The 57,671-nt window shown below is 57.3% G+C and carries 52 protein-coding genes, 6 tRNA genes and 1 pseudogene (1 of these 59 running past the window's edge); 11 read left to right on the forward strand and 48 right to left on the reverse strand.

All coding sequences use genetic code 11. The features are described from left to right. Nucleotides 1-160 (reverse strand): annotated as a pseudogene (locus HBN61_RS18570) (electron transfer flavoprotein subunit beta/FixA family protein); the annotation flags it as partial. A gap of 558 nt (nt 161-718) precedes the next feature. Between HBN61_RS18570 and HBN61_RS18575 the strand changes: the two are divergent. After that, the gene (locus HBN61_RS18575; protein ID WP_094994700.1) at nt 719-2,383 is read left to right on the forward strand and encodes an electron transfer flavoprotein-ubiquinone oxidoreductase; all 1,665 of its coding nucleotides are present in this window, start codon (nt 719-721) and stop codon (nt 2,381-2,383) included. 131 nt (nt 2,384-2,514) lie between these two features. Here the strand turns inward: HBN61_RS18575 and HBN61_RS18580 are convergent, their stop codons facing one another. Next, complete coding sequence (locus HBN61_RS18580; RefSeq protein ID WP_169965476.1) at nt 2,515-3,411, reverse strand: AraC family transcriptional regulator; 897 nt, start codon at nt 3,409-3,411, stop codon at nt 2,515-2,517. A 181-nt stretch (nt 3,412-3,592) separates the two neighbouring features. Between HBN61_RS18580 and HBN61_RS18585 the strand changes: the two genes are divergently transcribed. Continuing rightward, nucleotides 3,593-4,657, forward strand: coding sequence for an NAD(P)-dependent alcohol dehydrogenase (locus HBN61_RS18585; protein ID WP_170047549.1), 1,065 nt, complete (start codon nt 3,593-3,595; stop codon nt 4,655-4,657). Nucleotides 4,658-4,661: 4 nt separating this feature from the next. Here HBN61_RS18585 and HBN61_RS18590 read toward each other — a convergent pair whose 3' ends face one another. The 16 genes from HBN61_RS18590 to HBN61_RS18665 all read right to left on the reverse strand — a co-directional run bounded on the left by HBN61_RS18590 (nt 4,662) and on the right by HBN61_RS18665 (nt 17,760). Continuing rightward, nucleotides 4,662-5,231: a DUF1285 domain-containing protein gene (locus HBN61_RS18590; protein ID WP_094994697.1), complete on the reverse strand. Its 570-nt coding sequence runs from the start codon at nt 5,229-5,231 to the stop codon at nt 4,662-4,664. A 15-nt stretch (nt 5,232-5,246) separates the two neighbouring features. Next, a complete protein-coding gene (locus HBN61_RS18595) occupies nt 5,247-5,852 on the reverse strand; it encodes a DUF4823 domain-containing protein (protein WP_094994696.1) in 606 nt (201 codons plus the stop codon). Nucleotides 5,853-5,954: 102 nt separating this feature from the next. After that, the gene (locus tag HBN61_RS18600) at nt 5,955-6,923 is read right to left on the reverse strand and encodes a GTP 3',8-cyclase MoaA (protein ID WP_170047551.1); all 969 of its coding nucleotides are present in this window, start codon (nt 6,921-6,923) and stop codon (nt 5,955-5,957) included. Nucleotides 6,924-7,046: 123 nt separating this feature from the next. Next, the gene (locus tag HBN61_RS18605) at nt 7,047-7,688 is read right to left on the reverse strand and encodes a TetR/AcrR family transcriptional regulator (RefSeq protein ID WP_170047553.1); all 642 of its coding nucleotides are present in this window, start codon (nt 7,686-7,688) and stop codon (nt 7,047-7,049) included. 341 nt (nt 7,689-8,029) lie between these two features. Further along, nucleotides 8,030-8,815 carry a TatD family hydrolase gene (locus HBN61_RS18610; protein ID WP_170047555.1) on the reverse strand — a complete coding sequence of 262 codons (786 nt, stop codon included), beginning with the start codon at nt 8,813-8,815 and terminating at the stop codon, nt 8,030-8,032. Nucleotides 8,816-8,845: 30 nt separating this feature from the next. Then, complete coding sequence (locus tag HBN61_RS18615) at nt 8,846-9,832, reverse strand: DNA polymerase III subunit delta' (protein ID WP_170047557.1); 987 nt, start codon at nt 9,830-9,832, stop codon at nt 8,846-8,848. After that, nucleotides 9,825-10,457, reverse strand: coding sequence for a dTMP kinase (gene tmk, locus HBN61_RS18620; RefSeq protein WP_169965482.1), 633 nt, complete (start codon nt 10,455-10,457; stop codon nt 9,825-9,827). The genes HBN61_RS18615 and tmk overlap by 8 nt, the downstream gene beginning before the upstream one ends. A gap of 22 nt (nt 10,458-10,479) precedes the next feature. Then, the gene (gene mltG, locus HBN61_RS18625) at nt 10,480-11,592 is read right to left on the reverse strand and encodes an endolytic transglycosylase MltG (RefSeq protein ID WP_170047559.1); all 1,113 of its coding nucleotides are present in this window, start codon (nt 11,590-11,592) and stop codon (nt 10,480-10,482) included. Between the two features lie 3 nt (nt 11,593-11,595). Beyond that, the gene (gene pabC / locus HBN61_RS18630; protein ID WP_170047561.1) at nt 11,596-12,414 is read right to left on the reverse strand and encodes an aminodeoxychorismate lyase; all 819 of its coding nucleotides are present in this window, start codon (nt 12,412-12,414) and stop codon (nt 11,596-11,598) included. Then, nucleotides 12,414-13,658 (reverse strand): beta-ketoacyl-ACP synthase II, encoded by a 1,245-nt coding sequence (fabF, locus tag HBN61_RS18635; protein WP_094994688.1) that lies wholly within the window; start codon nt 13,656-13,658, stop codon nt 12,414-12,416. The genes pabC and fabF overlap by 1 nt, the downstream gene beginning before the upstream one ends. A 111-nt stretch (nt 13,659-13,769) precedes the next feature. Next, on the reverse strand, nt 13,770-14,006 hold the full coding sequence (acpP, locus tag HBN61_RS18640) for an acyl carrier protein (protein ID WP_016973676.1): 237 nt from the start codon (nt 14,004-14,006) through the stop codon (nt 13,770-13,772). A 190-nt stretch (nt 14,007-14,196) separates the two neighbouring features. Continuing rightward, the gene (gene fabG / locus HBN61_RS18645; protein ID WP_094994687.1) at nt 14,197-14,940 is read right to left on the reverse strand and encodes a 3-oxoacyl-ACP reductase FabG; all 744 of its coding nucleotides are present in this window, start codon (nt 14,938-14,940) and stop codon (nt 14,197-14,199) included. Between the two features lie 16 nt (nt 14,941-14,956). Continuing rightward, nucleotides 14,957-15,895, reverse strand: a complete 939-nt coding sequence (gene fabD / locus HBN61_RS18650; RefSeq protein WP_170047563.1) for an ACP S-malonyltransferase — start codon at nt 15,893-15,895, stop codon at nt 14,957-14,959. 126 nt (nt 15,896-16,021) lie between these two features. Further along, complete coding sequence (gene plsX, locus HBN61_RS18655; RefSeq protein WP_094994685.1) at nt 16,022-17,032, reverse strand: phosphate acyltransferase PlsX; 1,011 nt, start codon at nt 17,030-17,032, stop codon at nt 16,022-16,024. 4 nt (nt 17,033-17,036) lie between these two features. Further along, nucleotides 17,037-17,219 (reverse strand): 50S ribosomal protein L32, encoded by a 183-nt coding sequence (rpmF, locus tag HBN61_RS18660; RefSeq protein ID WP_003442519.1) that lies wholly within the window; start codon nt 17,217-17,219, stop codon nt 17,037-17,039. Between the two features lie 13 nt (nt 17,220-17,232). After that, nucleotides 17,233-17,760, reverse strand: a complete 528-nt coding sequence (locus tag HBN61_RS18665; RefSeq protein ID WP_047276241.1) for a YceD family protein — start codon at nt 17,758-17,760, stop codon at nt 17,233-17,235. A gap of 105 nt (nt 17,761-17,865) precedes the next feature. Between HBN61_RS18665 and HBN61_RS18670 the strand changes: the two genes are divergently transcribed. Continuing rightward, complete coding sequence (locus HBN61_RS18670; protein ID WP_169965488.1) at nt 17,866-18,444, forward strand: Maf family protein; 579 nt, start codon at nt 17,866-17,868, stop codon at nt 18,442-18,444. A gap of 58 nt (nt 18,445-18,502) precedes the next feature. On the opposite strand, the gene sppA is transcribed toward HBN61_RS18670, so the two are convergent. Genes sppA through rluC form a run of 3 tightly spaced genes read right to left on the reverse strand, consistent with a single transcriptional unit; the run spans nt 18,503 to nt 21,121 of the window. Next, complete coding sequence (gene sppA, locus HBN61_RS18675) at nt 18,503-19,492, reverse strand: signal peptide peptidase SppA (RefSeq protein WP_169965489.1); 990 nt, start codon at nt 19,490-19,492, stop codon at nt 18,503-18,505. Between the two features lie 8 nt (nt 19,493-19,500). Beyond that, complete coding sequence (locus tag HBN61_RS18680; RefSeq protein WP_094994682.1) at nt 19,501-20,175, reverse strand: HAD-IA family hydrolase; 675 nt, start codon at nt 20,173-20,175, stop codon at nt 19,501-19,503. After that, complete coding sequence (gene rluC / locus HBN61_RS18685) at nt 20,165-21,121, reverse strand: 23S rRNA pseudouridine(955/2504/2580) synthase RluC (RefSeq protein WP_094994681.1); 957 nt, start codon at nt 21,119-21,121, stop codon at nt 20,165-20,167. Before rluC ends, HBN61_RS18680 begins: the two co-directional genes overlap by 11 nt. 710 nt (nt 21,122-21,831) lie before the next feature. Between rluC and rne the strand changes: the two genes are divergently transcribed. Continuing rightward, a complete protein-coding gene (rne, locus tag HBN61_RS18690) occupies nt 21,832-25,107 on the forward strand; it encodes a ribonuclease E (protein WP_524539083.1) in 3,276 nt (1,091 codons plus the stop codon). A gap of 65 nt (nt 25,108-25,172) precedes the next feature. Here rne and HBN61_RS18695 read toward each other — a convergent pair whose 3' ends face one another. The 9 genes from HBN61_RS18695 to HBN61_RS18735 form a co-directional block, all read right to left on the reverse strand. Next, on the reverse strand, nt 25,173-25,784 hold the full coding sequence (locus HBN61_RS18695) for a transglycosylase SLT domain-containing protein (RefSeq protein WP_170047567.1): 612 nt from the start codon (nt 25,782-25,784) through the stop codon (nt 25,173-25,175). Between the two features lie 43 nt (nt 25,785-25,827). Continuing rightward, nucleotides 25,828-26,847 carry a UDP-N-acetylmuramate dehydrogenase gene (murB, locus tag HBN61_RS18700; RefSeq protein ID WP_094994679.1) on the reverse strand — a complete coding sequence of 340 codons (1,020 nt, stop codon included), beginning with the start codon at nt 26,845-26,847 and terminating at the stop codon, nt 25,828-25,830. After that, nucleotides 26,844-27,308, reverse strand: coding sequence for a low molecular weight protein-tyrosine-phosphatase (locus tag HBN61_RS18705; RefSeq protein WP_169965495.1), 465 nt, complete (start codon nt 27,306-27,308; stop codon nt 26,844-26,846). The genes murB and HBN61_RS18705 overlap by 4 nt, the downstream gene beginning before the upstream one ends. Further along, complete coding sequence (kdsB, locus tag HBN61_RS18710; RefSeq protein ID WP_170047569.1) at nt 27,308-28,072, reverse strand: 3-deoxy-manno-octulosonate cytidylyltransferase; 765 nt, start codon at nt 28,070-28,072, stop codon at nt 27,308-27,310. The genes HBN61_RS18705 and kdsB overlap by 1 nt, the downstream gene beginning before the upstream one ends. Beyond that, nucleotides 28,069-28,254: a Trm112 family protein gene (locus tag HBN61_RS18715; RefSeq protein ID WP_094994676.1), complete on the reverse strand. Its 186-nt coding sequence runs from the start codon at nt 28,252-28,254 to the stop codon at nt 28,069-28,071. The genes kdsB and HBN61_RS18715 overlap by 4 nt, the downstream gene beginning before the upstream one ends. Nucleotides 28,255-28,278: 24 nt before the next feature. Next, nucleotides 28,279-29,289 carry a tetraacyldisaccharide 4'-kinase gene (lpxK, locus tag HBN61_RS18720; RefSeq protein WP_170047571.1) on the reverse strand — a complete coding sequence of 337 codons (1,011 nt, stop codon included), beginning with the start codon at nt 29,287-29,289 and terminating at the stop codon, nt 28,279-28,281. Then, on the reverse strand, nt 29,289-29,717 hold the full coding sequence (pocB, locus tag HBN61_RS18725; protein WP_170047573.1) for a flagellar polar localization protein PocB: 429 nt from the start codon (nt 29,715-29,717) through the stop codon (nt 29,289-29,291). Before pocB ends, lpxK begins: the two co-directional genes overlap by 1 nt. Continuing rightward, nucleotides 29,714-30,349, reverse strand: coding sequence for a flagellar polar localization protein PocA (pocA, locus tag HBN61_RS18730; RefSeq protein WP_094994702.1), 636 nt, complete (start codon nt 30,347-30,349; stop codon nt 29,714-29,716). The genes pocB and pocA overlap by 4 nt, the downstream gene beginning before the upstream one ends. 76 nt (nt 30,350-30,425) lie before the next feature. After that, on the reverse strand, nt 30,426-32,648 hold the full coding sequence (locus tag HBN61_RS18735; RefSeq protein ID WP_170047575.1) for a DNA internalization-related competence protein ComEC/Rec2: 2,223 nt from the start codon (nt 32,646-32,648) through the stop codon (nt 30,426-30,428). A 133-nt stretch (nt 32,649-32,781) separates the two neighbouring features. Here HBN61_RS18735 and HBN61_RS18740 point away from each other — a divergent pair, with 133 nt between their 5' ends. Continuing rightward, nucleotides 32,782-33,297 (forward strand): DUF2062 domain-containing protein, encoded by a 516-nt coding sequence (locus HBN61_RS18740; protein ID WP_094994672.1) that lies wholly within the window; start codon nt 32,782-32,784, stop codon nt 33,295-33,297. A gap of 41 nt (nt 33,298-33,338) precedes the next feature. Here the strand turns inward: HBN61_RS18740 and HBN61_RS18745 are convergent, their stop codons facing one another. The 3 genes from HBN61_RS18745 to HBN61_RS18755 form a co-directional block, all read right to left on the reverse strand. Further along, complete coding sequence (locus HBN61_RS18745; RefSeq protein WP_094994671.1) at nt 33,339-34,118, reverse strand: ABC transporter permease; 780 nt, start codon at nt 34,116-34,118, stop codon at nt 33,339-33,341. Beyond that, a complete protein-coding gene (locus tag HBN61_RS18750) occupies nt 34,115-35,047 on the reverse strand; it encodes an ABC transporter ATP-binding protein (RefSeq protein ID WP_170047577.1) in 933 nt (310 codons plus the stop codon). The genes HBN61_RS18745 and HBN61_RS18750 overlap by 4 nt, the downstream gene beginning before the upstream one ends. 135 nt (nt 35,048-35,182) lie before the next feature. Next, the gene (locus tag HBN61_RS18755; RefSeq protein WP_094994669.1) at nt 35,183-35,806 is read right to left on the reverse strand and encodes a glutathione S-transferase; all 624 of its coding nucleotides are present in this window, start codon (nt 35,804-35,806) and stop codon (nt 35,183-35,185) included. 151 nt (nt 35,807-35,957) lie between these two features. Here HBN61_RS18755 and HBN61_RS18760 point away from each other — a divergent pair, with 151 nt between their 5' ends. Beyond that, nucleotides 35,958-38,405, forward strand: coding sequence for an acyl-CoA dehydrogenase (locus tag HBN61_RS18760; protein WP_169965507.1), 2,448 nt, complete (start codon nt 35,958-35,960; stop codon nt 38,403-38,405). Nucleotides 38,406-38,467: 62 nt separating this feature from the next. Further along, nucleotides 38,468-38,884, forward strand: coding sequence for a PA2817 family protein (locus tag HBN61_RS18765; RefSeq protein WP_094994667.1), 417 nt, complete (start codon nt 38,468-38,470; stop codon nt 38,882-38,884). Between the two features lie 131 nt (nt 38,885-39,015). On the opposite strand, the gene HBN61_RS18770 is transcribed toward HBN61_RS18765, so the two are convergent. After that, complete coding sequence (locus HBN61_RS18770; protein WP_170047578.1) at nt 39,016-39,972, reverse strand: LysR substrate-binding domain-containing protein; 957 nt, start codon at nt 39,970-39,972, stop codon at nt 39,016-39,018. A gap of 88 nt (nt 39,973-40,060) precedes the next feature. On the opposite strand from HBN61_RS18770, the gene HBN61_RS18775 reads away from it, so the two are divergent. Then, nucleotides 40,061-40,687: an alanyl-tRNA editing protein gene (locus HBN61_RS18775; protein ID WP_170047580.1), complete on the forward strand. Its 627-nt coding sequence runs from the start codon at nt 40,061-40,063 to the stop codon at nt 40,685-40,687. 25 nt (nt 40,688-40,712) lie between these two features. Here the strand turns inward: HBN61_RS18775 and HBN61_RS18780 are convergent, their stop codons facing one another. The 10 genes from HBN61_RS18780 to HBN61_RS18825 all read right to left on the reverse strand — a co-directional run bounded on the left by HBN61_RS18780 (nt 40,713) and on the right by HBN61_RS18825 (nt 49,348). Next, complete coding sequence (locus HBN61_RS18780; protein WP_170047582.1) at nt 40,713-45,452, reverse strand: dermonecrotic toxin domain-containing protein; 4,740 nt, start codon at nt 45,450-45,452, stop codon at nt 40,713-40,715. Nucleotides 45,453-45,573: 121 nt separating this feature from the next. Next, on the reverse strand, nt 45,574-46,404 hold the full coding sequence (locus HBN61_RS18785) for a quaternary amine ABC transporter ATP-binding protein (RefSeq protein WP_094994665.1): 831 nt from the start codon (nt 46,402-46,404) through the stop codon (nt 45,574-45,576). After that, on the reverse strand, nt 46,401-47,252 hold the full coding sequence (locus tag HBN61_RS18790) for an ABC transporter permease (RefSeq protein ID WP_094994664.1): 852 nt from the start codon (nt 47,250-47,252) through the stop codon (nt 46,401-46,403). Before HBN61_RS18790 ends, HBN61_RS18785 begins: the two co-directional genes overlap by 4 nt. Nucleotides 47,253-47,282: 30 nt before the next feature. Next, nucleotides 47,283-48,296 carry an ABC transporter substrate-binding protein gene (locus tag HBN61_RS18795; protein WP_170047583.1) on the reverse strand — a complete coding sequence of 338 codons (1,014 nt, stop codon included), beginning with the start codon at nt 48,294-48,296 and terminating at the stop codon, nt 47,283-47,285. Between the two features lie 307 nt (nt 48,297-48,603). Beyond that, a tRNA-Gly gene (locus tag HBN61_RS18800) sits at nt 48,604-48,679 on the reverse strand. Nucleotides 48,680-48,684: 5 nt separating this feature from the next. Beyond that, nucleotides 48,685-48,760 (reverse strand) — tRNA-Glu (locus tag HBN61_RS18805). Nucleotides 48,761-48,934: 174 nt separating this feature from the next. Beyond that, nucleotides 48,935-49,010: transfer RNA gene (locus tag HBN61_RS18810), tRNA-Gly, on the reverse strand. 5 nt (nt 49,011-49,015) lie between these two features. Next, nucleotides 49,016-49,091: transfer RNA gene (locus HBN61_RS18815), tRNA-Glu, on the reverse strand. 103 nt (nt 49,092-49,194) lie between these two features. After that, a tRNA-Gly gene (locus HBN61_RS18820) sits at nt 49,195-49,270 on the reverse strand. Nucleotides 49,271-49,272: 2 nt separating this feature from the next. Then, nucleotides 49,273-49,348: transfer RNA gene (locus HBN61_RS18825), tRNA-Glu, on the reverse strand. A 349-nt stretch (nt 49,349-49,697) separates the two neighbouring features. Here HBN61_RS18825 and HBN61_RS18830 point away from each other — a divergent pair. Next, complete coding sequence (locus HBN61_RS18830) at nt 49,698-50,456, forward strand: hypothetical protein (RefSeq protein WP_094995091.1); 759 nt, start codon at nt 49,698-49,700, stop codon at nt 50,454-50,456. A gap of 248 nt (nt 50,457-50,704) precedes the next feature. Here the strand turns inward: HBN61_RS18830 and HBN61_RS18835 are convergent, their stop codons facing one another. Continuing rightward, nucleotides 50,705-51,049 carry a YggL family protein gene (locus tag HBN61_RS18835; protein ID WP_170047585.1) on the reverse strand — a complete coding sequence of 115 codons (345 nt, stop codon included), beginning with the start codon at nt 51,047-51,049 and terminating at the stop codon, nt 50,705-50,707. Between the two features lie 232 nt (nt 51,050-51,281). Here HBN61_RS18835 and dacB point away from each other — a divergent pair, with 232 nt between their 5' ends. Beyond that, entirely contained in the window at nt 51,282-52,748 is a 1,467-nt protein-coding gene (dacB, locus tag HBN61_RS18840; protein ID WP_094995090.1) for a D-alanyl-D-alanine carboxypeptidase/D-alanyl-D-alanine endopeptidase, read from the forward strand. A gap of 102 nt (nt 52,749-52,850) precedes the next feature. Here the strand turns inward: dacB and rlmKL are convergent, their stop codons facing one another. Continuing rightward, entirely contained in the window at nt 52,851-55,121 is a 2,271-nt protein-coding gene (gene rlmKL, locus HBN61_RS18845; RefSeq protein WP_094995089.1) for a bifunctional 23S rRNA (guanine(2069)-N(7))-methyltransferase RlmK/23S rRNA (guanine(2445)-N(2))-methyltransferase RlmL, read from the reverse strand. A 542-nt stretch (nt 55,122-55,663) separates the two neighbouring features. Between rlmKL and rmf the strand changes: the two genes are divergently transcribed. Further along, nucleotides 55,664-55,879 carry a ribosome modulation factor gene (rmf, locus tag HBN61_RS18850; RefSeq protein ID WP_094995087.1) on the forward strand — a complete coding sequence of 72 codons (216 nt, stop codon included), beginning with the start codon at nt 55,664-55,666 and terminating at the stop codon, nt 55,877-55,879. Nucleotides 55,880-55,993: 114 nt separating this feature from the next. Here rmf and HBN61_RS18855 read toward each other — a convergent pair whose 3' ends face one another. Beyond that, entirely contained in the window at nt 55,994-57,019 is a 1,026-nt protein-coding gene (locus HBN61_RS18855; protein WP_094995086.1) for a quinone-dependent dihydroorotate dehydrogenase, read from the reverse strand. A 180-nt stretch (nt 57,020-57,199) separates the two neighbouring features. Next, nucleotides 57,200-57,671 carry the end of an OmpA family protein gene (locus HBN61_RS18860; protein WP_170047587.1) on the reverse strand. It continues 506 nt past the right edge of the window, so 472 of the gene's 978 nt are visible here — the last part of the coding sequence; its start codon lies beyond the right edge, outside the window; its stop codon occupies nt 57,200-57,202.

Raw genomic sequence — 57,671 nt, forward strand, 5'->3', positions numbered from 1 at the left:
CGCCTTTCTCTTTCAGGCGCACGGCTTCTTCCACTGCGATTTCGCAGAAGGGGTTCATCGACATCTTGACGTTGGCGAGGTCAACGCCGGAGTTGTCCGCTTTGACGCGAACTTTAACGTTGTAATCGACCACTCGTTTGACAGCTACAAGAACCTTCATGGATTCCTCGTTACTCTCCGGTGAAAAGAAAGTCGCCTAGGCGAACCTGGCGGTTGATGCTCATCAGCACAAGGGCACCTCCAAAGATCGTTGCCTTGCCCTGCTTATATAAAGAAGGACGAGTGCCCAAAACTTCCCTTTGCGACCGCTTATCGGATGTGACTGGCAAGTCATTCATCGCAATGACGTGTAAACTTCGCTCAAAAAATGGCAGGCCCCATCAGGCTAATGCCTGTGCCCTGTCTTTAGAGGTGCTCTTGAAACCAACAATCAGCCTACGGCGAGCGCAAAACCGCCCGTATCTTGACCGGAACGCCTTTTGCGGTCAATACAGCAAATCGGCCACTTTAGAGCCGCGCGTCATTGATTTGTCTGGGTTGCAGGGATTTCAAACAAACGTTTGTATTGGACCCCGCGGGTGGTGTAGATATAATGCCGCCCCTTAGAGAGAGCGGTGCGTCATCCATTGCGTCTTCAGCGAGCGCCGAGGAAATAATGGATGAAACGCCAAACCTCCAATTAGAAAAATACCGTTGAGCCTTGAGTAGGAGATAGCCTGTGGAACGCGAATACATGGAATTCGACGTGGTCATCGTCGGCGCCGGCCCTGCCGGTTTGTCCGCCGCCTGCCGTTTGAAGCAGAAGGCCGCCGAAGCCGGTAACGAAATCAGCGTCTGCGTGGTTGAAAAAGGCTCTGAAGTCGGTGCACACATCCTGTCTGGCGCCGTGTTTGAACCCCGCGCCCTGAACGAATTGTTCCCGGACTGGAAAGAACTGGGCGCTCCACTCAATACACCGGTCACCCGCGACGATATTTATGTACTGCGCAGTGATACCACCTCGACCAAGGTGCCGGACTTCTTTGTGCCCAAGACCATGCACAACGAAGGCAACTACATCATCTCGCTGGGCAACCTGTGCCGCTGGCTGGCGCAACAGGCCGAGAACCTGGGTGTGGAAATCTATCCCGGCTTTGCCGCACAAGACGTCCTGCTTGATGAAAACAACGTGGTCCGCGGGATCATCACTGGCGACTTGGGTGTTGACCGAGAAGGCAACCCAAAAGAAGGCCTGTACACCCCGGGCATGGAACTGCGCGGCAAGTACACGCTGTTCGCAGAAGGCTGCCGCGGTCACCTTGGTAAACAACTGATCGAACGCTTCAAGCTGGACGCCGACGCAGACAGTCAGCACTACGGTATCGGCCTGAAAGAAATCTGGGAAATCGACCCGTCCAAACATCAGCCCGGCCTTGTGGTTCACACCGCGGGCTGGCCTCTGGACGTTATGAGCAGCGAGAACACCGGCGGCTCTTTCCTGTATCACCTGGAAAACAACCAGGTCGTGGTCGGCCTGATTGTTGACCTGTCCTACAGCAACACCTTCCTTTCGCCGTTCGATGAGTTCCAGCGCCTCAAGCATCACCCGGTGCTCAAGCAGTACCTTGAAGGCGGCAAGCGCATCAGTTACGGCGCCCGAGCCATTTGCAAGGGCGGCTTGAACTCGCTGCCTAAAATGGTCTTCAACGGCGGCGCATTGATCGGTTGCGATTTGGGCACGCTGAACTTCTCCAAAATCAAGGGCAGCCACACGGCGATGAAGTCCGGCATGCTCGCCGCCGATGCAGTGGCTGATGCACTGCTCGCCGGTTCCGAAGGCGGTGATGCGCTCAATACGTACGTTGAAGCCTTCAAAGGCAGTTGGCTGTTCGACGAGTTGTTCGCCAGCCGTAACTTCGGTCCGGCGCTGCACAAGTTCGGCCCTATCCTGGGCGGCGGTTTCAACTGGATGGATCAGAACCTCTTCGGCGGCAAACTGCCGTTCACGTTGCACGACAACAAGCCAGACTACGCGTGCCTGAAGCTGGCCAAAGACTGTAAGAAGATCGACTACCCGAAACCCGACGGCAAGCTCAGCTTCGACAAACTCAGTTCAGTGTTCCTCTCCAGCACCAACCATGAAGAAGAACAGCCTTGTCACCTCAAGCTGCGCGATCCGAACATCCCGATCAGCGTCAACCTGCCGCTGTACGATGAGCCGGCTCAACGCTACTGCCCGGCGGGCGTGTATGAAGTGATCACTCAGGAAAGCGGTGAGAAGCGCTTCCAGATCAACGCGCAAAACTGCGTTCATTGCAAAACGTGCGACATCAAAGACCCGTCGCAGAACATCACTTGGGTTACCCCAGAAGGGGCTGGCGGCCCGACTTACCCGAATATGTAGGCCTGAAGCGGCCACTTAGCTGCTGAAGAGACGACAAGATGTCACGAGCGGCCCCGCTATCGGGGCCACTCACGCAATCATCAACAGTCTTACGCTGCTTTTAGTGGCGACAGGCACGCAAGAACTGCTCGCTACAATCCTCCCGCCCCTTCATGCCCCGGACTGCGCTCGAAATAGCGTTTGTACTCGCGGCTGAACTGCGACGTACTTTGATAACCCACCCGCTCTGCCACTTGCGCAACGCCCAAGCCCTCATTCAACAGCAACTGCTGAGCCCGCAATAAGCGCAAGCGCTTGAGGTACTGCACGGGCGACAACAGCGTACTGCGCTTGAAATGCTCATGAAAAGTGGAGGCGCTCATGTTCGCGCAACGCGCCAGCGTCTCGACGTTCAATGGCTCAGCGAAATGTTCGTGTAAATGGCTGAGGGACGCTGCCACCCGTGCGAACTGGCCTTGCTGCTCGACCAGCGCGCGCAATACGCCTGCCTGCGGTCCTCGCAAGGCCGCAAAGAGCACTTCGCGCAACCGCGCCTTGCCCATGATCCGGCACTCCAAAGGGTCGTGCAGACAGCGCAGTAACCGCTCAACCGCTTGGCGCATTTCGTCATCCAGCACGGCTGAGGTCATGGACTCGGGCGTTTGAGCAATAGCGCTGCGATCAGGATCACGCCCCATTGCCAGCACCAACTCACCGAGCACGGCGCGGTCAATACTGATGGCCACACCCAGCAGGGGAACTTGCTCAGATGCAAAGGTCTCACACTCGAACGGGACGGATAACGCCTGCACCAGATAATGCCCTGCGCCATATTCCAGTGTCCGCTGTCCGAGATAGGCCAACTTACTGCCCTGAGCGATGACCATTAGGCTAGGCTCATAAATCTGCGGCATGCGCGCCACTGCCCGACAGGCAGAAACCACGCGCACTTCGGGCAACAATGTCGATACAAAACCGATTTGCGAGGCCAACGGCTGGATCAATGAAACCAGCGTGGCATTCTCGTCGCGGTGGCGAGTCAAAAACATGCAGACAACTTCACAAGAGGAATAGACAGGCGCATCTTCGCAGAATTGACGGTTAAAACCAGATCCACCCCGACACGCCGGAGGAATAGGCATAACAGGCGGAGGAATCGTCATAGTCCTGACAGGCAGGCGGGCGCAAAATCACCTCCTTGTTTACAGTCAATGTTTCGCGAGGTTCTCCATGTCCAACGTCACCTATAACGCCATCGGCTACGCCGCTAAAACCGCTTGCGCTCCTTTGACGCCGATGCAGTTCAACCGTCGCGCGCCGCGCCCGGACGACGTCGCCATCGAGGTCATGTACTGCGGCGTGTGCCACTCCGATATTCACCAAGTGCGTAACGATTGGGGCTTTGCCGTTTACCCGGTCATGCCGGGCCACGAAATCGTCGGCAAAGTGACTGCAGTGGGCAGCGCCGTGACCAAGTACAACGTGGGCGATCTGGTTGGAGTGGGCTGCATGGTCGACTCGTGCCGCGAATGCTCCGCGTGCAAGGAAGACCTGGAGCAATATTGCCTCGAAGGTTTTACCCAAACGTACGGCTCGCCGGACCGCATCGATGGCACCACCACCATGGGCGGCTACTCGGACAGCATCGTGGTACGCGAAGATTTCGTGGTGCGCATCCCGGAAAACCTTGACCCGGCGAGCGCAGCACCGCTGCTGTGTGCCGGCATTACCACCTACTCGCCCCTGCAACACTACGGGGTTGAGCCGGGCGACAAGGTGGGTGTACTGGGCATGGGCGGCCTGGGCCATATGGGCATCAAGTTCGCCAAGGCCATGGGCGCTGAAGTGACCTTGTTCACCCGCTCCGCCGCTAAGGCCGAGGAAGCCCGTCGTCAGGGAGCCGATCACGTGATCGTGTCCACCGATGCCGAGCAAATGAAGGCCGCTGCTGGCAGCTTCGACTTCTTGCTGGACACCATTCCGGTGAAACACGACCTAAACCCCTACCTCGAAACCCTGCGTTTTGACGGGGTGCATATTCTGGTGGGCCTGATCGAACCGATTGAACCTGCTGTCAACGCCTTCAATCTGGTATTCAAACGCCGCGTGCTGGCCGGGTCGTTGATTGGTGGGATCGCTGAGACTCAGGAAATGCTCGACTTCAGCGCAGCCAACGGTATTACTTGCGACATCGAAATGCTCGACATCAAAAACATCAATCAGGCGTTTGAACGCGTGCAGAAAGGCGACGTGAAATACCGCTTTGTGATTGATATGAAAACGCTGAAAGCCTAAGCGTTTACGCACCCGGGTCCGGGGCGATGGGGAAAAACTCCCCATGGCTCCAGACGCCGAACCACAACTGACCGTCAATCGGTCGCGTTTGCGCCAGCTCTACCAACTGGTAGAACACATTGCGATGGATCAAGGCTTCCAGATTCCGGCGCACCCGTAGGTAGGGCGAGGGCTCCTGAGTGACAGGGTCGATCGCTACCCGCACCGGATGCTCAGGACCCGCCTCAATCAGATCATCCACATTAGTGATGAATCGCAGCACCTGCTGCTCTCCCTCCCCCTGCACATCCAGTGCAACTGCCACAAATGGCGCGTCATCGACCTTTATGCCGACTTTTTCCACCGGTGTGATCAGAAAATAATCATCACCATCGCGACGAATTATGGTCGAGAACAATTTGACCATTGGCTTACGACCGATCGGCGTTCCCATGTAATACCACGTGCCATCACGGGCGATGCGCATGTCGATATCACCACAAAACGCGGTGTCCCACAGATGAACCGGCGGCAATCCCTTGTCGGCTCTCGGGATTTGCGCCAACAGATTACTGACGTCAACCGGCTCGCTCATGGTGCTTCCCTCGCTCTATTGGTCGCTCAAGCCTATCAAGCTGCGGGCGTACTTAGCCAGCGGCGGGCCAATCAGGTCGGCTGGTTTGTTGTCATGGAACGTCAGCAAGCCGCCACGGCTGCGGATGGTCGCCGTATCGATCAGGTATTGGGTGCTGGTTTCAATCAACATCACTTGAATCACACCGCTATCGATGCCCAAACGACTGATCTCTTCCTGATCCAGCCACTCGTCACTGTTACCAATGCGGTCGTCGGCACGGGCAAACCGCGTGTACAACAAATAATGAGCGCCGTATCCCCGCGCTTCGGTCATTGCTTCATCCAGCCCGACCGGCGCCTTGGCGCGACGCACCATTGGGAAATATTCAACAAAACCGTTAAACGCCTCTTCCGCGACTACGTTGGGCCGAACATAAGGGTCGCCAATTGGCTTGAAGGGGCCCTGAGCGATGTAAATAAAGGAATCAGGCTGAATGCGCAGGGAATTGCTGCGGCGCGTGTTGCTATGGTCCAGCAGACCGGCATCACTCATTTGATCACGTGCGCCTTGACCCAGGTCGCTGACCTTCATGCATCCACCCAGCGCCAACAAAGCCAGCAAAACAAACAGACTACGCATCCTGATCTCCTGATGACCGGCGACAAAAAACCGGCGAGTAGTCGCGTAATGCAGTTTGCGCGCCAGTTTGTGCAGTCACTTGAGGTTTAGCGCGGCCCGGTTTTAGCCGCCGATGATTTTCATCACGGTGGCGCCACCCGAGAAGGCAATGTCCTGTTTGTCGCCCAGGGCTTTCATCAGCAACCCCTGCAATGCAGGCAACGCTTCGTGACGGGGCTTGTTGAGCAAGTCGCCGACATAATGGCGATTGCTTGACGATAAACAGCCATGCAGCCAGCCGGTAGAAGAGAGTCGCAAACGCGAGCAGGTTCGACAAAACGGCACGCTTTCGTTGGCAATCACACCAAAGTACCCGCAGCCCGGAATCTGGTAACGCACGGCAGTGGCATCCACCGGTGCATCGGCCTGCAAATATTCATGACGCTCGCCAATCAACGCGAGCAACTGTTGCAGGCTGACGAATTGTTGCAGGAACCCATTCCCGTCGCTGGCCAGATGCCCCATGCGCATGAGCTCGATAAAACGCAGCTCATAGCCGCGCTCCAGACAGTATTCGAGTAGCGGCATGACTTGATCGAGGTTCTGCCCGCGCAAGGGCACCATGTTGACCTTGATTTTCATGCCTGCATCGCTGGCCTGTTGCAGACCGTCGAGCACCGTGGCCAAGTCACCGCCGCGAGCAATGTTGCGGAAGGCATCGGGGTCCAGCGTATCGAGAGATACATTGAGACGACGAATGCCCGCATCCACCAACAGGGGCAATTTGCGAGCAAGCAATTGGCCATTAGTGGTCAGGCTGATATCACTCAGGCCCAACTGCCCGACTTCACGCATAAAAGTTTCAAGTTTGGGGCTTACCAGTGGCTCCCCCCCTGTAATACGCAAACGCTCAATGCCCGCTGCTTCTATCAGGTAGGCAACCCCACGCGCCATGGCCTCGGCCGACAATTCATCCTGCGCTGCCACGAGCCGCTTGCCATTGGGGACGCAATACGTGCAGGCATAGTTGCAAGCTGACGTCAGACTGATGCGCAAGTTGCGAAATTGTCTGCCTTGGCGGTCAACAATCATGGATGACTCCGGCACGAGAGAAAGGGGGTGCGCCAAAACCTGACTCAAGTATCAGATTTTGGCAAGACCCAAGCCTGAGTATAGGCGGCACGACAGGGTGCCATGCAGGGCTAAGCAGCAGTGTTAGTCGACTGCCGGCGTTTCTGAATCGCGCTTGCGCTTGTTGCCCATGCGCACACCGATGTCCATCAGGAACTGGAAAAAACCTTCCTGGTCTTCCAGCACATTGCTCCAGAACGGCGAGTGGTACAGCGCCACGGCGCCATGCACCAACGCCCAGGCGGCGCAATAGTGGAAATAAGGCGGCACGTCTTCCAGCTTGCCTTCACTGATACGGCCCTTGATGAGCAGGGTCAGGCGTTCAAAATTCGACGCGCGAATCTTGTGTAACTCCTCCACCAGCTCAGGCACCTGATTGCCTTTGACCACCTTCTCTTCAAGGCGGTCAAACAACCGATAACGTTGAGGGTCACGCATGCGGAATTCAAAATAGGCGCGCGACAGCGCTTCCTTATCCTTGTCCACGTCAGCGGAATGCAACAACGCGTTCAAATCGCGCTCGTAATCGAGCATCAGGCGCAAGTAGATCTCAGCCTTGGATTTGAAGTGCTTGTAAATAGTGCCTTTGCCGATACCGACGGCATCCGCAATCATCTCGACGGTGACGCTGTCTTCACCCTGTTCGAGGAACAGCTTGAGCGCGGTATCGAGAATTTCTTGCTCACGGCGACGAAACTCACGGACCTTACGGGGTTCTTTGTGCATAAGAAAAGGTCTGTAGGGGTCAAAATCGAAGCCCGGTATTATGCCTAAGTCACGCTAAATTGCACGGATCATCCTGCAAATCGATCGGTGCCGGGAAATTCTGTTGCAGCCGATACGTACTCAACCGAATCACGGGTATTCCAAATCTGTTTAAAAAATGTACAGCCAAGACTGGACGCCTGACAATGCTGACCAATACTTAAGGGGTCGGCGGTACATCCCCCCAAGTGCTTCGCCGATAAAGGCCGCCACGGACTGTGTGCCTTTGTTTTACTCCTAATGGTCTTAACCCGGATTCCCCCAGAGCCCGGGTTTTTTTTGCCTTTATGAAGGTCGGGCGATCAGCGCTGGACCCGTGCCAACGGAAACAGACGCTGGAAGTTTTCTGTGGTCTGCTCTGCAAAGCGTTCGTATGACTCACCACGGAGCATGGCCAGGAACTCAGCCACTTCTCGCACGTATTGCGGAAGATTCTGCTTGCCGCGGTAAGGAATGGGGGCGAGGTACGGAGAATCGGTCTCCACCAGCAAGCGGTCGGCAGGCACCTGACGGGCCACATCACGCAGCGCATCAGCATTGCGGAACGTCACGATGCCGGACAGCGAGATGTAAAACCCCAGGTCCAACGCAGCCTTGGCCATCTCCCAATCTTCGGTAAAGCAATGCAGCACACCCGCCTGTGGCAGTGCCGCTTCACGCAGCAGCGTCAATGTATCGGCGCGGGCGCCACGGGTATGAACCACCACGGGTTTGCCGGTCTGCTGCGCAGCCTCAAGGTGAACGCGAAATGACATCTGCTGCAATTCGGCCGCTTCAGGCTCGTAGTGATAATCCAGACCGGTTTCACCAATGGCCACTACACGCGGATGGTTCAACTCACCGAGCAACCAGTCCAGCGCCGGTGCAGCACCGGGCTGTACGTCCAGAGGGTGGACGCCCACCGAGCAATCTACATCGTCATAACGATCCGTCAGGGCTTTGACATCGGCCGCATTGTCGGCACTGACACCAATGCACAGAAAATGCCCCACACCTCGTTCCCGGGCCGCTTGCAGCGCGGCATCCAGCGAGCCGTCGTGGGCGCTTAAATCGAGACGGTCGAGATGGCAATGGGAGTCGACGAGCATAGCAATCACCTGCTTGGAATTTAAATCAGATCAGCGCTGGCCGGGCAGGCTTGCCCATTGCACCAGTAACGCTTCGAGCAACAGCACACGATTAAGGTTGGCTTTGCCCAGCACTTTCTGACGCTGGGCAAGAATCCAGTCCTGAATGTTCAACACGTTTGCCTGCGGGGTTTTCTGTGCCAGGTATTGCAGCACTTTGCGCATGTCTTCCAGGCCAAGGCCGGACTCATCCTGCGTCAGCTGATAACGCAGAATCAGGCTCGACCAGTCGCAGAACCAGTCAAACAGCAACAGCAAGGGAATCGCATTCCAGCTCTCCGCCAACTGAGTGGCCGACTGCTGATGCTTGAGCAATTTTTTCACGCCATCAACCACAGACGCACGTTGCTCGCGCACGCCTTGTGCCTGCAACTTAACCGCCGCCAAGGGTGAACCGGCTGCCAAGGTCAGCAACTCCACGCGTTCCTGGGCAGTGCAATCGGGCAAGGCCGTGGCCAGCCATTGCAGGCTGAGCGCCTCACTTGGCAGCGGGCAGGCTTGTTGCACACAACGACTGCGGATGGTGGGCAGCAAACGGCTGGACTGGTGGCTGACCAACAGCAACACCGTATCGCCCGAGGGCTCTTCCAGGCTTTTTAGCAAAGCATTGGCAGCATTGATGTTCATGGCCTCAACGGGCTCAACCAATACCACCTTGCGCCCCCCTAATTGGGCTGTCTGCACGACAAAACTCACGAGTTCCCGCACTTGATCGACCTTGATCGCCTTGTCGGCTTCTTCAGGCTCAAGAATGTAATTGTCAGGATGACTGCCCGCGGCCAGCAATAAACAGGATTTGCACGTGCCGCACGCTTCAAGCCCGTTTGGCTGCTTGCACAACAGACTGGCCATCAGGCGCTCGGCAAGGGCTCGCTTGCCGATGCCTGCGGGCCCGTGCAGCAAGTAAGCATGCGCGTGCTGGGCGCGCCCGGCCATTTGCTGCCACAAAGCGTCTTGCCACGGATAAGCCTCAGCCACGGTACATCCCTAGCAATTGTGGCAGCAGGTTATCCAATTGAGTCTGTACCTGCTCCAGGGTTTGAGCAGCGTCGATCAACCGATAACGCTGCGGCGCAGCCTCGGCGCGTTGCAGGTACGTGCTGCGAACGGCATCGAAGAAGGTACGGCCTTCCTGCTCAAAACGATCAAGTCGCCCCCGAGCACTGGCGCGGGCCATGCCCACTTCAATCGGCAAGTCGAACACCAGCGTTAAATCCGGACGCAGCCCCCCTTGCACAAAATCTTCGAGCACCGCGATGCGCCCGTGCGACAAACCACGACCGCCCCCCTGGTACGCATACGTTGCATCCGTAAACCGGTCGCACAGCACCACCGCACCGCGGGCCAGCGCCGGACGGATGACCTCGGCCAAATGCTGGGCTCGCGCAGCGAACACCAGCAGCAGCTCGGTATCGGCGCACATGGCATCTTCGCTCGGCGTCAGTAACAGCTCACGAATGCGCTCGGCCAACGGTGTACCGCCCGGTTCGCGGGTCAGCACTACATCAATGCCCTCCTCGCGCAAGCGTGCAGCCAGGTACTCACGGTTGGTGCTCTTGCCCGCACCTTCGGGGCCTTCCAGGGTAATAAACAAGCCAGTCACAGGCTGCGGTCCTTCATCAGTGTCATTGCTCGCCTTTCGGCTCGGTTTCAGCGGGTGCCGGCTCAACCGCAGGCTCTGTCTGTGGCGTCGCGTCCGCCGCTGGCGCGGGGCTCGAACGGTAATCAGCGCGGCGCTTGATCTGAAACTCGCGAACGGCATTGTTGTGCGCGTCCAGATCGTCCGAGAATGTATGGCTGCCATCGCCCTTGGCCACAAAATACAGGCTGCTGCCGCTGACCGGGTGCAAAGCCGCATGAATCGCCTCGCGCCCCACCATGGCAATCGGTGTCGGCGGAAGACCGGGGATGGTGTAGGTGTTGTAAGGCGTTGGCTCACGCAGATGGGCACGGGTCAACTTGCCGTTATAACGCTCACCCAGGCCATAGATGACAGTAGGGTCTGTCTGCAAAGGCATACCGATTTTCATGCGACGCACAAATACCCCGGCAATTTGCCCACGCTCATGGGGCACACCGGTTTCTTTCTCGACCAGCGACGCCATGGTCAACGCCTGATAGGGATCGGTGTAAGGCACCCCTGGGTCGCGCTGCTCCCATTCTTCGGCCAACACTTTGTGCAGGCGGTCGTAGGCTTTTTCAAGGAGCTGCGCATCGCTCATGCCGCGCACAAAACGATAGGTGTCAGGAAAGAAACGTCCTTCCGGGAATTCACCCGGATGCCCGAGTTTATCCATCACTTCACTGTCGCTCAGGCCATCAAGCGTCTGCTCGATTTTTTCGTGCCGGGCCAATGCACTGCGCACCTGGCGGAAATTCCAGCCTTCCACCAGCGTCAAGCTGTATTGCACCACTTCGCCACGCTGCCACAGGCCAATAAGGTCGTGCGCCGTCATGCCGGGCGTCATCCGGTACTCGCCGCTGTGCAACGGCTGCCCCGCGAGGTTGAAACGCCAATAGAGGCGCAGCCAGAATGCGTCGCTAAGTGTGTCGTCTGCCTCAAGGCGATTGAAAGTCCCGGTCGGGGTTGCGCCAGCGGGCACATCAAGCAGTTGCTCTTGGGTCAGGTTCAGCGGTTGTTCAAGCGCAGCGTTGAGTTTCCAGGCACCAGCGCCCAGCACAAGGCCCGCCAGCACCAGACCTGTCTCCAGCAGCAGCAGCAAGAATTTACGTTTCACGAATCAAACATCCAATAGGGTGCGGGCAATGCCTTGCAGTTTACGGGTGAGCGGCCCCACCGGCCAGCTCAGGTCTGCAAATGCGCGCACAGGCCAAACGCCATACACGCTGTTGCAGACAAACAATTCATCAGCCTGTTGCAACTGCTCAAGGCTGATATCGGTGACATGACACGGGATAGCCAGACGCTCGGCCTCAGCCAGTAACGCCGCCCGCATAACGCCGGCCACACCGCTGCGTTGCAGGTCCGGCGTGAGCAATATGCCGTCCCGTACCAGAAAAATATTACTGAAAACGCCTTCTATGACCCGACCTGATGTATCACGCATCAAACCTTCGGCGTAGGCAGGATCTTGCCATTCGGAGCGAGCAATCACTTGCTCCAGTCGGCAGAGGTGCTTGAGCCCCGCCAGCAGCGGCTGTTCGGACAACCGCGTGGCACAGTCATAGAGAGCAACCCCATCGCGGGCGTTAGCCAGCGGATAGGCAGCAGAGGGACTGGCTTGCAGAATTCTTCGAGGCTGCGCCTCGGCAAATGCGCCATAACCGCGCTGGCCATCGCCGCGGGTCAGGATCAGTTTGAGTACGCCCTCACCCATCTGGTGCGCGTAAGCCAGCAGCTCACTGCGGATCAAAGCGTGATCCGCAGTGATCGCCAACCGGGAACACCCCAGCGCCAGACGCTGCATGTGCAGCTCCAGCAACCGGGGACTGCCAGCCTTGACGGCAATGGTTTCGAACAAACCATCACCGTAGGCCAGCCCACGGTCCTGGAGCGACGGCAGACCGTCAGCTGGCAGACCGTCGACCCAGCTGTGCATCACTCGGCGTACCGGCGGAACACCAGTGAGCCGTTGGTGCCGCCAAAACCGAAGGAGTTGGAAAGCACGACATCAATCGGCATTTCGCGCGGCGTGTGCGGCACAAAATCCAGATCGCAACCTTCATCAGGCTCGTCGAGGTTGATGGTCGGCGGCGCGATCTGGCTGTTGATGGCCAGCACGCTGAAAATTGCCTCCACGGCCCCTGCTGCACCGAGCAAGTGACCAGTCATCGACTTGGTCGAGCTGACAGCCAACTGGTAGGCGTAATCACCGAACACCGACTTGATCGCCGAGACTTCTGCCAGGTCACCAGCAGGCGTCGACGTGCCGTGTGCATTGATGTATTGCACTTGATCAACGTTCAGCTTCGCATCACGCAAGGCATTGGTGATGCAGCGTGCCGCGCCCGCGCCATCTGCCGGTGGCGAGGTCATGTGATAAGCGTCGCCGCTCATCCCGAAACCGATCAGCTCGGCATAAATGGTCGCGCCCCGGGCCTTTGCATGCTCAAGCTCCTCAAGCACCAATGCACCGGCGCCGTCGGACAGCACGAAGCCGTCACGGCCCTTGTCCCACGGACGGCTGGCGCGTGTCGGGTCGTCGTTGCGCGTCGACAGCGCACGGGACGCGCCGAAGCCGCCCATACCCAGACCGCACGCCGCCATTTCGGCACCGCCGGCAATCATTACATCGGCTTCGCCGTAAGCAATGTTGCGCGCCGCCATGCCGATGCAGTGCGTACCTGTGGTACACGCCGTCGAGATGGCATAGTTAGGCCCCTGTGTGCCCAAGTGGATAGACAGGAAACCGGAAATCATATTGATGATCGAACCCGGCACAAAAAACGGAGAAATCCGTCGTGGGCCTTGTTCATGCAAGGTACGGCTGGTTTCTTCGATATTGGTCAAACCGCCAATACCTGACCCCATCGCCACACCGATGCGTTCACGATTGGCGTCAGTGACTTCAAGACCGGCATTACGCACTGCCTGGAAACCAGCGGCCAAACCGTATTGAATAAACAGGTCAAGTTTTCGGGCTTCTTTAACGGAGAGGTAATCCTCGACGTTAAAGCCCTGTACCGAGCCGCCAAAACGGGTGGAATAGGCAGAAAGATCCGTGTGTTCGATCAGACCAATGCCACTGCGGCCTGCCAGAATGCCTTGCCAGGTGCTCGGAACATCCGCACCCAGTGGCGACAACATCCCCATACCGGTGACTACGACGCGTCTACGCGACACAGCACTCTCCTTTATTCTATTGACGACACTTTGCATCACGCCTAAAGAAAAAACCGCACGCCTGAGCGGCAGTGCGGTTTTTCCATGACAGCGTGCAACGATTACAAACTATTACGCCTGGTGGGCAGTAACGTAATCGATAGCAGCTTGTACAGTAGTGATCTTCTCAGCTTCTTCGTCAGGAATTTCGGTCTCGAATTCCTCTTCCAGAGCCATCACAAGCTCAACGGTGTCAAGGGAGTCGGCACCCAGGTCTTCAACGAAGGAAGCGCTGTTGGTCACTTCTTCTTCTTTAACGCCCAGTTGCTCGGCAACGATTTTCTTGACGCGTTCTTCGATGGTGCTCATACCTTGTTTTCACTCCTAATGGACAAATTCAGGCAGCTGGCCAGTGGGCAAGTGTATCTAAAGGCTTTTCAATTTTTCAACTGAAAGCTTTGCACGTGCCCCGCGATGACCGGCTACCTATAAAAAGATGCAGCTTTATAACGGATTTTAGACAGCTCGTATGACATTTTTTTGAAGCAATCCGTCACATTTAACTCATGTACATCCCGCCGTTGACCGGGATTGTAGCCCCAGTCACGTAAGCTGCGCCGTCCGAAGCCAGGAAAGAAACCACATTCGCGATTTCTTGAGCCTGCCCCAGGCGACCCAGTGGAATCTGTGTCAGCAACGCTTCACGCTGTGCTTCAGGCAATTCGCGCGTCATGTCGGTATCGATAAAGCCAGGCGCTACCGAGTTGACCGTGATGGAGCGCGAGCCCACTTCACGCGCCAGAGCACGACTGAAACCTTCGAGGCCGGCCTTGGCGGCGGCATAGTTTACTTGGCCTGCGTTGCCCATGGCACCCACAACCGAGCCAATGTTGATAATTCGACCCCAACGGGCTTTGGTCATGCCGCGCAAAACACCCTTGGACAGGCGGAACAGACTGTTCAAGTTGGTATCGACAACGTCATGCCACTCGTCGTCTTTCATGCGCATCATCAGGTTATCGCGGGTGATGCCGGCATTATTGACCAGAATTGCCGGCGCACCGAATTGCTCCTGGATGCTGGCCAATACCGCTGCCACCGATTCGTCATTGGTGACGTTCAGTTCCATGCCAGTGCCTTGAACACCGTTTTCTTTCAGCGTAGCGGCAATGCGCTCAGCGCCAGAGGCCGAGGTCGCGGTACCGATAACGACGGCGCCCTGACGCCCCAACTCCAGTGCGATCGCCTGGCCAATGCCACGGCTAGCGCCTGTTACCAGTGCAACTTTACCTTGCAAGCTCATGCAGGATTCTCCTGATTCAGACCAGTGCCGCACGCGCAGCGGCGAAGGCATCCGGGGTATTCAAATTGTGGGTGGTGACGCCTTCAGCGCAACGCTTGCTGATGCCCGCCAGCACTTTGCCCGGGCCGCATTCAACCAGATCAACCGGGCCATTGGCCGCCAGACATTGAACCGACTCAACCCAACGCACAGGCTTGTAGAGCTGCTCGAGCAAATCGCGCTTGATGACATTCAGATCATTTGTCACGGCCGCGCTGACGTTTTGCACCAAAGAGATCTTTGGATCGTTCCAGCGGATGGCTTCGATGGCTTCAGCAAAACGCTCTGCCGCAGGGCGCATCAGCTCGCAGTGGGACGGCACGCTGACCGGCAACGGCAGCGCACGCTTGGCGCCAGCCGCCTTGCACAGTTCCATGGCGCGCTCAACAGCCGCCTTGGTGCCCGCGATCACGACTTGACCCGGCGAGTTGAAGTTAACAGCACTGACCACGTCACCTTGCGCGGCGTCAGCACATGCTTGGATGACCACAGCATCGTCCAGGCCAAGAATCGCCGCCATGGCGCCTTGACCGGCAGGAACAGCTTCCTGCATCAGACGGCCACGGCACTCCACCAGTTTGACCGCCTCAGCCAGAGTCAGGCATTCAGCGGCTACAAGTGCGCTGTATTCACCCAAGCTATGGCCCGCGACAAAATCAGGACGCTTGCCCCCTTCGGCCAGCCACAGGCGCCACAAGGCAATCGAGGCCGTCAGAATGGCAGGCTGCGTAATATCAGTTTGATTCAGCTTCTCGGCAGGGCCTTCCTGGGTCAACGCCCACAGGTCGTAACCCAGCGATTTGGAGGCTTCCGTAAAGGTTTCCAGGACCAGCGGGTGTGCCGCGCCCAGCTCGGCCAACATGCCGAGGGACTGCGAACCCTGCCCTGGAAAGACGAATGCGAGGGATGTAGACATGTAACAAGCCCCTAATAATCTGGTCGTCGGTGAATTGACGTTCCGCCATTGCGGACGCAAGAAACTGACAGTTGGATGGCTGTTTGGACCGAGCGGTCACATTTAAGCACTCGACCTTCAAAACGCCTACGGTAACAACCCTTCAAGACGTCCATGCAAACGCTTTGGCAGGTCTTCATGGATTTCAATCAGCGCACGCTCTATCGCGCTTTGAAAGCCCTGAGCACCTGCCGAACCGTGACTTTTAATGACTATGCCCTGCAACCCCAAAAAACTCGCGCCATTGTGTCGCGCAGGCGCAAGATCAGCCTGCAGGCGACGCAGCAACGGCAACGCCAGCACCCCGACAAAACGACCCGCGACTGTGCGTTTGAACAACGCTTCAATGCGGCCCGCGATCATGGTGGCCAGACCTTCGCTGGACTTGAGCAGAATATTTCCGACAAATCCGTCGCACACCACGACGTCCGCTTCCCCCCGATACAGGCCGTCACCTTCGACGAAACCGATGTAGTTCAATCCCGGCGCAGACTGAAGCAAGGTCGCCGCCTCTTTGACTTGCTGATTACCTTTGATGTCCTCAGTACCAATATTGAGCAGCGCTACGCGTGGGCGTAACGTGCCAAGCGCCTGAGCGGCCACCGACCCCATCACGGCAAACTGAAACAACTGCTGCGCAGTGCAGTCGACATTGGCCCCGAGGTCCAGCAACTGACAATAGCCTGCTTGTGTGGGTACTGCTGCCACCATTGCCGGACGATCAATACCCGGGAGTGTTTTGAGAACAAACCGCGAAAGGGCCATCAAGGCCCCCGTATTGCCCGAACTCACGCACGCCTGCACTTTGCCATCGCGCAACAATTCCAGCGCCACGCGCATGGAAGAGTCCGGCTTGCCACGCAAGGCATGGGAAGGCCGCTCACTCATGGAAATGACTTCGCAGGCAGGTGTAATGGTCAGGCGCGAGCGATCAACAGTCGAATGGCTGGCAATCAATTCTTCAAGTACGGAGGGTTGACCAACAAGGGTCAGGTGAAGCGAGGGCGTAGCAGATAGGCAAGCGATACATGCCTGAACAATGCTGCGGGGACCGAAGTCCCCGCCCATTGCGTCGATCGCGATGACCTGAACGGACAAGTGATTACTCGTCAGCGCCCTTGTCGATCACTTTACGACCACGGTATACGCCTTCTGGCGATACGTGGTGACGCAGGTGAATTTCACCGGTGGTTTTTTCTACAGACAGCGTGCTAGCCGAAAGAGCATCGTGCGAACGACGCATGTCACGGGCAGAGCGGGATTTTTTGTTCTGCTGAACAGCCATAATTGATTAACTCCTAAACGTTTGGGTCACGCTTTAACTGCGCCAATACACTGAACGGGTTGGACCGCGTTACCTCGTCCTCGCCTGGATCGGGCTCATCGAGACCCGCCGGCTGCTGGCATTCTTCCGGATGATGAGCAGGCACAATGGGCAAGGCGAGCAAAAGCTCCTCCTCGATCAGTGCATGCAGATCCAATGGATCTTCGCCCAGTTCCAGCACGTCATAACCTTTCGGTAACGACTGGGTATTCGCACCCTCTTTCACCACGGCATAACTGCATTCGCTATGGATCGGCAGGGTGACCAGCTCAAGACAACGCTGGCAAACCATCTTGACCTCGACGTCGATGGAGCTGTGTATTACCACAGATCTTCGCTCGTCGCGCTCAAAAACAAATTTAGCCTGCACCGTACCGACATCGTCGGAAAGCGGGTCGCAGAGTCTCTCCAAATCGGCCAGCAGCACTTCACCTTGAAGGGTAGTGCCACGATCAGCCAATTTGCGCGGGTCAACGTGAGGTGGAATCGGGTCATTCAACATAGGCGCAGCATTCTAGGGACGACCCCCTCACCTGTCAAAGGAAATTGTGCCTGTGCGACATCCCGTGCGCCCGCTAGAATCGCCGCTCATCTTCAGGAGACGCGCATGCTGCCTTTATTACTTGCCTCAAGCTCGGTTTATCGTCGCCAATTGCTCGACCGCCTGCGCCTTCCTTTCACGTGCAGCTCACCCGACATAGACGAAGCCCACCGCCCCGAAGAGAGCGCAACCGAACTGGTCCGACGCCTGTCCCTGCAAAAGGCGCAAGCCCTCGCCAGCAGCCATCCCGAGCACCTTATCATCGGCTCCGACCAAGTGGCCGTCCTTAACGGAAAGATCATTGGCAAGCCTCACACCTTTGACAACGCACGCCAGCAACTGTTGAACGCCAGCGGCGCCAGCGTCAGCTTCCTGACCGGCCTTACGCTACTCAATAGCCAGACCGGCAACTACCAGACCGACTGCGTACCGTTCACCGTGCACATGCGCTCGCTCAGCACACAGCAGATCGAACGCTACCTGCGCGCCGAGCAGCCCTATGATTGCGCGGGCAGCTTCAAAGCCGAAGGACTTGGGGTGAGTCTGTTTCAGCGCACTGAAGGCGACGACGCCACCAGCCTGGTCGGCTTACCACTGATCAGCCTGGTAAACATGCTTATTAATGAAGGCATCAGCATCCCCTGACACCGGCCTCAGACACAAAAAAGCCGACCTTCTCAGGTCGGCTTTTTAGCAACACCCCTCAACGAAGGGTCGGCCCCTGAAACCCCATCCACAGGGCTATATGTTCCGCCACGCTGGCACCCAGCTTTTTAGAGAATCGATCGAACGCCGACTCTTGCACCGTGAAGTCAACCAGCTCTTTCTCGCCGATCACGTCCCGCGCAACCGAACTGGCATTGCCCAATCCATCAATCAACCCTAAGGGCAGCGCCTGCTGACCCGTCCAGACCAACCCCGAAAACAGCTCGGGATGCTCCTTATCCTTCAAACGATCGCCACGCCCCTGCTTGACGCTTGCAATGAACTGCTCATGGGTAACATTCAGCACACCCTGCCAGAACTTGGTTTCATCCGGCTTTTCAGGCTCGAACGGATCCAGAAACGCCTTGTGCTCGCCCGAGGTGTAAGCGCGACGCTGAATACCCAGCTTTTCCATCGCACCGACAAATCCGAAACCGGCCGCTGTCACGCCAATCGAACCAACCAGACTGGCCTTGTCGGCATAGATCTCATCGGCCGCGCTCGCAATGTAATAAGCCCCTGAAGCCCCGAGATCGGAGATCACCGCATACACCTTGGTATCCGGGTGCAACCCGCGCAGACGGCGTATTTCGTCGTACACATAACCCGATTGCACAGGACTGCCGCCCGGACTATTGATGCGCAGCACCACACCTTTAACTTTCGGATCATCAAATGCCGCTTGCAGACTGGTCACCAGATTGTCGGCACTGGCCTGCTCTTTATCCGCGATGACACCACGCACATCGATCAGCGCACTGTAATGCGCACCTGAAGCGGCGTTGCGTTCCATATCCATCAACGGCGTAAAGGTCAGAAGGACAGCTACCAACAACAAGAATGAGAGCAGCTTGAAGAAAATTCCCCAGCGACGCGCACGACGCTGCTCCTGAATGCCGGCCAGCAAGGTTTTTTCCAGCAGCTTCCAGCTCTTGTCATCGCCAGCAGCGGGCTCAGCCTCGGCAGGCGCCTTCCATTGATCAACCATGCATTACCTCAGCAAAGACGTGAATGAGTGCGCGTCTCCAACCAGCCACGCAACTCGGGAAAATGATCGATCTCCAGCATCGGGCCAAAGTCGCGCAAACGCTCAATGGACTGAGCCCCATAACTCACAGCAACCGAATCAATACCGGCATGACGCGCCATTAGCAGATCAAAGGAGGCATCACCCACCATCAGCGCCTGCCCTGGCTGCATGTCGCATTGCGCAAGAATTTGATTAAGCATCAAGGGATCCGGCTTGCTGGCCGTCTCATCTGCCGCGCGAGTCACATCGAAAAACCGCTCCCAGCCATGAGCCTTGAGCACGCGATCCAATCCGCGCCGCGCCTTTCCTGTTGCCACAGCCAGACGATAGCCCTGCGCACGAAAAGCCTCAAGCGACTCGGCCACACCAGCAAACAAAGGGGAAGGTTCAGCATCCAGGGCGATATAGGTATCCGCATAATGCTGACGAAAGGCAATAACCTGATCGGGCGCCATGTCGGGATAAAGCGTCAGGATCGCCTCCGGCAGCCCCAGCCCGATAATGCCCTTGATTGCATCGTCATCACGCTCGGCACGCCCTGCACGCAGGGCGGCCTCCCGCATCGAAGTCACAATACGGCCGATGGAATCCGCCAGCGTGCCATCCCAATCAAAAATCAGCAGTTTGTACTCAGACGACACTCAGCCGCTCCACGGTTTTGGCCCACATTTCGTCGACAGGCGCCTGAAACTTCATTTCACCCCCATCCGGCATCGGCACCGTCAGCATGTAAGCGTGCAAGAACAAGCGCTTGCCACCCAGATCGCGAATCTCCTTGGAGAAACCTTCCTCGCCGTACTTGGTATCGCCCGCAATGCAATGCCCGGCATGCAAGGTGTGCACGCGGATCTGATGGGTACGACCGGTAATGGGCTTGGCCTCAATCAGCGTGGCGAAATCGCCAAACCGACGCAGCACCTTGAACACCGTGACCGATTCTTTCCCCTCTTCATTCACTTCAACCATGCGCTCACCGGAACGCAAGTTACTTTTCATCAGCGGCGCGCGCACCTGCTTGATGGAAGACGCCCAATTGCCGCGCACCAGCGCCATATAGCGCTTGTCGATACCATCGCCGCGCAACGCCTCGTGCAAGTGACGCAACATGCTGCGTTTTTTGGCAATCATCAGCAGACCAGAGGTATCTCGGTCGAGACGGTGCACCAACTCCAACTCTTTGACGTCAGGGCGCAACTGACGAAAGGCTTCAATAACGCCGAAATTAAGACCACTGCCACCATGCACCGCAATACCCGCAGGCTTGTTCAGCACAATCAAGGCCTTGTCTTCATAGACAATCGCCGCCTCAAGTCGCTGCAAAAGACCCTGAGCCAGCGGCACAGGCTCATCGCGCTCAGGGACTCGAACAGGAGGCACGCGCACGATATCGCCCGCCTGAAGTTTGTACTCAGGCTTGATCCGCCCCTTGTTAACGCGCACTTCGCCTTTACGCAAAATGCGGTAAATCAAGGTCTTGGGGACACCTTTGAGGCGAGCAAGAAGAAAATTATCGATGCGTTGGCCGGCATATTCCGGCGAGACCTCAAGCAGCTGGACGCTGGGGGTCGGGGGGGTAGTCGTCGTCATGGCGCGGATGATAACAATTTTTTATGGAATTGAAGCACTTAATCATTGCTGCTATAGTCGCGAACGCCGCCAAAAGCGGCCTGGACAGCGGATTAACGGTGAACCACCGGCCCTGACCAACGCTCTTCACGAGGACGCGAGGCCGTCCTACGGGACTTTTGCTGCAACGGAATGCCTGGAGTTGTAACAAGCGCAGGTGACATGAGGCCTGAAGCGAGCCTGGAAAGCAGAGTGCAAACTCGCCTTTTACGCCGATATTCACGGCCAGTTCACAAAGTGCAGTCAGCCTCGGGAATTTCGAGCGAATGTTTCGGAAACTTCGCCTTTATTAGCCATGATGCGTGGCCTCCCCTTTTGGAGTTCACGGTAAATGCCAACCCGCTGCGGATTCTGCGCGCGGCAGCACCCGAATTATCAGGGATACGTGTAGGGTGGAGATGCACAACCGCCGGACTGTGTAGCAATAGGCTTTATCAAGACGCTTCATCTCGTCCACAGCCGCCGGTTGATTCCTCCTCCTGACCAGACTTTTGCTTAAGCGGTGCATTAGCACCACAGCAAGCAGGACGCGTTAGTCGCGACTTCGGCCCTCGGGCTGAACATCGCTGGACACTGGAGTGGCCAACTACTCCTGACGCACCTGACACCGACCATGAGAAGTCGTGTGTGCCGAACGCCGTTTCCGGCAGCCCGGAAACCGACGGTACAACATGAAAAGAATGCTGATTAACGCAACTCAACCTGAAGAGTTGCGCGTAGCACTGGTAGATGGCCAACGCCTCTACGACCTGGACATCGAGTCAGGTGCACGCGAGCAGAAGAAAGCCAACATTTATAAAGGCCGTATTACTCGCATCGAACCCAGCCTTGAGGCTGCCTTTGTCGATTTTGGCTCTGAGCGCCACGGCTTTCTGCCCCTCAAAGAAATCTCCCGCGAATACTTCAAAAAAGCCCCTGAAGGCCGCGTCAATATCAAGGACGTCCTTAGCGAAGGCCAGGAAGTTATCGTTCAGGTCGAAAAAGAAGAGCGTGGCAACAAGGGCGCTGCCCTGACCACATTCATCAGCCTGGCCGGTCGTTATCTGGTTCTGATGCCGAACAACCCGCGTGCTGGCGGCATCTCGCGCCGTATCGAAGGCGAAGAGCGCAACGAACTGCGTGAAGCGCTGAACGGTCTGATCGCTCCTGCCGACATGGGCTTGATCGTGCGGACTGCCGGCCTGGGCCGCAGCAGCGAAGAGATGCAGTGGGACCTCGACTACCTGCTGCAACTCTGGACCGCCATCAAAGAAGCCTCGCTGGACCGTGCAGCGCCTTTCCTGATCTATCAGGAAAGCAACGTCATCATTCGCGCCATCCGCGATTACCTGCGCCAGGACATCGGTGAGGTTCTGATCGACAGCGTTGAAGCCCAGGACGAAGCCCTGACATTCATTCGCCAGGTCATGCCGCAGTACGCCAGCAAAATCAAACTCTACGAAGACAGCGTTCCGCTGTTCAATCGTTTCCAGATCGAAAGCCAGATCGAGACCGCGTTCCAGCGCGTCGTTGAACTGCCTTCCGGCGGCTCCATCGTTATCGACCCGACCGAAGCCCTGGTGTCCATCGACATCAACTCGGCACGCGCCACCAAAGGCAGCGATATCGAAGAAACCGCCCTGCAAACCAACCTTGAAGCGGCTGAAGAAATCGCTCGTCAGTTGCGCCTGCGCGACATCGGCGGCCTGATCGTCATCGACTTCATCGACATGACCCCAGCCAAAAACCAGCGCGCCGTGGAAGAAAAAGTCCGCGAATGCCTCGAAGCAGACCGCGCCCGCGTACAAGTCGGCCGTATCTCCCGCTTCGGCCTGCTGGAAATGTCCCGCCAACGTCTGCGTCCGTCCCTGGGCGAAAGCAGCGGCATTGTATGCCCACGCTGCAACGGCACTGGCATCATCCGCGACGTGGAGTCGCTGTCGCTGGCCATCCTGCGCCTGATCGAAGAAGAAGCCCTGAAAGATCGCACTGCCGAAGTGCGCGCTCAGGTGCCAATCCCGGTTGCTGCGTTCCTGCTTAACGAAAAACGCAACTCGATCACCAAGATCGAACTGCGTACCCGCGCACGCATCGTCATACTGCCGAACGACCACCTCGAAACGCCTCACTTCGAAGTGCAGCGCCTGCGTGATGACAGCCCGGAAGCCCACACCAACCAGTCCAGCTATGAAATCGCTGCTGCGGCTGCTGAAGTGGAAGAAATCCAGCCTGCTGCCGCCACCCGCACCCTGGTCCGTCAGGAAGCTGCCGTTAAGACAGCGCCGGCCCGCACCTCCGCTCCGGTTCCGACCGAAGCACCTGCTGCCGCTGCCACGCCCGCTCCAGCCCCAACCATCGCTGAGCCTAGCCTGTTCAAAGGCCTGGTGAAGTCGCTGGTCAGCCTGTTTGCGTCCAAGGAAGAGCCTGCACCGGCACCGACCGTGGTTGAAAAACCTGCGACTTCGGAACGCCCGCAACGCAACGAAGAGCGTCGCAACGGCCGCCAGCAAAGCCGTAACCGCAACGGTCGCCGCGACGAAGAGCGCAAACCGCGTGAAGAACGTGCGCCGCGTGAAGAGCGCGCCCCACGCGAGCCACGTGAAGCCCGCGAACCCCGCGAAGAAACACCCGTTGTCGCCCGTGAAGAGCGTCAACCTCGTGCACCACGTGAAGAGCGTGCTCCACGCGCACCGCGTGAAGACCGTAAGCCGCGTGGCGAACGCGAAGAGCGCGTACGTGAATTGCGCGAACCTCTGGATGCCGCTCCGACCGTAACGCCTGAGCAAGAACGCCCGGCCCGCCCGCCCCGTGAAGAGCGCAAGCCGCGTGAAGAACGTGCGCCGCGTGAAGAGCGCGCCCCTCGCCCAGAGCAAGCAGCACCCGCTGTTGAAGACGAAGCCGCACTGAGCAGCGCCGAGCACGTACAAGATGATTCCCAAGACAACGCCGAGGGCGATCGCCCACGTCGCCGCTCACGCGGTCAGCGTCGTCGCAGCAATCGTCGCGAACGTCAACGTGATGCCAACGGCAATGTGATTGAAGGTTCGGAAGAAGGCAGCGAAGAAGCCAAGGCTGAAAACGCGCCGGCAACCACCGCTGAACTGGCGGCCGGTCTGGCCGTGACCGAAGCCGTTGCCAGCACAGTAATCAGCGCCCCGGCGCAAGCCCAAGCCAACCAGCAAGCTGAACGTGCCACCGCTGCAACCCAGGAATCAGCCCCGGCTGAAACCGTAGTTGTCGTTGTTGAAGAGCAAACCAAGGCTGTTGCCATTATTGAAACGCCAGCGGCTATCGCACCGACTGTTGCAACACCGGCAATCGAAACGCCAGTCGTTGAGACACCTGTTGTCGAAGCCATTGCTCCGATCGAAGCGGTTAAAGCACCTGAAGTTGAAGTGGCACCGGTTCAAGAAGCTCAGCCTGCGTTCAAGGTTGCTGACGAACCTGCTCCAACCCTCGAAGCACCTGTCGAAGCTGCCGTTGAGCCTGTTGTCCAGGCATCTGTTGCAGAAGCGCCAGCAGTGGAAACGCCGATCGTTGAGAAGCCTGCGTTTGAAAAGCGTCCCGAGCCTGCCAAGGAAGCCCGCACCCTGCGCGAGCCCGTTGCCGAGCCTGTGATGACGGAACAAGCAGCTGCTCCAGCGCAGCCTGCCGAGCCTGAAGTGGTCGCCCAACCGGAACCGGTTGAAGTGATTGTGCAGGCTGAGGTGGTTGAAGTGGCCGTCGTTGCGGCACCTGTGGCAAGCGCTCTGACCAGCAATGGCCGCGCCCCGAACGACCCACGTGAAGTGCGTCGCCGCAAGCGTGAAGCCGCTGCTGCCGCAGCCGCTGCCCAAGCGCAAGCCACCGAGGCCGTTGCTGAGCACACCACACCAACCATCGACGAAAACCTGCGTTCCGTCGAAGACTTGGTCGAGCAAAACCCTAAAGCCCTGGAAGAAGCGCACGAGCCTAAACCTCTCGCCTGATTCCAATAGCTGTTAAAAAGCCCCGCCTGAGTCATCAGGCGGGGCTTTTTAATGTCCGTAAATGGTTAAAAAAACCAGAATGATCGGCGCTTGCTCTCCAACTCGCCCCGGCATTGGTTCAGTTGCGCACCATAGGTTTTGGACTGCTGCTCAACCTTGCGTGCGACCTGGATCAGCCAGGGTTTGGCACGGTAGGTACCGCGACTGTAGCCCCCTCGACCTTCGTGATAGGCCAAGTACTGGTTGTAAGCATCCCACTTGGAAATCCCCAACTGCTGCTGCGTCCCTGCCGTATACCAGCCGATGAAGCGGATAGCGTCCGCGAAATTGTCCCGCGACCCACTTTTACCGGTACTTCTCTCGAAGTCGCTCCAGGCGGGAGGCTGAGCCTGGGCATAGCCGTAGGAAGGACTCACTCGCCCCCACGGTATGACCCACAACAGGTAGGCTCGCGGTGGCAGCGCGTCCGCTACAAAGCTGCTCTCCTGCTTCATAATTGCCATCGCCACTTGGGGCGGTGTGCCCCATTGACTCTGCATAGTGAGCGAGTCTTCATACCAGCGCGGGTATTGCCGATAGATGTTGCACAGGTTGCCTTGATCCCGCGGAGGTGCAGTGGTGCACCCCGACAGCGCCACCATGATCGACGCCAGGGCCCATGCAGGCTTATGTTTCATTGAATGTCCTCAGGCACGGCCAATGACGCCGTAAAGGCGTGCATCAATACAGGTTGGGTTCCATCTCGAGCTGCACCTTGAACCGTCGGGCGATATCTTCCTGAATGCGCTGCGCCAGCGATAACAACTGCACACCGGTTGCCGCGCCATAGTTGACCAGCACCAGCGACTGCAAACGGTGGACGCCTGCATCGTCTTCACGAAAGCCTTTCCAGCCCGCCGTTTCGATCAACCACCCGGCCGCCAGCTTGACCTGGCCATCGGCCTGGGGGTAGCCCACGATGTTGGGGTGGGTCAATTTCAGCTCGGCTGCCAGCGCCTGCGACACCACCGGGTTTTTGAAGAAGCTCCCGGCATTGCCGAGCACCGCTGGATCAGGCAGTTTTTCGCTGCGAATGCTGCTGATGGCACGACTGACATCACTGGCCGTCGGCTGATCAATGCCTTGCTCGCTCAGCCGCTGGCGTACCGGGCCATATTCCAGGTGCAAACGGGCAGCGCGGCTAAGGGCAAAACGTACCCGCAGAATCAGCCAACGCCCCGGAGTTTGCTTGAATACGCTGTCACGGTAACCAAAGTTGCATTCGTCCAGGGTGAAATCACGCAGTTGACCTGTTTGACGATCCAGCGCCGTCAGCCCGGCAAACACATCCTTAATCTCAACCCCGTAGGCGCCAATGTTCTGCATCGGTGCAGCGCCGACCGTGCCGGGGATCAGGCTCAGGTTCTCAAGCCCGGCAAACCCCTGGCCCAGGGTCCACAAGACAAAGGCATGCCACACTTCACCCGCCTCGGCCTCTACCACCACTTGTTGCCCACTGTCCTCAATCACCCGAATGCCGCGGGTGGCCATCCTCAAGACCAGCGCCTGCACATCCTGCGTCAGCAGCAAATTGCTGCCGCCACCAATAACCAGTAACGGCAGTTCCCGCTTGGCGCAATACTGCAACGCTTCACGCACCTCAGCGTCGTTGTGCGCCTCGGCAAACAGCCGCGCACGCACATCGACACCGAAACTGTTGAACGGCTTGAGCGACGCATCAACCTGCAACTGCAAACTCATACACGTCCCTTCAATTCGATCATCAGCCCATCACACGCTGCTTCTATCAAGTCCAGCACTTCAACGAACCCTTGTTCGCCGTCGTAATAAGGGTCGGGAACTTCACTTTTCACTCCCTTATATCGACGCAGGAACACATCAAGTTCAGCCTTGCCATTGGCAGGCTGCATGGCCTGAAGGTCCCGAAAATTACTGTTATCCATCGCCAGAATCAGGTCATAGCGCTCGAAATCCTGCACGCGAACCTGTTGCGCACGTTGCTGCGACAGGTCATAGCCTCGCAGCTGAGCCGCCCGCTGAGTACGCTTGTCCGGCGGCTCGCCCGCATGCCAGCCGCCGGTCCCGGCCGACGCCACTTCAACCTGCCGTTCAAGGCCAGCCTGCTGCAACTTGTGACGCAGCACACCTTCAGCCGTCGGTGATCGGCAAATGTTACCCAAACAGACGAACAGGACGCGCATCACGCCTCCAACAAACGCCGAACGCGTTCCAGGTCTTCGGGGGTGTCGACACCCGCAGGCGGCGCCTCCAGCACATCAGCCACATGAATCCGTACGCCGTGCCACAACGCCCGCAGCTGTTCAAGACGCTCGGTGTTCTCAAGCCAGCAAGGCCCCCAACTGACGAAGTCATGGAGGAAGCCCGCCCGATAGGCGTAGATCCCGATATGACGGCGGTATGGCACGCCCTCGGGCAAACGGTCGCAGCTCAGGGCAAAATCGTCACGCGCCCACGGCAACGTGGCACGGCTAAACGTCAGCGCAAGGCCGTTGATATCGCTGACCACTTTGACCACGTTCGGATTGAACAACATCGCGACGTCTTCAATCGGCTCCGCCAAGGTGGCCATGCTGGCCTCACCATGGGCCGCGAGGTTGACGGCCACCTGATCAATCACTTGCGGCGGGATCAGCGGCTCATCACCCTGTACGTTGACCACGATCGCAGCACTGGCCAAACCCAATTGCGTCGCCACTTCAGCCAGACGGTCGGTGCCTGACTCATGGTCGGCCCGGGTCAACAGCACCTCGGCGCCAAACGCCTTGCAGGCATCGACGATGCGCGCGTCATCGGTTGCGACCACGACACGCTGGGCACTGCTTTTGCACGCCTGTTCCCAGACATGCTGGACCATGGGTTTGCCCGCAATCATTTGCAACGGCTTGCCAGGCAAACGCGTCGAGGCAAAGCGTGAGGGAATAACGACCGTAAAAACCGGAATCATTTATCCAAACGCTCATCATCGGTAAGGGTGCGGGCTTCGGTTTCAAGCATGACCGGAATGCCATCGCGGATCGGGTACGCGAGACCGGCGCCCTTGCTGATCAGCTCCTTTTTGTCGGCGCTGAGCTTGAGCGGGCCTTTGCAAACCGGGCAGGCAAGGATATCGAGCAATTTGGTGTCCATAAGGTTTCCCTGAATAAAGATGAGTTAGGGCAAAAAACGATCAGGTAAAAGACGCAATAACTGTTGATCGAGCCAGCGCGCGAAGGTCTCTGAAGGTACAGCGTCTACCGCCAGATACCACCAGTTCGGCGCGGCAAAGTCGCGGCATTTCACCGCATCCTTTTCCGTCATGACCAGCGGCAGATCCGGCTTGAACTTCAGGATCTCGGCACTGTAGGGCGCGTGGTCGGCAAACGCGTGGCCAATTGGCCGCCAGTGTAGCGTTTCGAGGGTGTTGAAAAAACGCTGCGGATTACCGATACCGGCCACCGCATGCAATGCCTGTCCGCAAGGAAAATAATCCAGTGGCTGACGCTCGCCCGTGCGCACGTTGATCAGCGCTGTCGGCTGCAACTGAAAGGCAAAGCCGGGCTGCGGATCCGTCAGGGCGCCGTTATACAGCACCGCATCCACACTGCTCAGGCGTTCAGCTGGCTCACGCAGCGGACCGGCAGGCAGGCAGCGGCCGTTACCCAGCCCCCGTGCGTTATCGATCAAGACCAGTTCCAGGTCGCGGGCCAACCGGTAATGCTGCAAACCGTCGTCCGACAGAATCACGTCCAGCGGCTCGGTGGCCAGCAGCGTTTTCACCGCACGGCTGCGATCAGGGTCGATCATCAGAGGCACGCCCGTACGCTGCACGATCAACAAGGGCTCATCCCCTGCCTGCGCGGCAGGTTGATCCGCCGTGACGCGCCAAGGGAACTGCCCCGGTTTGGCCCCATACCCCCGGCTGACCACGCCGACCCGCAGCCCCTTGCGTTGGCAATGCTCGATCAGCCACAGGATCATAGGCGTCTTGCCCGTGCCACCCACGGTGATATTGCCCACGACCACAATAGGCACGGGAGCACGGTAAATGTCACCCTGCCCCGCGACAAAACGTGCGCGCTTACCGTCCACTACGCGCCGATAGAGGCATTCGAGCGGTCTGAGTAATGCCAACAAGGGGTGCCCGGCATACCATGCCTGCAACAAACGATCAGAGATGGCCATCAGGGATTCGACTGCGCCTCGACAGTGGTCATGCGCAAATGGCTGAACCCTAGCTTGCCCGCCGCATCCATGGCCGTAACCACGGCCTGATGTTGAGTTTTGCCATCGGCACTGATCGACAACGGCAATGACGTATCACCACCGGATTCTTTTTGCAGGGCTTCCATCAGGCTGGCCAGATCATTTTTCGGCAACAGCTGGTTGTTCACCGAAAACACGCCGTCCGCACTGATGGCGATATCCAGTTGTTTAACGTTTTGGTCTTCGCTCGGGGAGCCGCTCACAGCTTCAGGCAGGTCTACCCGCAGTTGGGTTTCACGGGTAAAGGTGGTGGTCACGACAAAAAACAGCAACAGGATAAACACCACGTCGATCAGCGAAGCGAGGTTGATATCCACCGTTTCTCGTGGCTTGCGGCGAAATTTCACGCGTTGCTCCCGGCCATGTCGACTTCCCGGTCGCCTTGAACCACTTCAACCAGTTTGATGGCTTCCTGCTCCATGCCGACCACCAGCTCGTCGACCCGGCGCTGCAGGAAACGGTGGAAGAACACCGCAGGAATACCCACCATCAAGCCCGCTGCCGTGGTGATCAACGCCTTGGAGATACCGCCGGCCAGGATGGCAGCATTGGTGGTCATGCCCGACCCCATGAACGAGCTGAAAATGTCGATCATGCCCAGCACCGTCCCTAACAGGCCCAGCAACGGCGCCATGGCAGCGATGGTGCCCAGCGCATTGAGGTAGCGCTCAAGCTCGTGAATCACACGGGCAGCCGCTTCCTCAATGCACTCTTTCATGATCTCGCGACCGTGCCGGGAATTGGCCAAGCCCGCCGCAAGGATTTCACCCAGCGGCGAATCTGCACGCAGTTGTTTGAGTTTTTCCTTGTCCAGCTGCTTGTCTTTGATCCAGACCCAGACTTGCCCCAGCAGATGGGGCGGCGTCACGCGGCTGGCGCGTAAAGTCCAAAGACGCTCGACAATAATGCCCAGCGCGGCAACAGAGCTCAGAATGATCGGCAGCATCATCCAGCCACCGGATTTGACCAGTTCCCACACAGTGACAATCCCCTCGAAAAAGTGCGCCACTCTACCATAGGATTGGACTGGCGCTCAGGCGCGCACAAAACCCCTGTCACCCGTCATGGCGCCAGAACCTGCGTTGTTGACGCTCGCCTGTGTCCGCCCCCTTTGCCCCCAGCCAGAAACGCACGGCGCCTTGTTCTGCACTGTCGAGCACCGTCATGCCCAACGCCCGGTAGCGAGCCAGTACCTGAGGGTGCGGGTGGCCAAAACTATTGCCAGCCCCACGCGATATCAGGACATTTTGCGCAGACAGCGTATTCAAAAACACCCGGGATGACGAGGTGCGGCTGCCGTGGTGCGGGGCCTGCAACCATTGCACGGGGATCGCCAAAGGGCTGCGCAAAAAAGCTCGCTCAGCCTGCACGTCGATGTCTCCGGTCAGCAATAGCCGCTCATCGCCAGCCTGCACCAACAGCACGCAAGACTTCTGGTTGCCGTTGCTGGCATCCGCCCATTGCCAGAGTGAAAAGCGTACACCGTCCCACTCCCAGCCTCGCCCCGCGGCGCAGGGTCGAGCCTGAAGCTGAGCAGGCAAACCCGGTACGTCGCCGCTGATCACCTGATTGACGTTCAGCGCGCGCTGGACCGCCAGCGCACCGCCTGCATGGTCAGCATCAGCATGGCTGATCAGCATCAAGTCCAGTTGGCCGATACCTTGCGAGCGCAAGAACGGCACGACGACCCGCTCTCCCTGATCCAGATCCCTGAATTTGGGGCCTGCGTCATACAGCACGGTGTGGTGACGGGTTCTAAGCAGCATCGCTAACCCTTGACCAACATCTATCTGCCAGACCTCGACCTGACCGTGGGGAACCTGCTCACGTGGTGCCAGCATTGCCAATGCCAGCAAGGGCCAACCCAACGGCCTCAATGTAACGCCCGCAGGCAACAACAGCATCACTGTCCCGGCCGCCGCCAGCGCCCAAATTTCGACGGGCACGTTTGGCGGCAGCCATGAAGGGAACGTCCCGGCAAGCCAGGTCAAACCGCGTATCAGCACGTCAAGCAAACCACCTGACACCCAGAGCAACCCTTCTGCGAGCCAGGGCACGGGCAGCAAAAATGTGCCCAGCAACGCACTAGGCAAAACCAGCAGGCTGATCCACGGCACGGCTACCAGATTTGCCAGAGGCCCGGTCACACTCACGGGTAACGCCAAGGCCCACATCACGGGAAACAGCCCCAAAGCAATCAGCCCGTGGGGCCTTGTCCAGGCTGACCATAGACGCCATGCACCCAAACGCCCGCTGAAGGTGAAAATCAGCACGGCAACCGCTGCAAAAGAAAGCCAAAAACCCGGCATCAGGCTGGCTAACGGCTCCACCAGCAAGACTGCATTCAACGCCAGCAAAAACGGTAGCCACACACCTAAATGACGAAAGCGCAGGCGCCATAACAGCACCAGCCCCAGCATCACGCAGGCGCGCTGCACAGGCACTTCAAATCCGGCCAACAGGCCATAACTGACAGCCCCTACAAACGCCACGCCACATGCCCAAGGCAGCCATGGCCAACCTCGCGGCCAAAGGCCGTACCGCGCCAGCAGCGCAATCAACCCGTAGAGCAACCCGGCAAACAACCCGATGTGCTGACCCGAGATCACCAGTAAGTGCACCGTGCCCGTGGTTTGTAGCAGCGTCCAGTCTTCGCGCTCCAGACCGGAGCCATCCCCCATCACCAACGCCGCCAACCACGGTGCCCGACCATGGGCATCGACACTCAGCAAACGTTGACGCAGCCCGTCCCGCCACGCATAGGAAGTCGCAGCCAGACGCTGCCCATCCTTGACCGTTCCGGTTGCGCCAATCCGTTTGCTAAGCAGCCACGCCTCGTAGTCAAATCCCTGAGGATTAAGCAGCCCTCGCGGCTTTTTCAGTTTCACGGCCAGACGCCAGCGCTCCCCGCTGTTAACGGGCGGCCCGTCCTGCCAGCTCACCCGAATCGTGCGCGGCAGATCAGCTCGACGAGACACAGGGCTCCCGATTTCAAAAGCAACGTAAGACGCTGTGCGTTGCGGCAGACCTGTCACCTGCCCCTCAATCCACAGGGTACGCCCGTCGAGGGCATCCGACAGGCGGTCATCCAGCGCCGACTGCCCCTGTACGCACGCCCACACCAGCCCCAGCAGGCACAATCCAAGCGGGTACGTGCGAAAAAACAGCAAGCCAAGCCCCAGGCCGAACAACAGCACCCAGCACCACACCGGCGGCAATACCGGTAAATAACGCAACGCCATCAAGCCCAGCGCCAGCCCTGACATCCCTGTATACATAGCCAGCCCAGAAATTCCTTTCCTCTCGGATTAGTTCATCCGGGCCTACCGCGCTTTAATAATTGTCACAAAGTCTGAATAGGCACAGGTACGAATTTGGGCATACTGCCCCATTGACCCCAGGGAGAGGCCCATGCCACGGCGTTTGTTCAAACGTTACATGCCAGACCCGGCAAGCATCAGGGAACACAAATCCTTACGCTTTATGGGCACCCTGTTGCATGACCCGAACCTTTGGCACTTGAACCGCCACTCGGTTTCCCGCGCCATGGCCGTGGGCATCTTCGCCGCGTTCATCCCCATGCCTTTTCAGATGCTCCTGGCAGCGTTCCTCGCGATTACCGTGCGCAGCAACATGCCCATTTCGGTCGGTCTGGTATGGCTGACCAACCCGATTACCATGCCACCGGTGTTTTATTGCACCTACAAACTTGGCGCCTGGTTGATGGACGTGCCGGCACGTACCTTGCCAGACGATCTGACCTGGGCGTGGATCAGCGGGCAGTTGTCTACCCTCTGGCAGCCATTCTTGCTGGGCTCTGTGGTATGCGGCGTAGTATTGGGCGCGCTCGCCTATTGCCTGACCCAACTCTATTGGCGCTGGTGGGTGAGCCGCCAATGGAAACGCCGACAAAACAATCGCCCATAAAAAAGACCCCTTACGGGGTCTTTTGCAAAGCGCAAAGCGTGTTACTGACGCATGCCGCGACCGCTAACCAGCAATCGGGCGCACAAGATGTACAACACCACGGTCGCCACCACCATAAAGGTCAGGGCCACGCTGATTTTGATGTCAGACACCCCCAAAATGCCGTAGCGGAAGGCATTCACCATGTGCAGCACCGGGTTGGCCATCGACACCGTCTGCCAGAACGGCGGCAGCAACGAGATCGAATAAAACACGCCTCCCAAATAGGTCAACGGCGTGAGCACAAACGTCGGAATGATCGAAATATCATCGAAATTACGTGCAAATACGGCATTGACGAAGCCCAGCAGCGAAAAGATGGTCGCCGTCAACAACACAACCGCCACCGTTAACCCGAGGTGATGCACCTGCAAGTGGGTGAAGAACAATGACAGCAAGGTCACGATCACGCCCACCATCAAGCCTCGCAGAATCCCGCCCACGGTGTAGCCGATCAGGATGGTATGCGGCGACACTGGCGATACCATCAATTCTTCAATGGAGCGCTGGAACTTACTGCCAAAAAAGCTCGACACCACATTGCCGTAGGCGTTAGTGATCACCGACATCATGATCAGGCCCGGCACGATGTACTCCATATAGGTGAAACCACCCATATCACCGATTTGTCGGCCAATCAGGTTACCGAAGATCACAAAGTACAGCACCATGGTGATCGCTGGCGGCAGCAGGGTTTGCGGCCAGATGCGCATGAAACGACGTACTTCGCGGTAAACAATGGTGTTCAGCGCAATCAGATTGGGGCGCAGCTCCGAGCTCATATCGCCACCTTCGCCAGATTTTTCTCGACCAACGACACAAACAACTCCTCAAGGCGATTGGTTTTATTGCGCAAGCTCACAACTTCAATCTGCTGTGCAGCCAACTGGGTGAACAAGCCGGTAATGCCGACCTGTTTGTCCACCTGAACCTCCAACGTCATGCTGTCGAGCAACTGGCTTGGGTAGCCGATCAGATGCGGGGCCGCCTGCAACGGGGTTTTCAAGTCCAGCAGGAAGGTTTCGACATGCAACTGGCCCAGCAAGTGACGCATGCTGGTGTTTTCAACGATGGTGCCGTGATCGATGATGCCAATGTTACGGCACAGTTGCTCAGCCTCTTCCAGGTAATGAGTAGTGAGGATGATGGTAGTGCCCTGCTCATTCAGCTCTGTAAGAAAGGTCCACATCGAACGACGCAGCTCAATGTCCACGCCTGCGGTCGGCTCGTCGAGGATCAGCAGGCGAGGCTCGTGCACCAGGGCGCGGGCGATCATCAAACGGCGCTTCATGCCGCCCGACAGAGAGCGCGACGGCGTGTCGCGCTTGTCCCATAACCCGAGTTGGGTCAGGTATTTCTCAGCGCGCTCCTTGGCGACTTTTGGTGCGATACCGTAATAGCCCGCTTGGGTTACGACAATGTCGAAGGTTTTTTCAAACTGGTTGAAGTTGAACTCTTGGGGCACCACGCCGATGCAACGCTTCAAGGCGGCGGGTTCGCGGTCCAGGTCATGCCCGAACACATTGACAGTGCCGCTGGTCTTGTTCACCAGTGTCGAGAGAATGCCAATGGTTGTGGATTTGCCGGCGCCATTGGGGCCGAGCAATGCGAAAAAATCACCTTCAGAAACATCCAGATCGATACCACTCAGGGCCTGGAAACCGTTGCCGTAGGTTTTGGTTAGCTGCCGTATGGACAGAGCGGAACTCATATCTGATTACGCACCAAGATGGGGGAATAGGAGGTGTAAATAAGGGCGAGCCGTCTGTCATACACGTTCGACACGCAAGCAGCATGGTGCTTGGCCTCGACGCACAAGTACAGTCGCCCGTATTAATAGTGGGTATTAAGTCAACGCGGTCATGACCGCATGGCGGTAGCACGGGCGCAGTTTCAGGCGCTCGTACCACGCTTCCAGATGCGGCATCGACGGGCGTTCGATAGGCATCTCAAACCACGCATAAATGAACGAGCCCAGCGGAATGTCACCCATGCCAATTTCATCACCTGACAAATAAGGTTTTTCCGACAACGCCTGATCCACAATCGACAATAACTCTGCGCATGTTTTACGTGCAGCGTTAATCAGCACCCAATCCTGCTGCTCGGCCGGAGTCCGCAAAATCCCCCAAAACAGATCGCGGAAAGGGCCTGCAAACGTCGACGTGGTCCAGTCCATCCACTTGTCCGCCTGTGCGCGCACGCATACATCAGTTTGATACCACGCCGTGTCTGACCCGTAACGCGCAGCCAGATAACGCACGATGGCGTTGGATTCCCATAGCACGAAACCGTCGTCCTCAATCATGGGCACCCGACCGTTAGGGTTTAGCGCTCGGTATGCTGGGCTATCGACGACACCAAAGGCGCCACCGGCCTCCTCACGGCTGTAGGGCAGCGCCAACTCTTCGGCACACCACAGGACTTTTCTGACATTAGATGAATTCTTGCGACCCCACACTTTCAGCATGACTCAACTCCTGATTGATAGACGCTGCACGAGTCTAACCTCGCCGGACGAACTCCGCCTCCCGGGTGAGGTCACTATCCATAGCACCCCGAACACGACTTGCGACTAAGCTCTAACAGGTTCGCGCCACTGGTTTCACGGAGGATTAAATATGCTGTTGTTGTGGATTGTGGTTTTAATCGTAGGCGTCGCCTGGTTGGCGCACCGTCGCGTTGCCCCGCTGCCCGCCATGGGCATAGTCGCGGTCTATCTACTGGCTATGGGCCTGTTCAGCCACGCACCGGGCTGGCTGCTGGGGATCTTCTGGATTCTGCTGGCGGTACCGGCCGCGCTGTTGCTACTGCCTGACCTGCGGCGCAAGGTGTTCACCGCGCCACTGTTCAGTTGGTTCCAAAAAACCTTGCCGCCCATGTCGCAGACCGAACGCGACGCCATTGATGCAGGCACCGTGTGGTGGGATGGCGAACTTTTTAGCGGTCGTCCCGACTGGAATCAACTGCTGGCCTACCCCAAAGTCCAACTGACTGAGGAAGAACAAGCGTTCATCGACGGTCCCACCGAAGAACTGTGTGCCATGGTTTCGGACTGGGACATCGGCCAACGCATGGATTTACCCCCCGAAGCCTGGGCGCACATCAAGCAACACGGCTTCTTTGCACTGATCATTCCCAAAGCGTTCGGCGGTAAAGGCTTTTCGGCGTTTGCGCATTCGCAGGTCGCCATGAAACTCGCCACCCGCAGCGGCGACCTGGCGTCCACGGTGATGGTGCCCAACTCCCTCGGCCCGGCAGAATTGCTGCTGCACTACGGCACGGATGAACAGCGCAACCACTACCTCCCTCGTCTGGCCCGGGGTGACGACATCCCGTGCTTCGCCCTTACCGGCCCGCTTGCCGGATCGGATGCAGGCGCCATGCCCGATACCGGGATTATTTGCAAAGGCCAGTGGCAAGGCCAAGAGGTCATCGGTCTGCGTCTGAACTGGGAAAAACGCTACATCACACTCGGCCCGGTCGCCACGTTGTTGGGTTTGGCATTCAAGGCGCACGACCCTGACCACTTGTTGGGTGAGGAAGAAGACCTGGGCATCAGCCTCGCGTTGATTCCGACCGACACGCCGGGTGTCGAGATTGGCCGACGTCATCTGCCATTGGGCGCAGCGTTCATGAATGGCCCCAACGCTGGCAAAGACGTGTTCATTCCGCTGGACTATCTGATTGGCGGGCAGGAGATGCTCGGCAAGGGCTGGATGATGCTGATGAACTGCCTGTCGGTGGGCCGTTCGATTTCCCTCCCGGCGGTGGGCACCGGTGCTGCCAAGTTCACCAGTTTGGTCACTGGCCAATATGCCCAGGTGCGCGAACAGTTCAATGTGCCCCTCGCCGCGTTCGAAGGCATTCAGGAAGCGCTGGCCCGAATCGGCGGCAATGCCTGGTTGATGGACAGCGCCCGCATGCTGACGGCCAACGCCGTCGACTTGGGCGAGAAACCGTCTGTACTGTCGGCCATCCTCAAATACCATCTCACCGAGCGTGGCCGCGAATGCATCAGCCACGCCATGGACGTGCACGGCGGTAAAGGCATCATCATGGGCCCCAACAACTACTTGGGCCGCAGCTGGCAAGGTGCGCCGATCTTCATCACCGTGGAAGGCGCAAATATTTTGTCGCGCAACCTGATGATCTTCGGCCAGGGCGCCATTCGCTGCCATCCGTTTGTCTTAAAGGAAATGGCACTGGCCGGGCGCGAGGACCATGAACAGGCCCTGCACGAATTCGATGACCTGCTGCTCAAACATATCGGTTTTGCCGTCAGCAATGCTGCGAGCACCTTTGTGTTGAATCTGGGCCTGGGTCGCTTCGAACATGCACCGGGCAACACGTTGAGCCAAGGCTATTTCCGCGCTTTGAACCGTCAGGCCGCGGCGTTTGCGATGCTGGCCGACCTGAGCATGATGCTGCTGGGCGGCGAGCTAAAACGCCGCGAACGCCTGTCGGCGCGTCTGGGCGATGTGCTCAGCCATATGTACTTGGCTTCCGCGGCCCTCAAGCGCTATCACGACCTTGATTCACCGGAACATCTGAATCCGCTGTTTACCTGGGCCATGGAAGAAAGCCTGGGGCATGCAGAGCGGGCGCTGGATGAATTACTGAAAAACTTCCCGAGCCGCACGCTGGGTTTCCTCCTGCGCGGGGTGGTGTTCCCGTTTGGCCGACGTCACACCGGGCCCAGCGATGCGCTGGACGCCGAGGTGGCCGCCGTACTGGGACGCGCCAAGGGCGACCCGACGCTGGAAGCAGTACTTGCCGGGTGCTATCGCCCGCAATCGGCCGATGATCCGGTCGGCGCGTTGCAACATGCCAGTGAACTGCTGGCCGCTGCCCAGCCGCTGTTCAAAACGCTTCATCAGGGCCTAAAAAGCGGGCACGTCAAACCGGCTGCGGGGGAGCATGCAATTGATGCCGCGCTCAGTGCTGGCGTGTTGCAACCGGCCGAAGCGCAAACCCTGCGCGATGCCGAGGCGGCACGGCGCAGGGTAATTGATGTTGATGATTTCTCGAAAGAGGAGCTCACTCACAGCGAGGGGAAAATTCGATAGCACGACAGCGGGCGCGCGGGGCTTTATACTCCCGCGCCCGTTTTGCTTTAGAGGACACCGCAATGGCCACCAACGATCTCAACCACAACCTCGTGTTGCTCGACATTCTGCGCAGCATTCTGGTTGCTGTCGGTGATGCCGAGCAGATCCCCGAAGAAAGCCACGCATTGTTTATCGAACGTTTCGACGAAATGCGCAGCGCTTTGCCGGTCGACCCGATTGAAAGCCAGTACCTGGGCCAGGACATCATGTGCCAGGTGATCGAACGCTACCCGCAAATCGCCCACCTCGTGCCTCGCGACCTGCTGTGGTACTTCGGTGGTGCCTGCTTCAACTTCCTGTCCGATGAAGAACTGGACATGTACCAGGCGCTTGAAGAGCGCCGTCATGAGGCCGAAGAAAACGGTGAGCCGTTCGACTGGAATCAGGAAAAGCAGTTCATGGCATTGCCGACAGCCGAAGACAGCCCTCAACACTGATCGGCGCCACACAAGACACCAGACCCGCCCGGTTCCCCGCGCGGGTCTTTTTTTGCGTCGCCGTTTCAGGCCCCCTGCCACGGCGGGCGATGCGTCGACTCTGTTGAGCATCGCAACCTTGCGCAGCTTAGTCAGGGGTCGCGATCCAGGCGCGAGGCGGCTAGCGGTCGACTCGGTTCTTGCGCCAGCCGCTCAACCAGATAGTCGATGAACACGCGCAATTTCGGTGGCAAGTAGCGGGTCGGTTCGTACAGGAGCCACACCCCGCCGTGGTAGGACGCAATAAAGTCCCACTCGGGCAACACCTGAACAATAAGCCCCTGCTCAAGCGCCTCCCGCGCGGTGAAATACGGCAGGCTCCCAATCCCGATATGCTGCAACACGGCATCCAGCCGCACCCCCGTGTGATTGGCAGCGTAGCGCCCTTTTACGCCCACAACCGCTGCTTTGCTACCCTGTTTGAACTTCCACCGCGCATCGGCCGGGGTCTCGCCCAGGCAGATACAACTGTGATGGCGAAGATCTTCAGGCTGTTGCGGGACGCCATGCTCGGCCAGATATTGTGGCGTTGCGCACAGCAGTTGCTCGATCACAAACAATTGCCGCCCTGCAAGGCCCGGCGCGGGCTGCTCTGTAACACGAAGGCTCAAGTCGACATTGCCATCAATCAAATCTACATACCGGTCTTCCAGCACCAACTGCACATCCACGTGCGGGAAGCGACGCAGGAACTCGGGCATATGCGGGTGAATCACGTAGCGGCCGATGGCCTTGGGGACGCTCACGCGTACCAGACCTTCCACCTCTTGGGTAAAGCGTCCACTGACTTGCATGACCGACTGCGCCGCGCCCACTACATCCCGGCAACGCTTATACACCTCCTCGCCGCCATCGCTCAGGCGCAATTTACGGGTGGTGCGCTGCAATACGCGGATGGCCAGTGCCTTTTCCAGCCGGGCAATGCTGCGGCTCACAGCAGAGGGCGATGTACCCCGTTGGCGCGCTGCCTCAGAAAAGCTCCCGGCCTCAACCACCTTCACAAAAATCGCCATTTCAGCCAACAAAGACAACGGTAGATTGATGCTCACAACGCACAGGTCCATTGAAAATTGAAGGGATTATCACGCCAACGTGACGTCCTTATACTTCAAAAACACGTTTTTCAGGAGCCTCGCCATGACCCCACGCCTGTTTTTTACCGAAGATGGCCTTACTGCTCAGGTCGAGGTGCTCAGTTGCGCCCCGTGTGACGATGGGTTTGCGGTGGAGCTGAGTACGACGCCTTTCCACCCTCAGGGTGGCGGGCAGCCCAGCGACACGGGCTGGATCGGCGACAGCGAAGTGATCAGGGTTTTCCATCGGCACGACACGTTGGTGCATGTCGTCAAAGCCGCCGTACAAACAGGGGAAACCCAAGCCCGCGTCGATGAAACACGGCGCCTTTTGAATACCCGCCTGCATTCGGCCGGTCATTTGATCGGCGTCTGTGGCGAACGCGCAGGCTGGATCCCCAGTAAAGCCCATCATTGGCCGGGTGAATGCCGGGTCAGCTTCGTGCCGGGCCAAGCCCCTCAGCCGCTGCAGGCGCAACAGGTCGAGGAGCAACTCCAGCAATGGATCGAAGCGGACTTGCCGCGGGTGACGCGCATGGAGGCCGAGCAACGTTTCATCGGCTTCGGCGAGCTGCCCGTCTACCCGTGCGCCGGCACCCATGTCAGCTCGTTGAAGCAATTAAAATCTGTCCCCATCCTGTCGATCAAAGAAAAGAAAGGCGTACTCACCGTTCGCTACACCATGGACTGAGGCGCCTGCGCGGCGCCCTGCCATGCTAGGGGATCGACAAAAACAAACGCTGAGCCAGTGCTGCATCGAGTTTGGCCCGGTAGACCTCGATGACCTCTTGGGACGTACCCGCCCTCGAATAAAGGGTCTGTTCGCTCAATCGACGCTGGGCTGCGGTTTTCAGGTGCGCCACATCGAACGCCGCGGCTGGCGTCTCAAGTGCTTTGTAATGAAAGTGCGCGTACCACAATGCGCGCCCGTCTGTGTCATTGATGACGTATTCCTGCAAGTAGTCTTTGCGCTGCCCACGGGACAAAAACGTGCGCTCACCCAAGCGCCGAATGCTGATTTCTTTTTGAGTGTTCAAGTAATCCACATTAGGCCCCGTCGGAGGCAAACGCTTGATCATGCCCACGCGTAACGTTTTCCCGACCGAACGCAACCGGATCGCCGCAGCCTTCAACTCCTCACTCAACGCCTGCGCGGCGCGCTGACGGGTGTCGGTCAGTATTTCGGGTTCAGCGCTGGAGTTCATCAAGATCCCATCTATTTGAACGGCAACCTCATCGAGACTCTTGCCTTTAAATTCGAGGATCTCTTCGATTTCTACCGGGATTTTTGAAATGGCAGCGCTGGAGCGGCTGCTTTCAATCGCACCCTCGACTTTGGCGAGCAAGCGCCGAGCATCAGCCTCCAGTCGCGCCAGGTTTCTGGACTGAGTCGCTACCTGCACGCCAGGCCGCAACTGAGTGATTTCCTCCCAGGTTCCGCCTTCAACTTGCTTGTACGCATGAACCGTCATCCTTCCAAAGCCTTCGGTGACCTCGACGATGTCGCCGGAGGTGCCCTCGGCGGGGTCTCGCAAGGCGCCCACAAGCACTTGATGAGTCGTCGTTTCGATCACGTGTTGTGCAGGCCGGGACGGCTCCGCTTTTTTTCTTTGCTCAACGTGAGCCAGACGGCTAGGCCCCGGTCGGGGTTCTTCAAACTCAGACGATGAGCTTTCGGAGTCTCTGATGACTTTTTCCAGCTGGTTTTCAGCAAATTCTCTCAAGTGTCTGACCACCTGCATGATGGGCGCCAAATACTGGTTTCGAAAATGTTCAGACTCCAGACCCAGGAGATTCACGCACAAGCTTTCGGCCGCGTAGTAGTGCTCGATCGCCCGATCCAACAAGGCAATATGGTCTTTGCTAAATAGTTGATTTTCCATTCGCAAACTCAATTGCGCCCACGCCGTGTCGACCAGAGAAGCTTTAGCAAAAAAGCTGTAGGCATGCTGTTCTTCCGGGGACATGTTAACCCCTCCCCGCCGGATGACTAACTCGCACAAAGTCTCTAAATACACGGCAGACCAATGGCGATCGAAATACTCATGATCCTGTTGGGTCTTCAACTCCCGAAGGGCGCTGTCCTTGGGCAAGGGACGCGTATGGACATGGCGAAGGGCTTGCGCCTCTTCGACGGAATTATGGAACAACGTCGCTTCGACCTCCCGGGCCTTTTCCAGTTGCTCAACCCACTTTTCGTAAACATCGCTTGACCCGGCCTCCAGCTTTTTGACTACATCAATCAACTTCTCGAGAAAGTCCTCTTGAGAGTTATGGACAGGAAGGGCCTGGCGCACCTGTTCGTAAAAGTTTTGCAACTTGAAATGATTCAACGCCAAACTGATCCAATAGCCCTGGATTCTCTGCGCACGTGGTTCTGAAGGGGCAATACTTTCTGCCTTGGTCAACAGGTTAATCAGATCGTGGACCATGAGCCGCCAGCTTTCGAATTCCTGGTGGTAACGCTCCAGAAACACGGTCTTGCGTTCGGTTGCGCTTTCGAGCAAGCCTTGAGTCACACTCAGCACGCGCGCCTTTTCCTGAATGAGCCCTTTGAGGGTGTCAGCCTGGCGCGTTAACTCATCGACCTTTTTCTGCCTGTCCTCGCGCAGCTTCTTGATTCGCGCTTTAGGACCGCCGCCCTTTAAGCCGAGGCGCAGATCCAGTGCCCAGCGCCCCGTTTCATCGCGCACCAGACGGGGACCCCAGCGATTGAGTTGACGCGCATCCTGAATTCTCAACCCGTGCGCATCACGCGCGACGGCATAGGTGCTGCTGGCAATGCGCACGTAAGACTGCCCTTGATGGGTCATGACCCCCGCTAACGCGCCGACCTCGATACGGGTGGCCTGCGACAGGTCGGTGTGCACTTCAAATGTTTCAAGCGCTTGGCGTTGCGCGGGGGTCAAACGCTGCTGACCACTGAACCAAGTCACTTCCAGCGCCGAATAGTCCTGCACAGCCGCCGGGCTCAGGTCAGGGTTTCTGCGTGGCATCATCAGTGGCTCAATGGCCGGTTTGGGGGGCCGCGCAAACCCTTCTTCAAACCGCGAAAACAAGGGTTCATCCGCAGGCACATTGAGACGCCGCCGGTCGTTGGCTTGCCCCCTGAAACTCAACCCTTCTTGCAGCAGCGCCAGACTGACGTTCATCAGCAAGTCGATGACAGATTCGCGCGCGGCTTCTTTATTAGCGCTCAGACGAGCATGCAAGGCGCCATCAATACTGAGCAAGGTTTGAAGTAACCAGCCCGCTTTTTGCAGCGGCCCGCTGACAAAGAAAGTAAGCCCGTTAAATAACGCCCAGCCTGCTTTTTTGACCAACAACCAGCGTCGCTCAGCGACCGTCACGGTTTGCTTGTCGGCCAGTAACATCAAGGCATTGGCATGAGCTGTAAACAAGACGTCGAAGTAATCGCCCACCACAGGTTGTGTACTCAATGCCGCGGGGCTGCGCGGTAACAGGGCAAGAAAGCCTTCGAGCAAGACACCTTCAAGATGGGGCCGGGCAAACCCTCCGTCAGCGTAAAAACCTCGCGCGTCGTCTTCCAGCCATTGCAGCACGCTGTAGTTCAGGTCTTCGGACTCAATGATGGCTGCCAATAGCGCCGGCCATGATTCAACCTGCAGTAAAGGCTCCGTTGCGAAGGGCTGGTAAAGGATAAAGGGACCCTTTTCGATATCACGCGGGCCGAGGATGAACATGTTGGCAACATAATGGGTCGGTGCGCCTTCGTACGCTATAAAGCCTAAAGGCCGTACACAAAAGTCACCGTTATCGAAGGTCGCGTTGCCATCGGGACGCATCAAACGCAGCAGAACCGCCCACCCATGCTCGGTCAACCCGGCTTCGCCCTTGATAAGCTTCTCCAGCGCGAACATGGGCAATTGAAGGCTTACTTGCGATTTGAATAGCACTTTGCGTCGCGCAACTTCCTGCGCGTCATCAACCAGCAAACGCTTGATCTGCGCAATGTACTGAGTACCGACATCCAGCTCGTCGACTAACTGTCGGGCGTAATCGGCGGTAAACCAGCCGGGCAAAACGGTGCCGTCGCGCCCTTCAACACCAATCAGCCCGATCGGCCAGCCCCCTCGATAGCTCAACACAAAGTCGATCAAAGACAGCCGGTCATCGGTAAAAATCGGCAATGTCAGCACCTCAACCCCCTGGTCATGAATTTCCACCCTGGAAATATCCACCCCCGAGTGGGGGTGATCGATCTCAAGCCGTTTCTGGATCAGTTGCCCGGCATAGACCGGCAATGCTTCGATCTCATCAAGAAACGTTTTGCCCGCAGATTGTTGCTGAGACAGGGCTTGAGCAATGATCAGTTTGCTATAGGCCAATTGGTGCGGCGCAGACGCCTGCTTGAGCCACGAAGGCAGTTTGGTCATGACATGATCGAGCCAGGGGCGATCCTCCTGACTGAATAAAGGGAACATTCCCGCAGCGTCGTCCAGCTTGCGCTCCAGCCGCCAGGCGCTCCAGCGTTCAGCTTGTGCCGTTTGCCCAAGGTCACTCAAGTCGCGTAACTGTTGATCCAGCAGCGTGTAAGCCTGCGCGGTAAAAATATTTCCCTGGGGTTCGTTCAAGCCCCATGAAAACACCCGGCGCCCCAACTGGCCTTCCAGACGACGGGCGAGCCGTGTGCCGTAATCATGCAGCGACTCATATGCAAGGATGCCTGTGTTGAGGGAGTAGCTCATCACCAACTCGCGTTGATTCATCTGCCGCAAAACAAGCATTTCGCCCGGCACTTGAAAGCGTTCAACCCCCGGCACCTTAAGCGCCTGAATGTTGACCAGATAGGCATGCACAGGGGACTCTTCCGTGCCTTTTTGGCGCTGTTCACTGTCCGCAAAACTCGTCACCACCGCCAATGAGACAGCTTGATCATTGCTCAAGGCCGGTACGTGATGATTGTGAGCCAATGTTGAGCTAAGGCTTGTCTGCAGCACTTGGCTCAGCCACAGAATTGGCGAAACGCCAGTACTGCCTACGCTCCAAAACTGCGTCAAAGCGCATTGCCAGATTTCGGGCAACAAGGGTGCGCACTCATTAATAGCCGTTTGCAGGTCATCCATGTGCACCGCCAAGGGATGGGGATCGTATTCAGTGATCTCATCCGTCAGTCGGTGCACCCCCTGGATCAGACTGATGGGGCGTTTATCGATGAAACACTGGACCAGCATGTCCACTGGGGACATCAATCGATAACGCTGGGGCATTGTGCTTTGAGGTGATAGCAAGGCAGTCGCGATGGGCCAGGGTTCTGCGAGGTGCAGACTTGTGACATCAAGGCCAAGCCCCCCGTACTTTTCGGCCAGCGAATCGTTGAGTTGGGCAGCAAGCACGGTATAAAGCGTCGGGCGTGGCGGGAAATCCTGGGCATTAAAACTGCCCAGCACCTTGAAACGGGAGATTAAGCCGGGGGTTGAGGAGAAGGTCTTCATCGGGCGTCCATTGCATTGACGTGTTAAGGAAAGCCCAGCCCATCGAACCTGCATGGACCGGGCTTTTCTTTCATTAAACGCAATGCACCGCCTTCTTCTGCGGTAGCTGATTACCCCTGACTCACGCGTGCGTGCGACGCCGTTTTACAAAACGGTCCACGTAGTCATCGGCCGGCGCACGCAGAATGTCATCTGGGGTCCCGACCTGAATCAATTGCCCGTCCTTGAGAATGGCGATGCGATTGCCAATACGCAGCGCCTCGTCCAGGTCGTGGGTGATAAAGACGATGGTTTTTTTCAGCGACCGCTGCAACGCCAGTAACTGATCTTGCATTTCGGCCCGGATCAGTGGATCGAGGGCGCTGAATGCTTCGTCCATCAGAATAATGTCAGTATCGGTGGCCAGCGCCCGCGCCAGTCCTACACGTTGGCGCATGCCGCCTGACAATTGATGAATCATCGCCTGCTCGTAGCCCTTGAGCCCCACTACAGAGATCCAGTGCCGCGCCCGTTCATCCCATTGCGCCTTGCTCTCGCCGCGCACCTTGAGGCCGTAAGCCACGTTCTCAAGTACATTTCGATGAGGCAGCAAGCCGAAATTCTGAAACACCATGCTGATTCTATGGCGACGCAGGTGACGCAGTGCTGGCATGTCGAGATGAAGAATATCTTCGCCATCCACCAAAACCTGCCCGCTTGAGGGGTCGATCAACCGATTGAGGTGACGAACCAGCGTCGACTTGCCCGAGCCGGACAGGCCCATGATGACAAACACCTCCCCCGCCTGGATCGACAGCGACAAATCATTGATGCCCACTACGCAGCCGGTCTCGGCCAGGACTTGCTCCTTACTCATCCCGGCCCGAAGAAGGGCAAGCACTTCTTTCTCACGTTTGCCAAACACTTTGAACACATGCCGGACTTCAATTTTATTCACGCCCGCTAGGCTCATTTACGTTCTCCCTGCCGGGGGCGCCCGTAGGCCTGAGTGATGCGGTCAATCACCACGGCGAGAATCACAATGGCCAGTCCTGCCTCCAGTCCTTTGCCGACGTTGAGGGTCTGAATGCCCACCAGAACATCTTCGCCCAATCCCCTCGCGCCAATCATGGAGGCGATCACCACCATCGACAACGCCATCATGGTGGTCTGATTGATCCCGGCCATGATGCTGGGCAAGGCCAGCGGCAACTGCACGCCAAACAGTTGCTGCCACGGGGTGGCACCAAAGGCATTGATTGCCTCCATAACTTCGCGATCCACTTGGCGCAGGCCCAAATCGGTGAGGCGGATCAACGGCGGGACTGCATAAATGACGGTGGCAAAAATGGCCGGTACTTTGCCCAGACCGAACAGCATCAGCACCGGGATCAGGTACACGAAGCTCGGCAGGGTTTGCATGATGTCGAGCAACGGCATCATCACCGCTCGCAGACGATTATTGCGCGCGGCAAGAATGCCCAAGGGAATACCGACGAGCACCGAAATCACAGTGGCCACCATCATCAGCGCCAGGGTTTGCATCAGCTTGTCCCACAGCCCTACTGCACCGACCAAAAACAGCAAGCCGACAATCAACAGCGTACTGAAGACTTTGCGAGTGGCATGCCAGGCAATGGCTCCGACAATGGCCAGCATGAGCCACCACGGCGTCAGGCGCAGCAGGTGTTCAAGGTTGATAATGGCCCACAGCAATGTGTCAGAGATATTGCGAAATACATCCCCATAATTGCTTACCAGCGCATCGACCCCGTTGTTAACCCAGCCGGCGATGGAGAACGTCAGATTTTCAGGAAACATGCACGGCTCTTGTTCTGAGAAATAGACGGCTTATAGCGCCGATTTAACCTTCTGCGCGGCTTCAGGGGTTACCCAACGCTCCCAGATCTGCGGCTGTTCACGCAGGAACGCCTCGGCGGCCTTGCGCGGTTCGGTTCGTTTTTCACTCATCTGCGCCAGTGTCTGATTCAGCAGGTCGATCGGGAAGTCGACTTTCTCATAGAACTGAACCAACTGCGGGTACTGGGATTTGAAGGGCGCAGAAACGCCAATTGCCAATTTTGCAGGCAGTGAACGTGTGCCCTTGGGGTTCGGATCGTTGGCGTCGGTCAGGGTTTTCCAAGCTTCGGCATCAAAGGGCGGCTCTTCCAGCTTGATCAACGGGTAGCGGCCGATCAAGGGGGTCGGGGACCAGTAGTAGAACAGCACCGGCTTCCCGCGCTTGATCGAAGAGCTGATTTCGGCATCCAGCGCAGCCCCGGAACCCGTACGGAAATTCACAAAATCGCTCTCCAGCCCGTAGGCTTTGAGTTTTTGACTGTTAACGGTTTCAGACGTCCAACCACTGGGGCTATTGAGAAAGCGTCCGCGGCTCGGGTCTTCCTGATCGCGGAAAACGTCTTTGTAGCGCGCCAGATCGCTGACGGATTTCAGCTCGGGCGCCAAAGGCTTGATGCCTTTTTCCGGATCACCCTTGATCACGTATTCAGGCACCCACCACCCTTCGCTGGCATTTTTCACAATATCGCCAAGGCCAAAGACCTTGCCTTCAGCTTCGGCCTTGACCCACACGGGGCTGCGCCCGGCCCACTCTTCGCCGATCACTTGGATATAATTTTTGGCCAAGGCGGCTTCAAGGCTGACCGTGCTGCCTGGCAATGTGTCAGTGCTGACGCCGTAGCCCTTTTCGGTGAGCTGGCGCAGCACCTCAGTGATAAAACTGCCGCTTTCCCACGTGAGATCAGCGAAGTGAACCGGTGTAGCCTGGCTTTGTGCCGACACGGGTTGTGTCATGATTCCAAACGCCAGAAGCGGGACACTGAGCCACTTTTTCAGATTGTTCATACGGATTCTCTTGTTGTGTGGTGTCGGCGTGATCGGAGCGCTATTGGCTTTGAACAACGAAGTTGACGCAAGGTTCAGGTCAGTACTGACTGAACAGGGGGATATGTCCAACATTAGCAGTCATACCGTCCAGCGGGAGGTGACGCTTAAATATGTGAACACTTATTTGACTGTTATGAGGGGCGAAAAATGAGGGTGCGCCCCTCACTGGTTCGGCTGCGCCCCATAAATCGCAGGCACAAAAAAAGCAGCCCGCGGGCTGCTTTTCTGTGTTTTTTGAAACTGCGTTGCTCCAAAAAACAAAATTTGGAGCGGGAAACGAGACTCGAACTCGCGACCCCGACCTTGGCAAGGTCGTGCTCTACCAACTGAGCTATTCCCGCAATAATGGCGTCCCCTAGGGGACTCGAACCCCTGTTACCGCCGTGAAAGGGCGGTGTCCTAGGCCACTAGACGAAGGGGACGTTGCCCAAAACATACACTGTATGTCTCAGTGCCAACTGCATTAACCGAAGTTGCTGCTCTGGCGTTTCACTCAACCTCACCCGAAGGCAGGGCTGCTGGTGACACAAAAAAAATCAGCCTCGGCTGATCTTTTTATGCTTTCTGAACTGTGCGTAGCTCCAGAAAACAAAATTTGGAGCGGGAAACGAGACTCGAACTCGCGACCCCGACCTTGGCAAGGTCGTGCTCTACCAACTGAGCTATTCCCGCAATAATGGCGTCCCCTAGGGGACTCGAACCCCTGTTACCGCCGTGAAAGGGCGGTGTCCTAGGCCACTAGACGAAGGGGACGTTGCCCAAAACATACGCTGTATGTTTCAGTGCCAATTACATTAACCGAAGTTATTGTTTTGGCTTTCACTCAACCCCGCTCAAGAGCGAAGCTGCTTAAAAATGGAGCGGGAAACGAGACTCGAACTCGCGACCCCGACCTTGGCAAGGTCGTGCTCTACCAACTGAGCTATTCCCGCATTGGCGTCCCCTAGGGGACTCGAACCCCTGTTACCGCCGTGAAAGGGCGGTGTCCTAGGCCACTAGACGAAGGGGACACGCTACAACTTCACTGGTCACTGCGTTTGGCTGTGTGCTTTACGCTGCAATTGGCGCGCATTCTAGGGATGGTTTTGGAAGTCGTCAACCCCAATATGAAAATATATTGAAATCAATGACTTCCCCTATCTTCAGGACTTTTCTTACGCCGTCTAGCGCCCAAGTCCTGACGCCTATATTCCGACATCCTACAAGGAGTTATAGTTGGCAGCGGACAATAGTGGCACTCTGTACCACATCCCACACTTTTGCCTCTTTATAGATGAGAGCTATTACCTTCAAGATTGTTTGCCACACCCAAATAAAGCCCATTGACCATCCAAAGAGGTTTTCACGTTGACGCCATCCATGATCACCCTGCTTGTAGTAGCCGGGATCGTCCTATTGATCGCCATCGGTTACATGAACCATGTGGTGGAAAACAACAAACTGGAAAAGGCGCGCCTGAAGGTTGAACTGACTGACCGCGTTCGTCGCTGTAGCGAAGTCAGCGAAACATTCCCGGGCCAATTGATGTCGCCCGGCCTCAAGCACTTGCTGACGCGCCTGGAACTCAATGCGTGCCAGCGCCTGCTGCATCTGGATAAGAACAGCGCGCCTGTGAAGGCACGCATTGCCGAGCTGAATGCCCTGGTGGGCCAAGGTGAATCGATTCCGGTCAATAACCCGCCCGGCCCTATCCTGACTGAAGCCAAAGCAAAAGACGTGCGTTTTCTGCTGGAAACGCTGCACGGGCAAATCACCCGCGCGGTGCAAGATGGCTTTCTGCCTACCAACGAAGCCAAGCGCTGGATCAAAGAGATCCGCCATTTACTGGTCGTGCTGCACATCGAATTTTTCAACAACCTTGGGCAACTGGCTTTCCAGCAAAATCAGCCTGGCCAGGCACGTCTCGCCTATGAGCGCGGCGCCCAGTACCTGCGCAAACAGCCTGAGCCTGCCCTGTACAGCAACGCCCTGAAGGAAATGGAGGAGCAACTGGCGCGTGCCAACTCGCTCGTACTCACCAAGCTTGAGCCGGCAAAAGATGAAGTCAATGAGCTGACTGAAGGTTTGAAAACTGACGAAGCGGATGCCGACTGGAAGAAAAAGGTCATCTACGACTGATGTGCTAAACCCTGAAAAAAAGGACAAGCGTATGCCTTGTCCTTTTTTTTGAGTACCTGAAAGCATTGATGACTGATCAACAGGCACGGTCTTAACGCCTAACCTGCGCAGGAATATGCGCGCGCGGACACATACACGCAGGGCGAGCAAAAAAGATCGAGGATTTTTATCTGACGCCCGAACGGGCTAGAGAATGTTGCAGGGCAACAGCATGGAAGCAGCCATGCAGGCTGCCTCCATGCACAACATCAGGCTACCGGATTGATTGGCTTTTCCGGGTACCAAACGTCAAGCAGCGGGCTCACTTCAACACTGGTCAGCTCTGGACGAGCTTTCAGCCAGGCTTCAACAGCGGCACGCTGTTCTTCGCTGACCGAACCACGCTTCTGCAGGCAAACCAGACCGTAGTCGTCGCCGCCAACATAACCAAGGCCGTTGGCTTCCATGGCTTCTTTCAAGAACGCATCGAGGAAAGCATCGACAGCTGCATCCGACAGGTCTTCTTTGAAATCCAGGTTCAGCTCAAAACCCAACTCCTGAAATTCATCAACGCACAGCTTTTTGCGCAGACGCTGGGAACGATTAGTAGCCATTGAACAATCCTCTTAAGTAATAACGGCGGCACTTTACCAGTTTCGAGCTGCACTTGCCCGGTTCAGTGTGGACGGCTCATCGTTTTGTGCATTTAATCAGTGGATGTATGTATCACGGCAATGCCCAAGCCTGACGACCTTGGGGCATAATGCCGTCACTTTCATGACCATTGAGGGAATCTTTTCATCATGCCCTCGTATTTTCCCCCTCGCCTGTAGGGTATTACTTTTTATGATCAAGTCTTTACGTCCATTGTTTCTTGCCGGGCTGATGCTGCCATTCGCCTTTGGGGCCAACGCCGCCCCCGTCAACACCACCCTGTCGCCCAAGGTTCAACAGGCCCTTAAAACCAACAAGCTGCAAAACAACGCACTGTCGTTGGTGATGCTACCGCTCAATGGTCCCGGCGTACCGACTGTTTTCAACGCCGACGTCTCTATGAACCCGGCGTCCACCATGAAGCTGGTCACCACCTATGCAGCGCTGGAAATGCTCGGCCCTACCCATCAGTGGAAAACCGAGTTTTACACCGATGGCACGCTGAGCAACGGCATCCTGCAAGGCAACCTTTATCTTAAAGGCGGTGGCGACCCCAAGCTGAACATGGAAAAGCTCTGGCTATTGATGCGCGACCTGCGCGCCAATGGTGTGCAGCAGGTGACGGGCGATCTGGTACTGGATCGCAGCTTCTTCGAACAACCACAATTGCCCGTGTTTGACGACGACGGTAATGACAAGAACAAGCCGTTCCTGGTCAAACCCGACGCGCTGATGGTCAACCTCAAGGCGCTGCGTTTTGTTGCACGCAATGATTCAGGAAAGGTCCTGATATCGGTTGAGCCGCCGATTGCCAGCATCCGCGTGGATAATCAGGTAAAAGCCGTCAACGCCAAGCAATGCACGGGGGACGTGCGCTACAACCCGGTGACGCAGCCGGACGGCTCGGTGGTCGTCACCGTCACTGGCCAGCTGGGAGAAGGCTGCAACTCGCAGACGTACCTGTCGCTGCTTGATCACGCAACGTACACCGCAGGCGCAGTTCGCGCGATATGGAAAGAGCTGGGCGGCAGCATTCTGGGACAGGACCGTCAGGGTTCGGTGCCTAAAAGCGCCAAAGTACTGGCCCGCGCTTTCTCGCCCGACTTGGCCGAAATCATTCGTGACATCAACAAGTACAGCAACAACACCATGGCTCAACAGCTGTTTCTGAGCCTGGGCGCGCAGTTCCGCACCGATGCAGATGGCGATGATGCCAAAGCAGCACAACGGGTGGTTCGTCAGTGGCTGGCCAAGAAAGGCATCACCGCACCACACCTGGTGATGGAGAATGGCTCGGGCTTGTCTCGCGCCGAGCGAGTCAGCGCACGTGAAATGGCCCAGATGCTTCAGGCCGCATGGAAGAGCCCGTATGCTGCCGAGTTCATCAGCTCCATGCCCATTGCCGGCAAGGACGGCACGATGCGCAAACGCCTGAAAACCACCGCCATGAACGGACAGGCTCACATCAAGACCGGCACCCTCAACACTGTCCGGGCCATTTCGGGTTTCAGCCGCGATAGCAATGGCAACACCTGGGCCGTGGTCGCCATTCTCAATGACCCACGCCCATGGGGTGCCTCTGCAGTTCTCGACCAAGTATTGCTGGACCTTTATCGCCAGCCGCAAGTGCCGAATAACGCAGTTTCCATCGCCCAGTAGCGGGTCTCTTACCTGCCACAAAAAACGCCCCGGCTCGCAAGAACCGGGGCGTTTTTGTGTGTACTGCATCTGTCATTGCGCTAAGAAATGACAAAGAGGCCGTCAACGCGCAGTGATTTTCCACGCGCGGTGAATTTTGCTGTTGCGCGCAAAATCCGGATCAATCGTGCTGGCCGTGATTTCTTCTACCGCGTAGCGCGCTTCCAGATGCTCATCAAGAATGAACTTGCGGAAGTTGTTCGAGAAATACAGCACGCCCCCCGGCGCCAAACGCGCCATGGCCAGATCCAGCAATTGCACGTGGTCGCGCTGGACATCGAAGATGCCCTCCATGCGCTTGGAATTAGAGAAGGTCGGCGGATCGATAAAGATCAAGTCGTACTCTTCCCGACATGCGTCCAGCCAGACCATCACATCGCCCTGCTCCAGACGGTTCTTGTCTGAAAAGCCATTGAGCGACAGATTGCGACGCGCCCAGTCCAGATAGGTCTTGGACAAGTCCACGCTGGTAGTGCTGCGCGCGCCACCTTTGGCCGCATGGACACTGGCAGTTGCGGTGTAGCAATACAGGTTAAGGAAGCGCTTGCCGGCAGCCTCACGCTGAATACGCATGCGCATCGGGCGGTGATCAAGGAACAGGCCTGTGTCCAGATAGTCCGTCAGGTTGACCAGCAGCTTCACGCCACCTTCATTGACTTCGGTGAACTTGCCTTGAGCACTTTGGCGCTCGTACTGCTTGGTACCGCTTTGACGTTCACGGCGCTTGACGATCACGCGGCTTTTATCGACGTTCAGTGCCTGCGGAATGGCCGCCAGCGCATCGAACATACGCGCCGAGGCTTTTTCCGGATCGATGGATTTAGGTGCTGCATACTCCTGAACGTGTACCCAGTCGTGGTACAGGTCAATCGCCATCGAGTACTCAGGCATGTCTGCATCGTAAACACGGTAGCAGTCTATACCTTCACGCTTAACCCACTTACCCAACGCTTTGAGATTCTTTTGCAGACGGTTGGCGAACATCTGCCCGCCTTCGCTCAATCGCGGCTGTTCGATCACAACAGGAACTGGCTTGATCGGATTACCGTTCTTGTTGAACTTCTCGTATTTACCCGGCGCCTCAATATTGGACGGCAGATCGGACTCAGCCTGCTCACGCTCCGCCTGACGCTGCTCGGGAGTGCGACGCTCACCTGTCACAAACTGATCCGGCACAACCTTGATCAGCAGCAGCTTGCATGGCAAGGCACCGTTCCAGAACGAGTACTGCTTGTGGCTGCGAATGCCCATGCGCTTGCCCAGATCCGGAGCGCCAGTAAATACTGCGGCCTCCCAGTTCAAGCACGCCTGACGCAGACGCTCGCCGAGGTTCTGGTAGAGATAGAGCAGGCTCGCTTCATCACCCAGACGCTCGCCATAAGGGGGGTTACAGATGACCAGGCCTTTCTGGTTCTGATCCGGGCGGGGCTCGAACGTCGCGACTTCACCCTGGTAAATTTTGATCCAGTGGCTCAACCCGGCACGCTCGATGTTATTGCGGGCAGGCTGGATCAATCGCGGGTCAGCTTCGTAACCACGAATCCACAACGGCGGCTTGGACATGCCTGCTTCAGCACGCTCAGTGGCTTCCTGATGGAGTTTTTTCCAGATTGCAGGCACATGGCCGAGCCAGGCATCAAACCCCCAATGTATGCGATTGAGGTTGGGCGCCATGTCCGCCGCGATCATCGCACCCTCAACCAGGAATGTGCCCACACCGCACATAGGGTCAGCCAGCGCGGCGCCTTCGGCTGCCATGCGCGGCCAGCCCGCACGAATCAAAATGGCTGCCGCAAGGTTTTCTTTAAGGGGCGCTGCGCCTTGCTGTAAGCGATACCCGCGCTGGTGCAGGCTGCTGCCAGACAGATCCAGCGACAAAATGGCTTCGCCACGGTCCAGACGCAAATGAATACGCAAGTCTGGACTGATCTTATCGATCGAAGGACGCTCACCGGCTGGCGTACGCAATTTGTCGACAATGGCGTCCTTGACCTTCAACGCACCAAAGTGCGTGTTGTCGATGCCTGAACCATGGCCGCTGAATTCCACCGCCAGGGTGCCGTCCGGCACCATGTGATCCTGCCAGTCAACATCCAGTACGCCGTGGTAGAGGTCCTCGGCATCCTTCATCGGGAAGCGTTTGAGCACCAGCAATACGCGGTTGGCAAGGCGCGACCAGAGACACAGACGGTAGGCAGTTTCCATATCTGCAGTACCACGAATGGCCGAGGTATGCTCGCGAGCTTCCTCAAGGCCAAGGCCGGTGGCCTCTTCAAGGAGAAGGCCTTCAAGGCCTTTCGGGCAGGTAAGGAAGAGTTCGTAACGATCCGACATGGGATTCCTGAGCTTTTAGCTATCTGTGAAGAGGCAACGCATTGCCTGCTCCGTTTTCAATCAAGCGCTTTTCTTGAAGAGCGCTCGCGTGGCACGAAACTGTGCCGTTCCACCCCAACGACCACCCTCGCCCGCAGGCATAAAGAGTTTAGACGCAGAGGCAGGTCATTCATCTTGAAACAAAGGGACATATTCAGACCCTTCGTCGAATAGTACCCGAGCAAAAAAGGCGGTCATTCGCAGCAGAGAATGAAACGCATCATCTTTGCAAACACTCGCAGCATCAGGCTTTTGTCGTAGAAAGGGGCAACAGCACACCCGGTCTTATGGCCTGAACAACACTATCGTTACGTCCTTATGACAAAACGATCATTCACACACCCAAGTACATTGGTTAGAACTTAACTCAGGTAGTCACCGCGCAGGTGATTACAAACATGCTCGCCACGCCGGCAGCGAGCAACCCACGGCAGATCTATTCTGCCCCGACCTGAGTCAGGTCGACGCGATATAAAACAGTCAACAAGTGAGGGCAATACCCTATGAGAAGACTTAAGCGTGATCCGTTGGAAAGAGCTTTCTTACGCGGATACCAATATGGCGTTAATGGCAAGTCCCGTGAGCTTTGCCCTTTTTCTCTACCGTCGGTGCGCCAGGCATGGATTAATGGCTGGCGCGAAGGACGCGGCGACAACTGGGACGGTATGACAGGCACTGCGGGCATCCACAGACTCAACGAACTTCACGCCGTCGGCTAACTCTGGGCACATTCCGACATCACCTCGAATACGCAACACTTTAACCATGCCGTCCTATCCGGGCGGCGGGCTGCGGCCCAAGGGCTCCTTCAAGGAGCCCTTTTTATTGGGTGTTTATCGACGAGGAATAGCCGAAATGGCATCCACCGATTCGCGAATCAGCGCGGGTCCTTTATAAATAAAGCCGGAGTAAACTTGCACCAGACTGGCACCGGCCTCGATTTTTTCAGCCGCATGCCGGCCTTCAGTGATGCCGCCCGCTGCAATTATAGGCATCCGGCCAGCAAGTTCTTCAGCCAGGACCTTCACCGTGTGGGTGCTTTTTTCTCGTACCGGTGCACCCGACAGGCCGCCCGCTTCATCCCCATGCTCCATACCCTCAACGCCGATGCGACTCAACGTCGTGTTGGTGGCGATCACCGCATCCATGCCTGTATCCAGCAAGGCACGTGCAACGAGCACGGTTTCTTCATCGGTCATGTCCGGTGCAATCTTGATTGCAAGCGGCACGCGCTTTCCGTGACGCTGTGTAAGTTCGTTCTGACGAAGCTGTAAGGCTTCCAGAAGCTGCTTGAGCGAATCGCCGAACTGAAGCGTGCGAAGGCCAGGTGTATTGGGCGAGCTGACGTTAACGGTCACGTAGCTTGCGTGAGCGTAGACCTTGTCCAGACAGATCAGGTAATCATCGACAGCACGCTCAACCGGTGTATCGAAATTCTTGCCGATATTGATGCCCAGAATGCCGCTGTACTTGGCGGCCTGCACACGTGTCACCAAATTATCGACGCCAAGGTTGTTGAACCCCATGCGGTTGATAATGGCCTGCGCTTCAGGCAAACGAAAAATACGCGGCTTGGGATTACCGGGCTGCGGGCGCGGCGTAACGGTGCCGATCTCCACAAATCCAAAGCCCAATTGAGCAAAACCATCAATCGCAGCACCGTTTTTATCCAGGCCTGCGGCCAACCCGACCGGGTTGGGGAACTCAAGGCCCATGACCGTAACGGGCAGCTTGGCCGGCGCCTTGCACAGCAAACTGTTCAGCCCCAAACGGCCGCCCGCCCCGATCAAGTCAAGGGACAGATCATGCGAGGTTTCAGGAGAAAGTTTGAAGAGCAACTGGCGGGCCAGGTTATACATGGGCTCGATGGTCTCGGAAGGCGGCTGAAAGAGAGCGCGATTATAGCCGTGCCGAGCGCGAAGACGCGAGGGAAGTGTGGCGCGGCGTATCAGGCCTGCCGGATTGAAACAGTACGATTAAATCGCAGGCAAAGAAAAGCCCGGCATGAGCCGGGCTTTTCTGAACAGGCTAGCTAAAAATTACTTAGCTTCTGCTTGAACGGTAGCTTCTACGCGACGGTTCAGAGCACGGCCTTCTTCAGTTGCGTTCGAAGCAACTGGGTTGGCTTCGCCGTAACCTACTGCGTTTACGCGGCCGGATTCAACACCGTCGTTAACCAGAGCTGCGCGAACGGCGTCAGCACGACGCTCGGACAGTTTTTTGTTGTAGGCGTCTGGACCAACGCTGTCAGTGTAACCAGCAACGGTAGTGGTGGTCGCTGGGTACTGCTTCATGAAATCAGCAACGTTGCGGATGTCAGGCATGTACTGCGATTTAACAACCGACTTGTCGAAGTCGAACTTAACGTCCAGCTCAACTTTAACCACTTCAGCGATTGGAGCTTCTGGTTCTGGCTCAGCGATTGGTGCTGGAGCTGGAACTGGAGCAGGAGCTACTTTACCGCCGTTGCCGCCGAAGTTTACACCCAGGCCAACAGTAGGAGCGTAGTCC

It is taken from the genome of Pseudomonas sp. WS 5071, from assembly GCF_012985765.1.
GTDB lineage: Bacteria > Pseudomonadota > Gammaproteobacteria > Pseudomonadales > Pseudomonadaceae > Aquipseudomonas > Aquipseudomonas lundensis_A.

Bases quoted from the DNA above. Each gene is read 5' to 3' on its own strand.
- HBN61_RS18795 (WP_170047583.1), bottom strand. From the start codon at position 48,296: ATGAACAATCTGAAAAAGTGGCTCAGTGTCCCGCTTCTGGCGTTTGGA.
- HBN61_RS18780 (WP_170047582.1), bottom strand. From the start codon at position 45,452: ATGAAGACCTTCTCCTCAACCCCCGGCTTAATCTCCCGTTTCAAGGTG.
- rpmF (WP_003442519.1), bottom strand. From the start codon at position 17,219: ATGGCTGTTCAGCAGAACAAAAAATCCCGCTCTGCCCGTGACATGCGT.
- HBN61_RS18590 (WP_094994697.1), bottom strand. From the start codon at position 5,231: ATGAGCGAGCCGGTTGACGTCAGTAATCTGTTGGCGCAAATCCCGAGA.
- murB (WP_094994679.1), bottom strand. From the start codon at position 26,847: ATGAGTTTGCAGTTGCAGGTTGATGCGTCGCTCAAGCCGTTCAACAGT.
- HBN61_RS18580 (WP_169965476.1), bottom strand. From the start codon at position 3,411: ATGTTTTTGACTCGCCACCGCGACGAGAATGCCACGCTGGTTTCATTG.
- acpP (WP_016973676.1), bottom strand. From the start codon at position 14,006: ATGAGCACCATCGAAGAACGCGTCAAGAAAATCGTTGCCGAGCAACTG.
- HBN61_RS18790 (WP_094994664.1), bottom strand. From the start codon at position 47,252: ATGTTTCCTGAAAATCTGACGTTCTCCATCGCCGGCTGGGTTAACAAC.
- HBN61_RS18665 (WP_047276241.1), bottom strand. From the start codon at position 17,760: ATGTTGAATGACCCGATTCCACCTCACGTTGACCCGCGCAAATTGGCT.
- HBN61_RS18705 (WP_169965495.1), bottom strand. From the start codon at position 27,308: ATGCGCGTCCTGTTCGTCTGTTTGGGTAACATTTGCCGATCACCGACG.
- HBN61_RS18760 (WP_169965507.1), top strand. From the start codon at position 35,958: ATGCTGTTGTTGTGGATTGTGGTTTTAATCGTAGGCGTCGCCTGGTTG.
- HBN61_RS18695 (WP_170047567.1), bottom strand. From the start codon at position 25,784: ATGAAACATAAGCCTGCATGGGCCCTGGCGTCGATCATGGTGGCGCTG.
- HBN61_RS18785 (WP_094994665.1), bottom strand. From the start codon at position 46,404: ATGAGCCTAGCGGGCGTGAATAAAATTGAAGTCCGGCATGTGTTCAAA.
- HBN61_RS18610 (WP_170047555.1), bottom strand. From the start codon at position 8,815: ATGCTCGTCGACTCCCATTGCCATCTCGACCGTCTCGATTTAAGCGCC.
- lpxK (WP_170047571.1), bottom strand. From the start codon at position 29,289: ATGGCCATCTCTGATCGTTTGTTGCAGGCATGGTATGCCGGGCACCCC.
- HBN61_RS18750 (WP_170047577.1), bottom strand. From the start codon at position 35,047: ATGAGTTCCGCTCTGTCCATACGGCAGCTAACCAAAACCTACGGCAAC.
- HBN61_RS18595 (WP_094994696.1), bottom strand. From the start codon at position 5,852: ATGCGTAGTCTGTTTGTTTTGCTGGCTTTGTTGGCGCTGGGTGGATGC.
- kdsB (WP_170047569.1), bottom strand. From the start codon at position 28,072: ATGATTCCGGTTTTTACGGTCGTTATTCCCTCACGCTTTGCCTCGACG.
- HBN61_RS18835 (WP_170047585.1), bottom strand. From the start codon at position 51,049: ATGGCTACTAATCGTTCCCAGCGTCTGCGCAAAAAGCTGTGCGTTGAT.
- HBN61_RS18735 (WP_170047575.1), bottom strand. From the start codon at position 32,648: ATGTATACAGGGATGTCAGGGCTGGCGCTGGGCTTGATGGCGTTGCGT.
- HBN61_RS18775 (WP_170047580.1), top strand. From the start codon at position 40,061: ATGACCCCACGCCTGTTTTTTACCGAAGATGGCCTTACTGCTCAGGTC.
- HBN61_RS18830 (WP_094995091.1), top strand. From the start codon at position 49,698: ATGATCACCCTGCTTGTAGTAGCCGGGATCGTCCTATTGATCGCCATC.
- HBN61_RS18600 (WP_170047551.1), bottom strand. From the start codon at position 6,923: ATGATTGTTGACCGCCAAGGCAGACAATTTCGCAACTTGCGCATCAGT.
- HBN61_RS18715 (WP_094994676.1), bottom strand. From the start codon at position 28,254: ATGGACACCAAATTGCTCGATATCCTTGCCTGCCCGGTTTGCAAAGGC.
- HBN61_RS18745 (WP_094994671.1), bottom strand. From the start codon at position 34,118: ATGAGCTCGGAGCTGCGCCCCAATCTGATTGCGCTGAACACCATTGTT.
- HBN61_RS18740 (WP_094994672.1), top strand. From the start codon at position 32,782: ATGCCACGGCGTTTGTTCAAACGTTACATGCCAGACCCGGCAAGCATC.
- fabG (WP_094994687.1), bottom strand. From the start codon at position 14,940: ATGAGCTTGCAAGGTAAAGTTGCACTGGTAACAGGCGCTAGCCGTGGC.
- dacB (WP_094995090.1), top strand. From the start codon at position 51,282: ATGATCAAGTCTTTACGTCCATTGTTTCTTGCCGGGCTGATGCTGCCA.
- HBN61_RS18755 (WP_094994669.1), bottom strand. From the start codon at position 35,806: ATGCTGAAAGTGTGGGGTCGCAAGAATTCATCTAATGTCAGAAAAGTC.
- HBN61_RS18855 (WP_094995086.1), bottom strand. From the start codon at position 57,019: ATGTATAACCTGGCCCGCCAGTTGCTCTTCAAACTTTCTCCTGAAACC.
- fabD (WP_170047563.1), bottom strand. From the start codon at position 15,895: ATGTCTACATCCCTCGCATTCGTCTTTCCAGGGCAGGGTTCGCAGTCC.
- rmf (WP_094995087.1), top strand. From the start codon at position 55,664: ATGAGAAGACTTAAGCGTGATCCGTTGGAAAGAGCTTTCTTACGCGGA.
- sppA (WP_169965489.1), bottom strand. From the start codon at position 19,492: ATGGTTGATCAATGGAAGGCGCCTGCCGAGGCTGAGCCCGCTGCTGGC.
- HBN61_RS18585 (WP_170047549.1), top strand. From the start codon at position 3,593: ATGTCCAACGTCACCTATAACGCCATCGGCTACGCCGCTAAAACCGCT.
- HBN61_RS18765 (WP_094994667.1), top strand. From the start codon at position 38,468: ATGGCCACCAACGATCTCAACCACAACCTCGTGTTGCTCGACATTCTG.
- HBN61_RS18605 (WP_170047553.1), bottom strand. From the start codon at position 7,688: ATGCACAAAGAACCCCGTAAGGTCCGTGAGTTTCGTCGCCGTGAGCAA.
- HBN61_RS18670 (WP_169965488.1), top strand. From the start codon at position 17,866: ATGCTGCCTTTATTACTTGCCTCAAGCTCGGTTTATCGTCGCCAATTG.
- rlmKL (WP_094995089.1), bottom strand. From the start codon at position 55,121: ATGTCGGATCGTTACGAACTCTTCCTTACCTGCCCGAAAGGCCTTGAA.
- rne (WP_524539083.1), top strand. From the start codon at position 21,832: ATGAAAAGAATGCTGATTAACGCAACTCAACCTGAAGAGTTGCGCGTA.
- pabC (WP_170047561.1), bottom strand. From the start codon at position 12,414: ATGCACAGCTGGGTCGACGGTCTGCCAGCTGACGGTCTGCCGTCGCTC.
- rluC (WP_094994681.1), bottom strand. From the start codon at position 21,121: ATGACGACGACTACCCCCCCGACCCCCAGCGTCCAGCTGCTTGAGGTC.